Origin of the sequence: Streptomyces dioscori, assembly GCF_003024195.1 — a bacterium.
Classification (GTDB): Bacteria; Actinomycetota; Actinomycetes; order Streptomycetales; family Streptomycetaceae; genus Streptomyces; species Streptomyces dioscori.
This window is the reverse complement of the sequence record NZ_KZ679045.1, coordinates 366512-424053: the sequence shown is the minus strand read 5'-3', so window position 1 is coordinate 424053 and position 57542 is coordinate 366512. Positions and strand designations below refer to the sequence as shown.

General features: G+C 71.2%; 47 protein-coding genes (1 of these 47 cut by a window edge). 19 read left to right on the top strand and 28 right to left on the bottom strand.

Annotated elements, in window-relative coordinates; translation table 11 throughout:
* Nucleotides 1–234, top strand: partial view of a S8 family serine peptidase gene (locus C6Y14_RS22495; protein ID WP_107018563.1) — the 3' end only. 3540 nt of this gene lie to the left of the window's left edge; only the last 234 of its 3774 coding nucleotides appear in the window; its start codon lies beyond the left edge, outside the window; its stop codon occupies nt 232–234.
* Nucleotides 235–265: 31 nt separating this feature from the next.
* Here the strand turns inward: C6Y14_RS22495 and C6Y14_RS22490 are convergent, their stop codons facing one another.
* The 3 genes from C6Y14_RS22490 to C6Y14_RS22480 form a co-directional block, all read right to left on the bottom strand.
* Nucleotides 266–1660, bottom strand: a complete 1395-nt coding sequence (locus tag C6Y14_RS22490; protein ID WP_107018562.1) for a carboxyl transferase domain-containing protein — start codon at nt 1658–1660, stop codon at nt 266–268.
* Nucleotides 1653–3158, bottom strand: a complete 1506-nt coding sequence (locus C6Y14_RS22485; protein WP_107018561.1) for an acyl-CoA synthetase — start codon at nt 3156–3158, stop codon at nt 1653–1655. The genes C6Y14_RS22490 and C6Y14_RS22485 overlap by 8 nt, the downstream gene beginning before the upstream one ends.
* A 102-nt stretch (nt 3159–3260) precedes the next feature.
* Entirely contained in the window at nt 3261–4616 is a 1356-nt protein-coding gene (locus tag C6Y14_RS22480; protein WP_107018560.1) for an SLC13 family permease, read from the bottom strand.
* Between the two features lie 177 nt (nt 4617–4793).
* Here C6Y14_RS22480 and C6Y14_RS22475 point away from each other — a divergent pair, with 177 nt between their 5' ends.
* Together C6Y14_RS22475 and C6Y14_RS22470 are read left to right on the top strand one after the other, a co-directional pair.
* Nucleotides 4794–5516 (top strand): FadR/GntR family transcriptional regulator, encoded by a 723-nt coding sequence (locus C6Y14_RS22475; RefSeq protein WP_107018559.1) that lies wholly within the window; start codon nt 4794–4796, stop codon nt 5514–5516.
* 254 nt (nt 5517–5770) lie between these two features.
* Nucleotides 5771–6445, top strand: a complete 675-nt coding sequence (locus tag C6Y14_RS22470) for a Type 1 glutamine amidotransferase-like domain-containing protein (protein WP_199854811.1) — start codon at nt 5771–5773, stop codon at nt 6443–6445.
* Between the two features lie 535 nt (nt 6446–6980).
* Here the strand turns inward: C6Y14_RS22470 and C6Y14_RS22465 are convergent.
* A complete protein-coding gene (locus tag C6Y14_RS22465; RefSeq protein ID WP_107018622.1) occupies nt 6981–8045 on the bottom strand; it encodes a MerR family transcriptional regulator in 1065 nt (354 codons plus the stop codon).
* 210 nt (nt 8046–8255) lie between these two features.
* Between C6Y14_RS22465 and C6Y14_RS22460 the strand changes: the two genes are divergently transcribed.
* On the top strand, nt 8256–9140 hold the full coding sequence (locus C6Y14_RS22460) for an ATP-grasp domain-containing protein (RefSeq protein WP_107018557.1): 885 nt from the start codon (nt 8256–8258) through the stop codon (nt 9138–9140).
* Here the strand turns inward: C6Y14_RS22460 and C6Y14_RS22455 are convergent.
* From C6Y14_RS22455 to C6Y14_RS22410, 10 genes are all read right to left on the bottom strand, one after another.
* A complete protein-coding gene (locus C6Y14_RS22455; protein WP_107018556.1) occupies nt 9121–9780 on the bottom strand; it encodes a hypothetical protein in 660 nt (219 codons plus the stop codon). The genes C6Y14_RS22460 and C6Y14_RS22455 overlap by 20 nt on opposite strands.
* Nucleotides 9749–10597, bottom strand: a complete 849-nt coding sequence (locus C6Y14_RS22450; RefSeq protein ID WP_107018555.1) for an FkbM family methyltransferase — start codon at nt 10595–10597, stop codon at nt 9749–9751. Before C6Y14_RS22450 ends, C6Y14_RS22455 begins: the two co-directional genes overlap by 32 nt.
* Complete coding sequence (locus tag C6Y14_RS22445; protein ID WP_107018554.1) at nt 10594–10893, bottom strand: Trm112 family protein; 300 nt, start codon at nt 10891–10893, stop codon at nt 10594–10596. The genes C6Y14_RS22450 and C6Y14_RS22445 overlap by 4 nt, the downstream gene beginning before the upstream one ends.
* The gene (locus C6Y14_RS22440) at nt 10784–11812 is read right to left on the bottom strand and encodes a DMT family transporter (protein WP_199854810.1); all 1029 of its coding nucleotides are present in this window, start codon (nt 11810–11812) and stop codon (nt 10784–10786) included. The genes C6Y14_RS22445 and C6Y14_RS22440 overlap by 110 nt, the downstream gene beginning before the upstream one ends.
* Nucleotides 11813–11815: 3 nt before the next feature.
* Nucleotides 11816–12565, bottom strand: coding sequence for a class I SAM-dependent methyltransferase (locus tag C6Y14_RS22435; protein WP_107018553.1), 750 nt, complete (start codon nt 12563–12565; stop codon nt 11816–11818).
* Nucleotides 12562–13914: a condensation protein gene (locus C6Y14_RS22430; protein WP_107018552.1), complete on the bottom strand. Its 1353-nt coding sequence runs from the start codon at nt 13912–13914 to the stop codon at nt 12562–12564. The genes C6Y14_RS22435 and C6Y14_RS22430 overlap by 4 nt, the downstream gene beginning before the upstream one ends.
* Entirely contained in the window at nt 13911–18431 is a 4521-nt protein-coding gene (locus C6Y14_RS22425) for an alpha-(1->3)-arabinofuranosyltransferase (RefSeq protein ID WP_107018551.1), read from the bottom strand. Before C6Y14_RS22425 ends, C6Y14_RS22430 begins: the two co-directional genes overlap by 4 nt.
* Nucleotides 18428–19186 (bottom strand): class I SAM-dependent methyltransferase, encoded by a 759-nt coding sequence (locus C6Y14_RS22420; protein WP_225891207.1) that lies wholly within the window; start codon nt 19184–19186, stop codon nt 18428–18430. The genes C6Y14_RS22425 and C6Y14_RS22420 overlap by 4 nt, the downstream gene beginning before the upstream one ends.
* A gap of 110 nt (nt 19187–19296) precedes the next feature.
* Nucleotides 19297–20484 carry a glycosyltransferase family 4 protein gene (locus C6Y14_RS22415; RefSeq protein ID WP_107018550.1) on the bottom strand — a complete coding sequence of 396 codons (1188 nt, stop codon included), beginning with the start codon at nt 20482–20484 and terminating at the stop codon, nt 19297–19299.
* 402 nt (nt 20485–20886) lie between these two features.
* Complete coding sequence (locus C6Y14_RS22410) at nt 20887–21864, bottom strand: DUF3068 domain-containing protein (RefSeq protein WP_107018549.1); 978 nt, start codon at nt 21862–21864, stop codon at nt 20887–20889.
* A gap of 326 nt (nt 21865–22190) precedes the next feature.
* On the opposite strand from C6Y14_RS22410, the gene C6Y14_RS44575 reads away from it, so the two are divergent.
* From C6Y14_RS44575 to C6Y14_RS22370, 9 genes are all read left to right on the top strand, one after another.
* Complete coding sequence (locus tag C6Y14_RS44575; protein ID WP_199854809.1) at nt 22191–22343, top strand: hypothetical protein; 153 nt, start codon at nt 22191–22193, stop codon at nt 22341–22343.
* Between the two features lie 2 nt (nt 22344–22345).
* Entirely contained in the window at nt 22346–23587 is a 1242-nt protein-coding gene (locus C6Y14_RS22405; protein ID WP_107018548.1) for a PucR family transcriptional regulator, read from the top strand.
* Between the two features lie 189 nt (nt 23588–23776).
* The gene (locus tag C6Y14_RS22400; RefSeq protein ID WP_107018547.1) at nt 23777–24550 is read left to right on the top strand and encodes an IclR family transcriptional regulator; all 774 of its coding nucleotides are present in this window, start codon (nt 23777–23779) and stop codon (nt 24548–24550) included.
* Nucleotides 24547–25476 (top strand): SMP-30/gluconolactonase/LRE family protein, encoded by a 930-nt coding sequence (locus C6Y14_RS22395; RefSeq protein WP_107018546.1) that lies wholly within the window; start codon nt 24547–24549, stop codon nt 25474–25476. Before C6Y14_RS22400 ends, C6Y14_RS22395 begins: the two co-directional genes overlap by 4 nt.
* A gap of 299 nt (nt 25477–25775) precedes the next feature.
* Nucleotides 25776–27134 (top strand): extracellular solute-binding protein, encoded by a 1359-nt coding sequence (locus C6Y14_RS22390; RefSeq protein WP_107018619.1) that lies wholly within the window; start codon nt 25776–25778, stop codon nt 27132–27134.
* The gene (locus C6Y14_RS22385; RefSeq protein ID WP_107018545.1) at nt 27131–28084 is read left to right on the top strand and encodes a carbohydrate ABC transporter permease; all 954 of its coding nucleotides are present in this window, start codon (nt 27131–27133) and stop codon (nt 28082–28084) included. Before C6Y14_RS22390 ends, C6Y14_RS22385 begins: the two co-directional genes overlap by 4 nt.
* Nucleotides 28081–28992: a carbohydrate ABC transporter permease gene (locus tag C6Y14_RS22380; protein ID WP_225891206.1), complete on the top strand. Its 912-nt coding sequence runs from the start codon at nt 28081–28083 to the stop codon at nt 28990–28992. The genes C6Y14_RS22385 and C6Y14_RS22380 overlap by 4 nt, the downstream gene beginning before the upstream one ends.
* Before the next feature lie 162 nt (nt 28993–29154).
* Nucleotides 29155–30669, top strand: coding sequence for an arabinosylfuranosidase ArfA (gene arfA, locus C6Y14_RS22375; protein ID WP_107018544.1), 1515 nt, complete (start codon nt 29155–29157; stop codon nt 30667–30669).
* A 211-nt stretch (nt 30670–30880) separates the two neighbouring features.
* Nucleotides 30881–31780 carry a sulfite exporter TauE/SafE family protein gene (locus C6Y14_RS22370; RefSeq protein WP_107018543.1) on the top strand — a complete coding sequence of 300 codons (900 nt, stop codon included), beginning with the start codon at nt 30881–30883 and terminating at the stop codon, nt 31778–31780.
* Nucleotides 31781–31960: 180 nt separating this feature from the next.
* Here the strand turns inward: C6Y14_RS22370 and C6Y14_RS22365 are convergent, their stop codons facing one another.
* Together C6Y14_RS22365 and C6Y14_RS22360 are read right to left on the bottom strand one after the other, a co-directional pair.
* Nucleotides 31961–33514: a helix-turn-helix domain-containing protein gene (locus C6Y14_RS22365; protein WP_107018542.1), complete on the bottom strand. Its 1554-nt coding sequence runs from the start codon at nt 33512–33514 to the stop codon at nt 31961–31963.
* A 76-nt stretch (nt 33515–33590) separates the two neighbouring features.
* Complete coding sequence (locus C6Y14_RS22360) at nt 33591–34496, bottom strand: LysR family transcriptional regulator (protein WP_107018541.1); 906 nt, start codon at nt 34494–34496, stop codon at nt 33591–33593.
* A 157-nt stretch (nt 34497–34653) separates the two neighbouring features.
* Between C6Y14_RS22360 and C6Y14_RS22355 the strand changes: the two genes are divergently transcribed.
* The gene (locus tag C6Y14_RS22355) at nt 34654–34845 is read left to right on the top strand and encodes a hypothetical protein (RefSeq protein WP_107018540.1); all 192 of its coding nucleotides are present in this window, start codon (nt 34654–34656) and stop codon (nt 34843–34845) included.
* Between the two features lie 205 nt (nt 34846–35050).
* Here C6Y14_RS22355 and C6Y14_RS22350 read toward each other — a convergent pair whose 3' ends face one another.
* Nucleotides 35051–35812, bottom strand: coding sequence for an intradiol ring-cleavage dioxygenase (locus C6Y14_RS22350; RefSeq protein WP_107018617.1), 762 nt, complete (start codon nt 35810–35812; stop codon nt 35051–35053).
* Between the two features lie 280 nt (nt 35813–36092).
* Here C6Y14_RS22350 and C6Y14_RS22345 point away from each other — a divergent pair, with 280 nt between their 5' ends.
* Nucleotides 36093–37085: an arabinan endo-1,5-alpha-L-arabinosidase gene (locus C6Y14_RS22345; protein WP_107018539.1), complete on the top strand. Its 993-nt coding sequence runs from the start codon at nt 36093–36095 to the stop codon at nt 37083–37085.
* A complete protein-coding gene (locus C6Y14_RS22340; protein ID WP_107018538.1) occupies nt 37067–38500 on the top strand; it encodes a family 43 glycosylhydrolase in 1434 nt (477 codons plus the stop codon). Before C6Y14_RS22345 ends, C6Y14_RS22340 begins: the two co-directional genes overlap by 19 nt.
* 243 nt (nt 38501–38743) lie before the next feature.
* Here C6Y14_RS22340 and C6Y14_RS22335 read toward each other — a convergent pair whose 3' ends face one another.
* The 8 genes from C6Y14_RS22335 to C6Y14_RS22300 form a co-directional block, all read right to left on the bottom strand.
* Nucleotides 38744–40321 (bottom strand): pyridoxal phosphate-dependent aminotransferase, encoded by a 1578-nt coding sequence (locus tag C6Y14_RS22335; RefSeq protein WP_107018537.1) that lies wholly within the window; start codon nt 40319–40321, stop codon nt 38744–38746.
* Between the two features lie 152 nt (nt 40322–40473).
* Complete coding sequence (locus tag C6Y14_RS22330) at nt 40474–41544, bottom strand: aldose epimerase family protein (protein WP_450152394.1); 1071 nt, start codon at nt 41542–41544, stop codon at nt 40474–40476.
* A gap of 96 nt (nt 41545–41640) precedes the next feature.
* Nucleotides 41641–42888 carry a multiple monosaccharide ABC transporter permease gene (mmsB, locus tag C6Y14_RS22325; protein ID WP_107018536.1) on the bottom strand — a complete coding sequence of 416 codons (1248 nt, stop codon included), beginning with the start codon at nt 42886–42888 and terminating at the stop codon, nt 41641–41643.
* Nucleotides 42889–42893: 5 nt separating this feature from the next.
* Nucleotides 42894–44435 carry a multiple monosaccharide ABC transporter ATP-binding protein gene (gene mmsA, locus C6Y14_RS22320; RefSeq protein WP_107018535.1) on the bottom strand — a complete coding sequence of 514 codons (1542 nt, stop codon included), beginning with the start codon at nt 44433–44435 and terminating at the stop codon, nt 42894–42896.
* A gap of 35 nt (nt 44436–44470) precedes the next feature.
* The gene (gene chvE / locus C6Y14_RS22315; RefSeq protein WP_199854808.1) at nt 44471–45583 is read right to left on the bottom strand and encodes a multiple monosaccharide ABC transporter substrate-binding protein; all 1113 of its coding nucleotides are present in this window, start codon (nt 45581–45583) and stop codon (nt 44471–44473) included.
* A 136-nt stretch (nt 45584–45719) separates the two neighbouring features.
* Nucleotides 45720–46688 carry a hypothetical protein gene (locus C6Y14_RS22310; protein ID WP_107018533.1) on the bottom strand — a complete coding sequence of 323 codons (969 nt, stop codon included), beginning with the start codon at nt 46686–46688 and terminating at the stop codon, nt 45720–45722.
* 133 nt (nt 46689–46821) lie between these two features.
* Nucleotides 46822–47835 (bottom strand): zinc-dependent alcohol dehydrogenase, encoded by a 1014-nt coding sequence (locus tag C6Y14_RS22305; RefSeq protein ID WP_107018532.1) that lies wholly within the window; start codon nt 47833–47835, stop codon nt 46822–46824.
* A 142-nt stretch (nt 47836–47977) separates the two neighbouring features.
* Nucleotides 47978–49138, bottom strand: coding sequence for a mandelate racemase/muconate lactonizing enzyme family protein (locus C6Y14_RS22300; protein ID WP_107018531.1), 1161 nt, complete (start codon nt 49136–49138; stop codon nt 47978–47980).
* Between the two features lie 277 nt (nt 49139–49415).
* On the opposite strand from C6Y14_RS22300, the gene C6Y14_RS22295 reads away from it, so the two are divergent.
* Nucleotides 49416–50168 carry an SCO2400 family protein gene (locus tag C6Y14_RS22295; RefSeq protein WP_225891205.1) on the top strand — a complete coding sequence of 251 codons (753 nt, stop codon included), beginning with the start codon at nt 49416–49418 and terminating at the stop codon, nt 50166–50168.
* Nucleotides 50169–50472: 304 nt separating this feature from the next.
* Here C6Y14_RS22295 and C6Y14_RS22290 read toward each other — a convergent pair whose 3' ends face one another.
* A complete protein-coding gene (locus tag C6Y14_RS22290) occupies nt 50473–50943 on the bottom strand; it encodes a MarR family winged helix-turn-helix transcriptional regulator (protein WP_107018530.1) in 471 nt (156 codons plus the stop codon).
* A 113-nt stretch (nt 50944–51056) separates the two neighbouring features.
* Here C6Y14_RS22290 and C6Y14_RS22285 point away from each other — a divergent pair, with 113 nt between their 5' ends.
* Nucleotides 51057–52079 carry an NADP-dependent oxidoreductase gene (locus tag C6Y14_RS22285; protein ID WP_107018529.1) on the top strand — a complete coding sequence of 341 codons (1023 nt, stop codon included), beginning with the start codon at nt 51057–51059 and terminating at the stop codon, nt 52077–52079.
* 209 nt (nt 52080–52288) lie between these two features.
* On the opposite strand, the gene C6Y14_RS22280 is transcribed toward C6Y14_RS22285, so the two are convergent.
* Together C6Y14_RS22280 and C6Y14_RS22275 are read right to left on the bottom strand one after the other, a co-directional pair.
* Nucleotides 52289–53449, bottom strand: a complete 1161-nt coding sequence (locus tag C6Y14_RS22280) for a serine hydrolase domain-containing protein (protein WP_107018528.1) — start codon at nt 53447–53449, stop codon at nt 52289–52291.
* Between the two features lie 92 nt (nt 53450–53541).
* Entirely contained in the window at nt 53542–56127 is a 2586-nt protein-coding gene (locus C6Y14_RS22275; RefSeq protein ID WP_107018527.1) for a M14 family zinc carboxypeptidase, read from the bottom strand.
* A 241-nt stretch (nt 56128–56368) separates the two neighbouring features.
* Here C6Y14_RS22275 and C6Y14_RS22270 point away from each other — a divergent pair, with 241 nt between their 5' ends.
* A complete protein-coding gene (locus tag C6Y14_RS22270) occupies nt 56369–57232 on the top strand; it encodes a hypothetical protein (RefSeq protein ID WP_107018526.1) in 864 nt (287 codons plus the stop codon).
* The last annotated feature ends 310 nt before the right edge of the window (nt 57233–57542 follow it).

Genomic DNA, 57542 nt, shown 5'->3' with positions numbered 1-57542 from the left:
CCGACGACAGACAACCCGTCCCCGAGCACCTTCGGCCGCCCGAGCCTCGAAATCTCCTACGACGACGGCCGGTCATGGCGAACGGTAGGCGTGTCCAGGGCGGGCGCCCACACCTGGCAGGGAACGCTCACCGTGCCACGCGGCACCCCGTACGTGTCCCTGCGGGCCTCGGCCGCCGACGACCGCGGCGGCTCCGTGACCCAGGAGATCATCCGGGCGGTGGGCGTGCGGTAGGCGTGCACTGGGCGTGTGGTGTGGCCGGGACTCACCGCTCCCGCTCCACAACGCCCCGCACGACCCCCAGCTCCACCAGGTCCTGCGGCCGGATGCGGAGTTGGTCGGCCGTGGCCCGCACCTCGTCCGCCGGGCGCTTGAGGATGGCGGCCGCCGGCTCGGGGGCGATGACGGAGAAGTAACTGTCCGGCGTGGCCCACGTGTTGTCGGGGGCGGCGAGGGCCAGGGCCCCGCCCGAGCCGCCCTCCCCGATCAGCAACGTGGTCACCGGGGTCTCCGCTGCCGCCACCGCCGCGAACAGCTCCGCGATCGCCGCCCCCGCGCCCTGCCGCTCGGCCTCCGCGTCGTTGGCGGCGCCCGGGGTGTCCACCAGGGTCAGCACGGGGATACGGAGCCGGTCCGCGAGCCGGATCAGCCGGGCGGCGGTGCGATAGCCGGCGGGGCGGGTGGCGGTGCCGGTCTGGGCCGCGTACGCGACCGTACGGCCGTCCCGCGCCCGGGTTCCGAAACCGCAGAGCATGCCCTCGTCGGTACCGCCGCAACGGTCACCGCTGATCGCCGCGCGCCGGGTGAAGGAGGCGTCCAAGTAGGCCTCTGCGCCCGGCCGTCGCGGGGCACGCGCGGCGCGTACGGCCTCCCAGCCGGTGGCCGGGAGACCCGCGTCGCCCAGCGCAGGGGGCGGCGGCACGGGGTCCGTCGACGGGTCGGTCAGCAGCCGCAGCCAGAGCGCCAGCGCCTCCGGCAGCTCCCGCTCGGGCACCACCGCGTCGACCGCCCCCGACGCCAGCTGAGCCTCGGCCGTGTACGCGGCCGGGTCCGCGTCGGGCGGCCGGACCCGCGAGCCCGCGAAGCCCACCTGTGCGCCGGGCAGCGCGAGGATCACATCGGCGCCCGCGCCCAGGGTGGCCCAGCCGCCGCCCGTCGTGGGGTCGCGCAGCACGGCGATCTGGGGCAGCCGGGCCGCCCGGGTGAGCGCCGACTGCCGCGCCACGCGCTGGAGCTGTACCAGTGCGCGCATGCCCTCCTGCATCCGGCTGCCGCCCGTCGCGACGAGGGAGACGACCGGGAGGCGGTGTTCGCGCGCGTAGGTGTGCGCGGCTTCCAGACGGTCGCCCGTGCGCTCGCCGAGCGAGCCGCCGAGGAAGCCGAACTCGAAGGCGATCAGCACGGCCCGGGTCGTACCGCCGTCCTCGCCCTTGACGGTGGCGGTGCCGCAGACGACGGACTCCTCCTCGCCGGTGCGCTCGGCGGCCCGGTCGCGCGAGGCGCCGTAACCCTGCCAGGCCAGAGGGCCGTCCGGCCCGTACGAGCGCGGTGGGGCGGGGGCGGTCGGATCCGGGAGGTCGGTGAAGTCGGTGCTCAGCAGGGCGATCGCCTCGCGGGCCGTGAACCGGCGGGGGCCGTGGACCGCGGCGCCCTCAGTCATGGGTCAGCGCACGCTTCATGATCTTGCCCATGTCGTTGCGGGGCAGGATGTCGAGGTAGTGGACGACGCGGGGACGCTTGTGCGGCGCGAGACGGTCGGCCACGTGATCCGCCAACTCGGACGCGGATGGCGGTTGTTGACTGTCGGCGGGCACGATCCACGCCACGATCCGCTCACCGAGGTCGGCGTCCGGTTCGCCGGTGACCGCGGCCTCCCGTACGCCCGGGTGCTCGATGAGGGCGTTCTCGATCTCGCCCGCCCCGATCTTGTAGCCGCCGCTCTTGATGAGGTCGGTGGCCTTGCGGCCGACGATGCGTACGTATCCGTCGGGGTCGCGCACGGCCATGTCGCCGGTGCGGAACCAGCCGTCCGCGGTGAAGGCCGCCGCCGTCGCGTCGGGCCGGTTCAGATACTCGGTGAACAGGTTCGGGCCCCTGACCTGGATCTCGCCCACGGTCTCCCCGTCGTACGCCTCCAGGGCCGTCGTGCCGTCCTCCTCCGTCAGCCGCAGTTCGACGCCCGGCAGCGGGACGCCGACCGTGCCCGCGCGGGGCTCGCCGTCGGCGCGGACGCTGGTGTTCATCAGGGTCTCGGTCATCCCGTACCGCTCGATGACCCGCCGCCCCGTCGCCTCGGCGATCCGCTCGTGGTCGTGCACCGGCAGGGCCGCCGAACCGGACACCAGCAGGCGGGCCCGCGCCAGTGCCTTCGCGAGCGCCGGATCGTCGGGCAGGGCCTCCGCGATCCGGTGGTACATCGTCGGCACCCCGAACAGCATGGTGGCGCCTCCGCTCAACTCCCGTGTCACGCCCGCAGTTTCGAAGCGGCCGAGGTGCCGTACGGATCCGCCGCGGCGCAGCGGGCCGAGGATGCCCAGGATCAGACCGTGCACATGGAAGAGCGGCAGGCCGTGCACGAGGACGTCGTCGCCGGTCCACTGCCAGGCGTCCGCGAGGGCGTCCAGGGTGGTGGCGACGGCCCGGCGCGGGATGACGGCGCCCTTCGGCGGGCCGGTGGTGCCCGAGGTGTAGACGACGAGGGCGGGCAACTCGTCGGCGAGATGGTCCGTGTCCGGGGCGAGGGGTCGCGTGTCCGGGGCGGGGGACGCGGTCGGCCCGGTGGCCCGTACGTCGATGTCGACGCGCGCCAAGGAGGCGAGGGCTGCCGGGAGTTGATCGTCCGGGGCGGCCAGCACCAGGCTCGGCGCGCTGTCCGCCACGATGTGCCCCAGCTCGCTGCCGCCCGACTTCGGGTTGAGCGGCACGGCGGGGACACCGGCCAGCAGCGCGGCGACCACGGCGACGGCCGTCTCCAGGGTGGGCGTGGCCCATACGGCGATCCGGCCCGCCTCCCCGACACGGGCCGCCAGCGGGGCGGCACTCGACGCGAGTTCGCCGTAGGTCAGGGAGCGCTCGCCGAAACGCAGGGCCGGCCGGTGCGCGGCGGTGCCGTCCGGGTCCGCCAGTGCCTCGGTCAGGGCCGGGAAGAGAGAGGACACGCGTGCGTACTCCTTGATCGTCGGTCGTTCGTACGAGGGTGCCGGACACGGCGGGGTGTGCCGGTGGTCACCCCCAGTCGGGTACCACCGGTGTGCCGGTGGTCACCCCCAGTCGGGTACCACCAGCGCGAGCCACACCACGGCGGGGACCACGGCCACCACGATCCCTCCGTACATCATCAGCTGCCGGAAGAAACGCTCCCGGTCGACACCGGGTGCCGCGGCGAGGACCAGGGCGCCGTTCGTCGAGAACGGGCTCACGTCCACCACGGTCGCCGACACCGCGAGCGCCGCGACCATGCCGATCGCGCCGATCTCGCCCTGTGCCAGGAACGGCACCGCCAGCGGGATCAGCGCTCCCATGATGCCCACCGAGGAGGCGAACGCGGAGACCAGCGCGCCGATGTAGCAGAGCAGCACGGCCGAGAGCAGGGGTACGCCGATGTCGCTGACGCCCTCGCCCGCCCAGTCGATCGTGCCCATCTCGTCGAGGACACCGACGTACGTCAGCACACCGCAGATCAGCAGGACCGTCGGCCAGGCGATCTGGCTGACGGCGTTGCGGCTGTCCTCGGCCCAGACGGTGCTGAGCAGCACGGCGAGGGTGATCGAGGTGAGCCCGGCGTCCAGGTCGAAGACGAGCACGGCGACGACGAGGGCGACGAGTGCGGCGAGGGTGGCGATCCGGGCGGGGTTGAGGCGGGTGGTGTCGTCGTCGGTGTCCAGCGCCTCCGCGTCCGCGCCTCCGGTCGCCTGTTTCGTCCCTCCGTCGGCTGCTCCTCCGGCCGTCCCTCCGGCCGTCCCTCCGGTCACCGCCGCGGTCTTCTGCCGGTCGCGGTCGGTCTCCTCGGCGCGGCTGAGTTTCAGGCCCCCGAAGAGCACGAACACGATCGCGGCGATCACGAGGTTGACGACGAGGGAGGCGAGGAAGAGGGCGATCTCGTTGCCGGGGAGGCCCTCGCGCTCGACGATGCCGTTGACGATCGAACCGTAGATGCTGATGGGGGAGAAGCCGCCGCCCTGGGCGCCGTGCACGACCATCGCGCCCATCAGCAGCGGGCTGATGGAGTAACGCGCGGCGAAGCTCAGGGCGATCGGCGCCACGATGGCGACGGCCGCCGGACTGACCGCGCCGATCGCGGTGAGCGCGCCGGTCAGCACGAACATCACCCAGGGGATCAGCACGACCCGCCCGCGCACGAGCCGGATCGAGGCGTGCACCAGCCAGTCGGTCGTGCCGTTGGCGCGGGCGATCGCGAAGAGGTACGTCACGCCGACGAGCACCACGAAGAGGTCACCGGGGAAACCGGCGAAGATCTTGTCGGCGTCGAGGTCGGCGACGAGTGTGCCCACTCCGAAAGCGGCGGCGAAGGCGAGGGCGCCCATGTTGATGGAGCGGGTGGTGGCGATCACGAACACCACGACGAGCACGAGGATCGATATCAGTTCGGCGGACATACGGGCTCCCGTCTTTGGGTCCCTTGTCGAGTGGGGGGTGGTCCGGCTGGGGAAGTGGCTGAGTGGCCAAGTGGCTGAACCACATTGGGCGGCCGTGGTGGAGAGCGTCAAGAGAGATGACGTAAATTGGCTCAGCCACTCATCCACCAGATCGAGAGGTAAGGGGGAAGACCGGACATGACCGACGCACTGCGGCCCATGGGGTCCAAGCCGCGCCTGTACGAGCAGGTCCTCGACCGGCTGCGCAGTTACGCCGCCGAGGGCGGTCTCGGTGCCGGTGACCGGCTGCCGCCCGAGCGCGACCTGGCGGCGAGGCTCGGTGTCAGCCGCGCCTCCGTGAAACAGGCCATAGTGGTTCTGGAGGTCCAGGGGCTGGTCGAGGTCCGCCACGGCGGTGGCACCTACCTGGTCCGTGACACCCTCGACGCCGAACCGGTGGAACAACTCGTCGACAGGCGGCGGCGGTTGCCCGACGTACTGGACGCCCGCGAGGCCCTGGAGACCAAGCTCGCGGAGCTGGCCGCCGAGCGGCGCACCGACGAGGACGTGGCCGCCATGGACTCCGCGCTCGCGCACATGCGGGCCGAGATCACGGCGGGCGGACACGGGGTGGAGGGCGACCGGCTCTTCCACGCGGCGGTCACGGCCGCCGGGCACAGCACGATCCTCGCCGAGTTCATGCGCTCGATCGCCGACCAGATCACCGAGAGCCGCCATGAGTCGCTGCGGCAGCCGGGCCGGCCCACCCGGTCCCTGACCCAGCACCGCGCGATCTTCGACGCGATCGTGGCCCAGCAGCCGGGGCGGGCCGCCGCGGCGATGCGCCGGCACGTCCAGACGGTGGCGAGGGTACGGCTGCTGGACTGGGACCCGGAGGAGGGCGAGCGGCCGGGGCCGTGACGCGGAGGAGAGTGAGCGGCAGGGGCCGTGCCGGGCGTGGTGGTGAGCGGCGGGGGCGCGGACGGCCGTGATTAGGATCGGTCGTCATGACTGTGTCCTCCGCACCTCCGTCCCCCCAGCCATCTCCGTCGCCCCAGCCGTCTTCGTCGCCCCGGCCGTCCCCGTCGGCCCAGCCGTCCCCGTCGCCCGCGGGTGGCCGGGAGCCCACCATCCTCGCCACGTCCGGCGGCCACCGCGGCTGGGGTGCCCGGACGATGGTGGAGTTCGACGCGCTGGTGCATCACGCGGTCGACCTGTCGGGTGCGCACGGCCGTCGGCCCCGGGTGATGTACGTCGGCACGGCGATCGGTGACGCCGAGCACTTCGCGGCGCGGATGGCCGAGGCGGCGCGCGTGGCGGGGTTCGACCTCGTTCCGCTCAACCTCTTCCCGAGGCCCAACTTCGACGACGTCGAGGGCGCTGTCCTGGAGCAGGACGTCATCTGGGTGATGGGCGGCTCGGTGGCCAACCTTCTCGCCGTCTGGCGGGTGCATGGCCTCGACGACATCATGCGCAGGGCCTGGCGTTCCGGGGTCGTACTGAGCGGGGTCAGCGCGGGGTCGATCTGCTGGTTCGAGGGTGGCGTGACGGACTCGTTCGGCCCTGAACTGCGGCCTGTGACCGACGCGTTGGGCCTCCTGCCCTACGGCAACGGCGTCCACTACGACTCCGAGCCGGGCCGCCGCCCCCTGATCCACGACCTCGTCGCGAACGGCACCCTGCCCACCACGCACTGCACGGACGACGGCGTGGGGCTGGTGTACCGGGGGACGGAACTGGTGGAAGCGGTGGCCGAGGTCTCGGGGAAGGGGGCGTACGTGGTGACGCGGGCGGGGGACGGGGCGGTCGAGGAACGCTTGGAGCCGCGGCGGCTGCCGGGGGTCGGGTAGGCCCCAGGGCTGGACCCACCCTCCCCCCGGGCCGGCCCACCCCCTGCTGGGCCCACCCCCTGGAGTTAGGCCCAACCCCCCCGGCTGGGCCCAACCCCCCGGCTGGGCCCAACCCCCCCCGGCTGGGCCCAACCCCCCCCCGGCTGGGCCCAACCCCCCGGCTGGGCCCAACTCCCCCCGAGTTGGGCCCACGCTCCGCCGGGCGTCCCGGACCGGAAGACCGTCAGAAGTGGATCGGACGGTCTTCCGGAGTGCGGTCAGCCCTTCTGAAGCCACAGCTTGTAGGTGCTTCCGCTCCAACGGCAGTGGTCCAGGTGATTCGGTCGAGCGTGTGCGGGCATCGTTCGCATGCGGCGAATGCGATGCCCCTCGATCCGCTTGAGTGGTCGAAGCCTTGCCGGTGTGCGGTGGGCGGAGCAACAGTGCGTCCTGTCCCGGACAGCCGTCTCCTCGTCCGGCCTGGTCAGGTGCTTGTCCGGGCTCTGTCCGGGACGGCGCCCAGGGCAGAGCCGGGTGGTGCACTGCGGATGCGGGCCTAGGCCGTTTCCACCACGTCCGCCACCACACAGCTCACGTTGTCCGGGGCGCCGGCTGTGTTCGCCGTGGTGATCAGGGAGTGGGCTGCCTCCCTCGGGGTGGGGGCAGTGGTGAGCGTTTCCTTGATGGTGTCCTCGGGGACTGCCGTCGGGAGGCCGTCCGAGCACAGGAGGTAGCGGTCTCCGGGGCGGGCGTCGTGCAGGCGTAGGTCGGGGCGTGGTGAGGCGGCGCCCGTCAGGGCCTTCGCGAGCAGTGTGCGCTGGGGATGCGCCGTGGCCTCCTCAGGGGTCAGGCGGCCCTCGTCGAGCAGCGACTGGACCACCGTGTGGTCGTGGGTGATCCGGAAGAGTTCGCCGTCGCGGAGGAGATAGGCGCGGGAGTCACCGATGTGGACCAGGGCCAGTTGGGAGCCCGTCCACACCATCGCGGTGAGGGTCGTGCCGGTCCGCGGGTCCGTCGGGCCCGCCACCTCACGGACCGCCTCCGTGGCGCCCTGGACCGCGTCCTCCAGGAGGTTGAGGACGTTTCCGGCGGTGAGCGGCTCGGTGTCGAGGAACTTCAGGGCTTCCACGGCGGCGCCGCTCGCGGGCGCGCCGCCGGCTCCGAAGCCGTCCGCGACGGCCAGGACACGTGTGCCCGCGTACGCCGTGTCCTGGTTGGCGGGGCGGACCCGGCCGGTGTCGGAGAGAGCTGCGTACCGCAGTTCCAGCAGGGTGGGCATGATGGGCTCCTTGCTCGTGGGCTGGGGTGTCAGATGGGTCACGAGGAAGGACGCCAGGTCCCGGCGCGTTGCCGTCTCCGCCTCGATCCGGGACCAGAACGCCCGGATCTCCCGCGCGGCGGCCGCCGGTTCGAGGGCGGTGACCTTGCGGATCTCCGCCAGCGGCATGCCGAGCCGGCGGAGCCACACCACCAGGCGCGCCTGCTCCAACTGCTCCGGCGCGTAGTAGCGGTAGCCCGTCTCCGGGTCCACCCGCGCGGGGCGCAGCAACTCCAGTTCGTCGTACAGCCGCAGTGCCTTCGGTGACAGCCGGCAGGCCTTCGAGAAGGCTCCGATGGTCATCGAGGCGTTGCTCATGCCGTTGCTCATGCCGTTGCTCATGCCGTCGCTCATGTCGGTGCCCGTGCCGTTGTTCATGGCGTTCCTCCCTTCCGTCACCGATGGTGTGGTCTCCCCGAAGGGGAAGGTCAAGCGCGGTTGTTAACCTGCGACCGGTATCACCGCAGTGAGCCGATACACCGTCCCGCCGACACACCGTCCAAGGAGCCCGCCGTGGCACGCACCGTTCCCCGTATCGCCCTGGTCACCTGCCAGGAGGTGCTGGAAGTCGGGTACGACCGTGACCTGCCCGTCCTCACGGACGCGGTGCGGCAGGCGGGGGCGGACCCCGCTGTCGTGCGCTGGGACGACCCCGGCGTCGAGTGGGGCGGCTTCGACCTCGTGCTCATCCGTTCCACCTGGGACTACAGCTGGCGGGCCGCCGAGTTCCTGGCGTGGGCCGACCGCTGCGGGGCCGTGACGGCCCTGGCCAACCCGCCGGAGGTCGTGCGCTGGAACGCCGACAAGCGGTACCTGGGCGACCTGGCCGCCGCCGGTGTGCCCGTCGTCGACACCCGCTACCTCGCTCCGGGCGACCCGGCCGACCTGCCGGACGACCGCGAGTACGTCGTCAAGCCGACCTCGGGGGCCGGAGCCCGGTACGCGGCCCGCTACACGCCCGAGGACCACGACACCGCCGTACGGCACCTGGAGCGCATGCACACCGAAGGACTGACGGCGATCGTGCAGCCGTACGTGCGGAGCATCGACACGGCGGGGGAGAGGGCCCTGCAGTTCTTCGGCGGGCGTTTCCTCCATGCCATCCGCAAGGGGGCCGTCCTCGAACCCGGCACCGCCTTCGACGACAAGAAGGTTCCGCACCCCGACCTGGAGACCTGGGAGCCGAGCCCCGCCGAACTCGCCGTCGCCGAGCGGGCGTTGGCCGCCGTGCCCGGTGCGCCCGAGCTGCTCTACGCCCGCGTGGACCTGGTGGACGGCGACGACGAAGCGCCCCGCGTCATGGAGCTGGAACTCGTCGAGCCCAACCTCTTCCTCTTCCTGCACGAGGACTCCGTACCGGTCGTCGCCCGGGCCGTCGTCAAGGCCGCCGCTCGGTGACCGCGACGCGCTGAAGCAGGCCGTACGTGAACTCGGCGACGCAGTCCCGCCGCGCACCCTCCGTGCCCTCCGGGCCGCCCGTACCGCCCGTTCCGTCCGTGCCTTCCCTGCCGTCCGGTGCCGTGAAAGCGAGTCCCCAGCGCGTCGGCGCCGACCCCTCCAGCGGCCGGGCGGGCGCGAAGGCGCGGGCGGCCTCGTCGACCGTGCAGGACCAGGGCGTCAGGTCCGCCAGGGAATGAAGCTCCGGGGCCGGGGCGCCCGGCGCGCGGACCAGCCACTCGTTCCAGGCCACCCCGCCCGGGGCCACCAGCACCTCGAAGCGCAGGTCGGGCCAGAGCGGGACCGGCCACAGCAACGCCTCGCAGGACAGGTCACCGATCCGCCGGGGCGTCACCGATTCCGGGTCGCCGAGGATCGAGCGGTAGCGCGCCACCGCGCCCCGGCTGCGCGGCGCGTGCCGCATCGCCTGCCAGCGCCGGTTGGCCTCCCGCATCTCGGCGACCGAGGCACCCAGCGTGTGGCGGGCGTCCTCCACGAGGTCCGCGTTGTGGTCGGCCATGCGGCGCAGCAGCACGAGCTGGAAGTCGAGCGGGGTGAACGGTCCGGCGTCAGCCGGCTTGGCGGGAGGCATGCCTCCCATCGTCCCCCACGGGGTCCGCCTGCCGTACGTACCGCGCGTGCCGCCCGCCCGGGCACCGGCCGTCGGGGAGGAAGAGCACCGAGTTCACGTACCGGACGTATCCCGGGCCACGGAAGGGCAGCACCCGGCGCAGCAGGCCCTGGGAGACCACGTGCGAGGCGCGCGCCTGGTGGGCCTCCAGGTCGAAGGAGGACAGCGGCAGCCAGGTGTCGCCGGGCAGCACCCAGCCCTCGTAACCCCGTTCGGCGAGGTGGGAGACGACCGTGTCGACGGGCTGGATGCGGGCCTCCAGCTCGATGAACAGGGCCGGGCGGTCACGGGTGAGGAGGGTGCCCGCCCCGCGCAGCACCGCGAGTTCGCTGCCGTCCACATCGATCTTGATGAAGCCGACGTCGCGCAGGTTCAGGCTGTCCAGGGTGAGGCAGGGGACGTCCAGGGCGCGGGCGTGGATGTCCCGCCTGACCAGCGACGAGACGCCCCGGTCGCCCTGGTCGCCGGGCGGCAGCCACAGGCGGGCCGTGCCGGAGCGGTCGCTCGCGGCGGCGCGGACGACCTGGACGTTGCCGGGGGTCGCGGCGGTGATCAGCCGGGCCAGGTGCGGAACCGGTTCGACGGTCACCACGCGGCGGGCCCGGCCCGACAGGCGGCGGGTCCAGGGGCCGTACCAGCCGCCCACGTCCACCGCCGTCCGGCAGCCGGGCGGGCAGAGGTCGCCGAGCCGGGCCAGCTCGGGCTCGAAGCGCGGATAGACCAGCCGGGCGGCAGCGGCGACCAGCCGCACCGGCACGAAGGGGGCCAGGCGGGCTGCCAGGGTCATGGCGTCACCGGCCCCGGCTTCCGGGGCCCGCCGCGGGAGCCGCCGAGGTCGCCGCCCCCGCTGATCCGCAGCAGCAGATCCTCGTGCTCGTCGTCCGTCACCTGCTCGCCGGAGGACGGCAGGAGCTGCGGAATACCGTCCACGATCGGGTAGCGGCGCCGCAGCCGGGGATTGTAGAGAGCGGCCTCAGTACCCTCGGTGGCCTCCGTGCCCCCCGTCTCTCTCCCGAGGAGATGCAGCGGCCCCTTGTCCAGCGGGCACGCCAGTATCTTCAGCAGCGGGTCGTCCGGGTTCATTGCTGGTCAACTCCCTTGTGGGGGATAAGGACTGGGGTTTCGGCGGTGGGTCGTGCTTGGGCATCGCGAGGAGTACGGAGACCGCCAGGGCCGTACCGCCGATGCGCAGCGCCAGCCGCAGCGGGTCCTCGGGCAGCGCCTCGCCGAACGAGACCGTGCCGAGCACCGCCGTGAACAGACAGGTCACCGTCGTGCAGACCGGCACGATCAGCGAGGCCCGGCAGCGCTGCAGCGCCGCCTGCGACATGACGAGGCCGAACACCCCGGTGAACAGCAGGAGATACGGGTACGGGGAGCGCAGCACCCCGAGCACCGCGCCGCCGAACCCGCTTCCGGTGAGGTGGCTCGACACGCCCTTGATGGCCAGCGAACTGACCCCGTACAGCAGGCCCACCGCCACGCCGTACTCGACGCCCGTCGTCGGCATGCGGTGCCGGTGGCGGGCCCGGCGCTCGGCGGACCCGTACAGCCAGACGCCCAGCGCGAGCGAGGGGACGCAGACCAGCAGGATCAGCGGGGCGGGGGCGCTGCGGCTGACCGTGTCGGAGCCCTCCTTCAGGGACAGCACCACCATCAGGAGTGCGAGGAGGATCGCCCCGAGCGCGTACCGTTCGCGGCCCGAGGTCTCCTCGCCGAGCAGGACCGAGGAGAGCAGGACGAGGATGACGAGCCCGGAGACGAAGATGCCCTGCGCGGCGGCGATCGGCAGGGTGCGGTAGACGACGAGCTGCGCGGCGAAGCCCGACGCGAGGGCGAGGGAGCCGCCGATCCACAGCCAGCTGCCGAGGACCAGCCGCAGCAGCCGGGCGGGCCGGCGGACGCTCACCTCGGGCAGTGCCGCGAGCGCCCGTTTCTCCAGTACGAATCCCGCGCTGTAGAGCACGTTCGCCAGCAGGGCCGCGGCCACTCCCCACCACATGGTCTACGTCCTTCGCGCGTGCAGGAGAAGGATCGAGGCCACCGAGGGGGCCCGGCACGCCAGCCGGTCCAGCGGGCGCAACGACCGCGGTACGCCGTGGAAGGGCGCACCCCGCAGCCGTACGACCTCGAAGCCCGACGCGGTCACGAACTCCCGCAGCGCGCGGGCCGTGTAGAGCCGCAGATGGCCCACCACCTCCTTGCCGGGGCGGCCGTGGATCGCGCGCAGGCTCACCTCCGAGAAGACGGGCTGCACGCCGGCGAGGAGCAGGGCCCGGTTGTACCAGGCGGCCAGGTTGGGTGTGGAGAGCATGAGATGACCTCCGGGGCGGAGGATCCGGTGGAGCTCGTCGAGCGCAGCGTCCGGGTCGACGAGGTGTTCCACGACCTCGCTGAACAGGACGGCGTCGGCGGAGGCGGACCTGAACGGCAGTCCGCCGTCGGTGAGTTCACCGCGTACCGCGTACGGGAGACGGGCGTGGGCGCGTCTGAGCGCGTCCTGGGACCAGTCGACGCCGACGATGCGGTGACCGGCGAGGAGCGGTGCGGCGGTCGCGGCGGCGGTGCCGTCGCCGCAGCCGATGTCCAGGACCGTGCGCGGGCCTGAGGTGGCCGGGCCGAGCGCGTCCGCGAGCATCCGCGCCTGGCGCAGACTGCGGGGCGTGCCGGAGGCGACCGGGACGGCCGGGTCCTCGTAGAAGTCCCGCAGGCCGTGCGGCCCGTGCGGCGGCCTGCGGGGCGTGGCCGTGGTCATGGAGTGCTCCCCGGTCGGCTGTCCGTGGCGTCTTCCGTGGTGTGTTCCGTCGCGTGCAGGTAGTGCTCGAAGAGGTCGCGGAGGTGGCTGCCGTCGCCGTGGCTCAGCAGGGAGCGGGACCAGCGGAGCGCCACGTGCAGCCGGCCCGCCGTGGCGGCCGTGGTCACCGTCAGCCCGCGCGGCATCCGGGCGGGCGCCGAGAACCAGACGGCGTACGCCCGCCCGGCCTCCTCCCCGAAGTCCAGGGCGTACGGAACCCGGCCGATATTGCTCAGCAGGGTGGTCGACGTCCAGGGCCCGACGGCTCTGCGCAGCCCCCTGGTGACCGCGGCCCGCCAGGCGACGGGCACCACCGGGGCCGTCAACAGGGAGGCGCCGTGGCCCAGTTGGGGGCGCGGCTGGGCCTTCAGGGCGCGGGTGCGGTCCGCCGTGCGGCGCAGCAGCGCGGCCATGTCGGAGGGGTCCAGCTCCTCGGGGGCGAAGGGGACCTCGACGAGCCGGGTGCCGTTGCCGATGGGCATGTCCGTGCCGCGCGGGCGGTCGTCCACCGGCATCGTGATGCGCAGCGGACGCGGCCGGGCCCCGTGCTCCCGGTTCCAGTGCGCGATCATCAGCGCGGTGGCGGCCATCAGCTGGTCGTTGACGGTGTAAGGGGAGCCCTTGGGCCGCCGCGGGACGGCGAGCTCGGTGACGAGCATGCCGTTGCCGTGGTGCTGAGGAGGCTCCGGGGTGCCGCGCGCCACCCGGGCGGGCGGTGCCCACGTGGAGGGGGTGTCCGGGGCGCGCGGAACCTCGGCGGTCGTGCGGGTCGGAGGCGCCGCGGGGGAGTTGTCCCGGCCGCCGTACAGCTCCGCCGCCGTCGCCAGGACCCGCAGACAGGCCGGACCGTCGAGCGCGGTGTGGTTGATGGTGAGGAACAGGACCGTGCCGTCGGCTTCGGGGTCCCGGACGACCTCAAGCCGGATCGGCGGCGCGGCCGAGAGCGGCGGGGCGTCGCGCAGTGCCCGGCCCCGCGCGTGCTTCAGCGCGTCCCGGTCGGGCGCCGGGAACAGGACGGCCTCCACATCGGCCTCGGGGGTCAGCTCCCACTCGTACCGCCTGCCGTACCAGGGGCGGGCCGCCTCGCGCATCAGGATGCGGGGGTGGCGGTGCAGGGCCCCGGCGAACGCCCCGCGCAGCCGGTCCGGGTCGAGGCGGCCCGGCAGATGCACCTCGATGTGGACGGTCTCCGGTTCCTCCTCCTGGAGGCAGTGCCGGGCGACCTCGTCCACCACGGGGAACGGGATGCGGGCGGGCGGCCCGGCGGGGCCGTTCGTGCCGTCCCGTGCGGGATGCTCCACGGCGGTCATGTGTCCTTCCCCTCCCCGGCGGGCCCGCGGCTCCCGGAACCCCTGCGGCCACCTGGCCCCGGTGTGCGCGGCGACCCCGGCCCCCGCGCCGAGACCGTCGGGCCGGAGGCGAGCCGCGGCGGCTCCGTCGGCACGAAGGGCGGCGGCGGTGACCCAGGAGTACCCGGAGCTCCCGGAGCTCCCGGAGTGCGTGGTGCACCCGGTGCACCCGGTGCGCCGGGAACGCCGTGCCGCGCGGGGGCGCCGGGCCCGGGATCCGCCCCAGGACCAGCGTGCTCCCCGCGCGTCCGCTGCGGCAGAGGCGCCGTCGGGGCCTCGGAGCCCGGGAGCGGAGGCGGCAGCGCGCTCGTGCCGGGCCGGCCGGGGCCCCGGCCGCCACCCGGACCGCCCCGCCTGCCGTACGACGCCTCGCCGACCGTCACCAGACCGGCGAACAGGCCGGTCAGCGCCAGCAGTTGAGCGGTGCGCCCGAACGCTCCGGAGCCCTCGGCGACCGGCTCCCCCGCCCCGGTGGCGGCGACGAGCCCGGCCCCCGCGAGCGCGAGGAACGCGAGAGGTACGAGCAGTTCGTGCCGACGCCGGGCGAGCAGCGCCAGAACCGGCACCAGCAGCGCGAGGAACCCGGCGATCACGATCCCCACCAGGGTCAGCGCGACCGTGCCCAGGATCAGGCCGGGCGGCGGCGGCTCCGGCGAGGGCGCGTCCGGGTTGGGCGAGCGCCGCCGGAACAGCACGAGCCCCGCCAGGACGAGGATCCCGACACCGCCGCCGATCAGCCCGGCCTCGTACACCGTGGACGGCTCGTACGAGAGCTTCACCGTGCCGCCCTCGCCCGCCGGGATCCGCCAGCCCTGCTGCCAGCCGTCGAGGCGTACCGGGTCGAGTTCGCGGCCGTTCAGCGTGGCCTTCCAGCCGTCGTTGAAGTTCTCGTACGTCGTCAGGTAGGAGGCCGCGCCCGAGCCGACGGTGACCTCGCGGCGGTCGCCGAGCCAGTCCCGTATGCCCAGTTCACGGCTCTGCGCGGTCGGGGTGGTGACCGTGCCGCGGGTCAGCGTGACATCGGTGACGGCCAGCGGGCCCGCGTCGCCCGCCTCAACCCGGTGCGCGCCCGAGTCGAGCGACAAGTCGCCGTCTGCGCGCCCTTCCTGGCAGAGCGTCAGCTCGACCGGCCGCCGCGCCACGAGGTCGCCGACCGTTCCCTCGGCGCTCGTCTCGTACAGCTCGTCGTCGACGGCGAGCGTCGGACCCTTCCCGCAGGGCAGCTCGAAGGGCCGGGAGGAGAGGGCCTTCGGGGTGCGGTAGCGGTCGTCGAGGGCGGGGATGTACGCCTCCGTCAGGCCGACCGGAAGCTGCATGTCCTCGTCGGCCAGGGGGTTGTGGACGGTCAGCGGGGCCGTCTCGGTGACGGTGATGTCGAGCCGGTCGGTGGTGATCGGGTCGAAGCGGACGATGCCGTTCTCGTCGACACCGGCGACGACCGCGCCGTCCGGGGAGCTGATGTTCACCTCGGTGGGCCGGGTGGACAGTCCGCCGGCCGGGGCGAGGACGACCTCGCCCACCGGCTGCTTGTCCGGCCAGCTCAGCCGGATGGTCGGGTCGTCCCCGGCGATCCACGCCGTGGTCAGATCGCCGTCGGTGAGATTGCGCGGCGACAGACCGGTGCCCAGCCGGGCCGTCGAACCGGCCGCCGCGGTGATCCGGTCGTTCTGCTCGGGCGCCACGTCGTACAGCAGCGCGTCGAGCGCGTCACCGGGTACGGGGATCGCGCTCGCCCTCACCGCGTACGTACCGGCCGCGTCCGAGGTCCAGCGGCGGTGCAGCCCGACCTCCGTGCCCGTCGGGGAGAAGCTGCCGGGGTCGGTGGCCCTGTGCAGGGAGACCGTCTCGGCGGACGCCTCTGCGTCCTCGGCGTCCGTCGGGAGCCGCAGCATGCGGGTCACCTGGACGTCCGGGACGCTGATCTCGGAGAAGCCCGCGCCGGACAGCCCGGAGTGCCGGGCGGTCGACTCGACGACGGTGACCTTCAGCCAGTTCGACGGCCCTTCGGGGGACTTGATGCGCTGACGTGAGCCGTCGGCCCGCAGGGTGCTCGTCTCCGAGCCGCGTTCGGTCTCCACGCGCACCCGGGTCGGCGCCGAGCGGACACTCTCCTGAGGCAGCGGGGTGACCCGGATCGACGCCGGGACCTCCGTCTCCTCGGTGAAGCCGATCCGCAGCCACTGCCCGTCCGCCGAGCCCACCGCGCCCTCGGCCCACGCCGTGTCGGGGTTGCCGTCGAAGGCGTTCACCGGGTCGTACTGCGGCAGGTAGTACAGCCAGTTGCCGCTCGACGACGCGGTCACCGAGCGCGCCCCGCGCAGTTCGGCCACCGTCTGGTGCCCGATCCCGTCCGACGGCAGGATCTGGTGCGGCTCGTCCCCGGCGTCCTGGTAGCTGCCGGAGTGATTGCGTTCGTCACGGGTGTACGTGTACGAGGTGTTGGCGCCGACCAGGCCGAACCGGGTGTCGGCGCGCCGCAGCCCGTCGCCCACCACCTGGAGGTCGGGGGAGCCGAGGCCGGGATGGTTGTCGCCGGTCAGGACGGTCGCCCGGTCGCGCATCGCCGGGTCAGCGGCCAGCGGCAGCAGTGCCTCGGGCCCGCCGGACACGACGGCGGTGTCGGCGACGGCCTTCAGTCCGGCCTGCCCAGGACGGGGCACGTCGGCGGCCGGCTCGTAGATCTCGACGGCCCGCTGCCGCGGATACAGCCCCTCGATCTGGATGGGCGTGTTCTCCGCGATGCGCCCGCCCGTCATCAGCGGCCCGAAGCCGGTCAGCCGCCGGTAGCCCGACTCCTCCAGCGTCCGCTTCACGGTCGTGGTCGGTACGTAGCCCAGCTGGTCGGGGTCGAGATCGTTGCGTACGACGATGTAATGGACGCCTGCCCGGCCCAAGTAGTCCGCCAGACCCGGGACTTGACCGCCGGTCTGCAGGGACTGCTCGACCGCGTCCATCGCGCGCCGGTTGCCCGCGGTGCCGAACGGCACGTAGTCCCGCTGGGCCCAGCGGGAGTCGGCGAGCACGTCGAGGGGCTGGTCGATGGTGGAGCCCCAGGTGAAGATGCCGTGCGCGGTGGCGGGTACGACGAGGGCGCGGGAGTCCGGCGAGTACTTCTCCAGCCAGCTCGCCGTGGACTTCCAGTACTTGGGCAGCTCCTGGAACGAACCGGGCTGCAGGATCGACCCGTTGAGATAGGGCCAGGCGAGCCCGGGGAGGACGAGGACCGCGGCGATCAGGGGCGCGTACCGGCGTCCCCGGATCGGACGGGCGCCCTGGGCCCGCGCGGCGACCCCGACCAGGTGGGCCAGCCCGAGGGCCAGCGCGAGGGCGAGCCCCGTCTGGAACTTGTAGATGTTGCGGAAGGGGGCGAGCCCGCCGTCCAGCCAGTCCTGCACCACCCCGTGGAAGGGCGCGCCGAAGGAACCGCCGTACCCGGCCAGGGTGATGAGCGCGGCCGTCATCACGGTCAGGACGAGCCAGCGCCGCTCGGGGATGTCACGCCGGGCCAGTCCGGCGAGGCCGAGGCCGGCCGCCAGCGCCGAGGAGACGACGGCGATCACCGAGGCCGTCACGGTCCAGCCCGCGGGCAGCCAGGCCTCGTTGAAGTGCAGATAGGCGACCCAGTTGCCGGCGCCGCGCAGCGACTCCGTCGCCGCCATGGTGTCCGTCGTGGTCTGCGAACTCTCCACGTACGGAAGGAAGTTCTCGCCGTAGATGCCAAGCACCAGCAGCGGGACGACCCACCAGGCCGTCGCCAGGAGCACGCCCGGCACCCACCAGGCGATCAGCTTGCGCTGCCGTGGACCGCGCGGCCGGGACAGGAGGTAGAGGCCGACGGGCAGCAGGGAGGCCAGGGTGGAGGCCGCGTTGACCCCGCCCATGAAGGGGATGAAGAGCGCCGAGCGCAGGGCGGCCACCCGGGCGCTGTGGCGGTCGTTCGTCAGCGGCAGCAGAACCCACGGCAGGAACGCGCCGGGCAGGGCGGCGGCCGAGGTAGAGCCGACGACGATGGTGAACACCGGCCACAGCGCGTACACCACCGCGCCGAGGAGCCGGGAGGCGGAACTGCCGATGTCCAGGCGCTCCGCGAGCCGCAGCGCGCCCCAGAAGGCGACCGCCACGATGAGAGACATCCACAGCCGCTCGGCCAGCCACACCGGCATGCTGATCAGGTCGGTCAGCCAGTAGTAGGGCAGCATCGGGAAGGCGTAACCGACGTACTGGTCCGCGATACCGCCGAAGCCGCCCCGGTCGTGCCACAGCTGACCCAGGTCGGCCAGGAACTGCCCGGGGTCGAGCGCGACACCGAGCTTGGTGTCGAAGGTCTGCCGGCCCGGGTCCACGGCCAGGAACAGCACGAGGACCACGGCCCAGAACCCCAGCAGCCACCGCCGCGACCGGGGCCCCTGCTCGGGTCCTGGGTCCGGGGCGAGGGGGCGGGTCGCCGCCGGGGGAGGGGCCTGGACCGTGCTGGTCATGGACACCGCCGGAGGATGAGGAGGAGGTTCCAGGTGGCGAATTCACGCAGTCCCGGCGCTCTGGCGACGGCCTGGGCGAGGAACGGCCAGTAGCGGGAGCGCGCCGAGACGACCGTGACGTCGTCGCGGGCGCGCACCTGCCGCAGGGTGGGTCCGATGTGTACGGCGAAGAGGTTCTCGCCGAGGGTGTGCTTGGCGGCCCTGCCCGTACGGCGCCGGTAGCGGGCGCGGGCCCGGTCGGCGCCCAGGTAGTGCCAGGGCGCCCACTCGTGACCGCCCCAGGGGGACAGCCAGTTGGTGAACGACACGTAGATCAGCCCGCCGGGCCGGGTGACGCGGACCATCTCGCTGAGGAAGGTCTGCGGGTCGGCGACGTGCTCAAGGACGTTGGAGGAGAAGCAGACGTCGGCCACGCCGTCCGCGAGGGGCAGCAGATAGCCGTCGGCGACGACCGATCCCTCGGGGGGCTTCGGACCGAGTTCGCGCGGGTCCGGCTCGAAGAGGTAGCCGTGCGCGCCCCGCCTGCGGAACTCCTCGGTGAAGTAGCCGCCCCCGCCGCCCACGTCCACGACGGTCCGGCCCTTCACCGGACCGTCGTACGCCTCCACCTGGTCGGCGGCGTCCCGGGCGAGCAGCGCGTAGCAGCCCTCGGGGTCCTCCTGCTCGTGGCGGAAGGCACGGAAGAGGGCGAGGGAGCGGCGCAGGGAGGGATCCCGCAGGCCCGTGCCGGGCCCCGGTCTCGCGCCCTCGCGCAAAGGAGCCTTCAGCCGGGAAGCCTTCGGCCGAAGGGCCTTCAGCCGGGAAGCCCTCGGCCGAAGAGCCTTCGGCCGGGGAGCCTTCCGCCCGGAGTTCCGCCGCCAGGGGGTCATGGTGTCCAGCCCCGCACCGCCTCCGTCGCCACGGCTCTGAACTGGCGGACCGTGCGGTGCCAGCGGTACTGGGCGGCGCGGTCGCCGGCCGCCTTGCCCATGAGGGTGCGACGGTGGGTGGACAGGGCGAGGGTGCACCAGGCCGCCGCGAACGACGACTCGCCGCGGGCCAGCAGGCCCGTCTCGCCGTCCACGATCGAGTCGCGCAGGCCGGGTACGTCGAAGGCGATCGCGGGTGTCTCGCGGGCCGCCGCCTCCGTGACCACCAGACCCCAGCCCTCCACGGCGGAGGGATGCAGCAGCAGCCAGGCGGCGCAGAGCAGGCGGTGCTTCTCGGCCTCGGAGACATGGCCGGTGAACTCGACGCCGGGACCGGCCAGTTGCTGGAGCCGCTGCCGTTCGGGGCCGTCGCCGACGATCACCAGCCGGCCGCCGGTGACCGGGCGGACCCGTTCCCACAGGCGCAGCAGCAGTTCGATGCGCTTGTACTCGACGAGCCGTCCCACGGCCAGGAACAGCGGTTCCGGTGAGCGCTGGGCCGGTGCGCCCGGCTCCTCCACACCGTTGTGCACGACCCGGATGCGTTCGCGCTCGACGCCGATGGCGCGCAGCGCGTGGGCCGTCGACGGGGAGACGGCGACCAGCAGGCCGCCGCGCTGCCCGCCCGCCAGTGCCCAGTGTTCGAGTCTTCGGCCGAGCCGGGCGGCGGGGGCCAGCGGTCCGCCGAACCGCATCCGCCACAGGTCGGTGTGCACGTGGTTGACCAGGCACAGGGTCGGTCCGCGGTGCCACAGCGGCGCCAGGTACGGCATGCCGTTGCAGACCTCCACGAGCAGGTCGCAGTCGCCGACCTGACGCTGGAACGCCGATCTGGCGCGCAGGTAGTGGCCGAGGTCGCCGCCCGCCGACACGACTCGGTAGTCGCGGATGGGGGCACCTCCCGGTCGAGCGGAGCCGAGAGTGGGGGAGGCGGGTCCGCCGCACAGCAGGGTGACCTGATGGCCGAGGTGGGTCAGCCCCTCGGCGAGTCTGTCGACGAGGAGTTCGGAGCCGCCCGCTGCTTCGTTGCCGTAGTCACGGCGGGCGAGGAAAACGATTCGGCGCGGCTGTGGGGGGAGCGCCGGGTGTCGCTGCGCGGAGCGGGGGAAGGCGGCGCGCAACGACGAAGGCACGTGCTGGGGCATGGGTGCTCCAACTCGTCTCGGGGTGCGGAACCAGCGTGGGGCGTGGGGGGTTGGTGCGTTCCGGTGCGTGTGTGAGTGCGTGTGGTGTGAGTGCGTGTGAGGGGGCGTGTCTGGCGGTGTGCGTTCGGTCCGTTCGGTGCGGGAACCCTGAATGTCCCGCGGTGGCTGTCCGTATGGAGGGGTGGAACCGATCTGCCGGTGCTTCGGTGGGGACTTCTGAGGGAACTCTGTGGGGGTTTCTGCGGGACTTCTGTGGGGTGTGTTCCGTGGGGGTGAACGGGGCCTGCTGTGACGGTGTGTGGGTGGACCGTGTTCGGGTGGGGTGGACAGTTTTCGCCCGCTGGTTCGCTGCGGCTACTCACCGAAGTGACAATTTCGGGGCTTTGTGGAGCTGACGTCTCATCACATTGTGAGCGGTTCCTGGGAGCTCTCGGGCGTATCGGGATGCGGACGCCCTCGTACCACCAAAACGGCACCGACCGCGGCCAGGAGGAAACCGGCAATTCCGGCTCCCACCGGCACCGTCCGCCCCACCGCGCGCAGCAGACCGCTGTCCGTGTCGGCGAGATCCACCTGCTTCTTCTGGGTCTCGGGGGTGAACGCGATCCGCTTGCTGTCGAGCAGGACGACGGCGTCCTTCTTCGCTCCGGGCGCCCGGAGCGTCTTGCGGGGGCCGATCGCCGCGTAGATGATCCGGCCGGTGCGCTGGTCGGCGACCAGCTCGACGCCGTGGTTGGAGTACCACTCCTCGGCGAGCACCTGGCCGGCGTCCTCCACGCCCACGAGGGTGCCCGGCACGAGCCGGGTGCCGGTCTTGGTGGCGGGCACGGTCCCGGTGAACCGCAGACCCTTGTACCCCTGGATCCGCTTCTCACCCCGGTACTTCAGCGTGACGGTCGAGCCGAGGGTGTTGTCCCACCAGATGTACGAACGTTTCTGCACGTCGAAGGGGAACTTGAGGTAGGCCTCGCCCTCGAAGTACGGCTTCTCCTCGCAGCAGTGGACCGGCTTGTTCGTCTTCCGGTCGGTCACCCAGCGCTCCATGGTCCACTGGAGCGAGTCGTGCGGGTCGGCCGCGGGCAGCGACTTGTCCGTGTCGACGGACGTGGACACGTCCCAGACCGCCCGGCCGCTCTTCTCGCTCTCCGCGACGTCCCCGCGGACCTGCCGGGTGATGGTGATCTTCTTGTCGTCGACGGTCTCGATCTCGTCGGTGTCGAAATAACTGCCCGTGCCGGTGAAGACGGTCGTCTGGTCGGTGTCGATGGGAGTGCGCTGCGCGCGTGGTTCGACGTACCAGGCGAGCAGCGGGGCCAGGACGAGCAGGAAGACGCCCAGACCCAGTACGACCAGGGAAAAGGGTGTGGCGGTACGGCGCATCCGGGCACTCCAAGGGCTCTTGGTGACGCGGCACGGACAGGTGCCGGCACGGTGGGGGAGGGTGCAGGTGCGGTATGGGCCGGGAACCGTAGGCGCACCCTTGACGAAGTGTCAATGCGTTGATGACACTGAGGACTTGCCGGCACCGGGGACTCGTCGGCCGGGACGAGGTGGGCCCGACGGCGAGGGTGAGGTGCTGTGCCGCGCCCCGCCAGGGGGCGCGGGGGAACTGCGCGGCCGGCCACCATCGGCCCGCGGATCCAGGACGGCGCTCCCAGCGGAGCGCTCAGGTGGGGGTGACCTTTCGACAGAGAGGCTGACCCGCGATGTCCAGACTGCTCGCCGCCCTGCTGACCGTGACGGCCGCCGCCGTGCTCGCCGTGGGCGCCGCCCTCGGCGCTGTCGCGCTGCTCGACGCGACCCCGGAGCAGCCGAACACGCCGCTCATCACCTATGAGACGGCCGGCCGGGAGCGCTGACCATGGCTCTCCGCCCGGCACCCGTCCCCGTGCGCTCGGCCTGGCACGACGTACCGCGCCTCCAGGTGCGGCAGTTCGCCGCGCTCGCGATGGCCGAGGCGCCCGTGCTCGCCGAGCAGATCCTCCAGGAGATACAGCACGAGTATCCGCATCTGCCGGTCGTGCTCGACGACTCCGGCGAGCCGATGGCGCTGGTCGGCATCCGCCGGGCCATCGAGGTGTTCGTCCAGCATCTGGAGACCGCCGAGGGCCGGCCGCGCGTCCACCCCGAGGTCTTCCAGGAGTTCGGCCGCGGCGAGGGCATCAACGGCCGCAGCCTCGACTCGCTCCAAGCCATCTACCGGCTCGGTGTACGGCTCGCCTGGCGCCGGTTCGCCGAGATCGGGACGCGCGTGGAGATCCCGCCGCCCGCGATGTACGAGCTGGTCGACGCCGGATACGAGTACCTGGACGGGCTGGTCGACCAGTCCGTACGCGGTTACGCCGAGGCCGCCGCCCGGCAGGCAGGGGAACGCCTGAGGCTGCAGCGCCGGCTCATGGAACTGCTGCTCGCCGAGCACCACCGCGGCGATCCGGCCGAGGCACTCACCGAACGGGCCGCGCGGATCGGCTGGCCGCTGCCCGGCAGGGTCGCGGTCGGGGTACTGCTGAGGCCCGCCCGGGAGGCCGTCGCCCCCGCCGTGAGCCAGGGCGTACTGCTGGACATGGAGTACGAGCAGCCCCGCATGGTCGTGCCCGAGCCCGACGCCGCCGGGCGCCCCGAACTGCTGCACCGGGCACTGACCGGCTGGGCCGGCGCGATCGGCCCGCCCGTGCCGCTACGGGACGCGGCGAAGTCGCTGCGCTGGGCGGAGGCGGCGGTACGGCTGATGGAGCGCGGGCTGCTGCCCGCGGGAGAGGTGCTGTACTGCACCGAACACACCGAGGCGCTGGTCCTGCTGCAACCGGAGGAGCTGATCGACGACCTGGCGCTGCGCTGTCTGGAGCCGCTCGCCCACTGCGGTCCCACGCACGGGCGGCGGCTCGCCGAGACGATGCTGGCCTGGCTGGAGACACGGGGCGGGGCTCCCGAGGTGGCCGCGCGCCTGGGGGTCCATCCGCAGACCGTACGGTATCGCCTCCGGCAGATCAGGGAGCTGTGGGGGGACGAGGTCGACGACCCCGACCGGCGCTTCGAGCTGGAGCTGGTGCTCCGGGCGCAGCGCCTCCGGGGCGAACTGGGCGACCCCCGCGCCCGCCGCTGAACCAGCCCCTTCTTTCCCACCCACCCACCGTTTGCGGCAGTCAATCGGCGGGCCTCCGGAGCAGGGGGCCACGCCGGCCCGCACCCCCCGCTCGCGCGCGCCCATTGCCCCGCCCAACCCGTGTGAGTAGCCTGTGTTCGCTATGCCGATCGGCTGTTGAAATTTCGAACATAAGGGAGGGGGCCAGTTGTGGGACGCCTCGTACCTGCCGTAACCAGGGCTCTCGACATACTTGAGCTCTTCCTCGACGGGGACGGCACGCTCTCCGCCCCCGACATCGTGCGCCGGCTGCAGTTGCCGCGCACCACCGTCCACGAACTGGTGACGACACTCGCCGCACGTTCGTACATCACGCCCGTACCGGGTCAGCCCGGACGCTATCGGCTCGGTGTCCGGCCGTACCAGCTCGGCAGCCGTTACTCCGAGCAGCTGGACCTCGCCGCCGAGGGCCAGCAGGTCGCCCGGTCCGTCGCGGAGACCTGTGACGAGACCGTGCATGTGGCGATCCTGGAGGGCACGGACGTCATCTACGTCGCCAAGGTCGACTCCACGCACGCCGTGCGCATGGTGTCCGCCGCCGGCCGCCGCCTCCCCGCGCACTGCACCTCCGTGGGCAAGATGCTGCTCGCCTCGCTGTCCGAGCCGGAGCTGACCTCGCGGATCCCCGACGACGCCGACCTGATCCGGATGACGCCGAACAGCATCACCGACCCGGCCGCCCTGCGCGAGGCCCTCGTCGAGATCCGCGCCCGCGGTGTCGCGGTGGAGAGCCGGGAGTCGAACCCCGACGTCAGCTGCATCGCCGCGCCGGTGCGCGACCGCACGGGCCAGGTCGTGGCGGCACTCTCCATCTCCGTGCCGATGATCCGGTGGAGCGAGGACCGCAAGGTCGAGCTGGAGGGGCTCGCCGCCAAGGGCGCGGCCGAGCTGTCGGAGCGGCTCGGACACCGGAGCGTCGGATGAGGCGCCGGCTGTCGGGGACGCACGCGTACGAGGTGGCCGTCCGGGCGGAGGCGGCCCTCGGGGAAGGCCCCACCTGGGACGCCGACGCCCAGCGGCTGATCTGGATCGACATCCTCGGGTCCCGGGTGTTCACGTACGACCCGGTCTCCGGCCGGCGCACGGTGCTCGCCACCGAGCAGCACGTGGGCGCCGCCAAGCCACGGGCGGGCGGCGGCCTGGTCGTCAACCTCCGCGACGGAATCGGCCTGTACGGCCCGGACTCGGTGACGGGTGCGGACGGGGTCCCCGGCGGGAGCCCCACCGGCGACCCCTCCTCGGCCCCTCAGGAATTCCGCTGGCTGCACCGCGAGGTCGTCCCCGGCCGCCGTGCCAACGACGCGGCGGTCGCGCCCGACGGCTCCCTGTGGGCGGGCACCATGCGCTACGACGAGGCACCGGGCGGCGGCACACTCTCCCGGTTCGCCCCGGACGGCTCGGCCGAGACCGTCCTCGACGACGTGGCGGTGAGCAACGGGACGGGCTGGAGCCCCGACGGCCGTCTCATGTACTACATCGACTCACCGACGCGACGTATCGACGTCTTCGATGTCGACGGTCAACAGGTGGTCAACAGACGTCAGTTGGCGGTCATCGAAGAAGGGGACGGCTTCCCCGACGGGCTCACCGTCGACGCCGAGGGCTGTGTCTGGGTCGCCCTGTGGGACGGCGGCGCGATCCGCCGCTACACCCCGTCCGGCGAGCTGGACCACGTCGTGGAACTGCCCGTACCGCGCCCCACGGCCTGCGCGTTCGGCGGCGCCGACCTGACCGACCTGTACATCACGACAGCCCGTACGGGCCTGGAGGCACCGCACCCGCTCGCGGGCTCGGTCCTGGTCGTTCCCGGCGCGGGACGGGGCCTGCGTCAGCCCGCCTTCGCGGGCTGAAGTCACCGCCGGCCGCCAGCCTCCGACTCGACAGCCGCCGCCCGACAGCCGTCACACGGCTGTCGGGCGGCGGCTGTCCGACGTTGTCCGACAGCTCACTCAGCCTCGTCCGGCGCTCCTCCACCCTCGTCCGACCCCCGGGCTCCACAGCTACTCACAGCTGAATTCCTGCGCAAACCATTGACGAGTAAGCGCTTCCTATCTACGGTCCGTTCGAAGTTACGAGCACCAATCGAAATATCGAACGGAATCTCCAATGGAATCTCCAACGGAGACATCTCGAACAGATGGGGCAGGGCATGGGACGACCTGGCCTGAATCGCAGGCAGCTCCTGGCGGGACTCGGCGGCGTGACGGTCGCGGGCAGCCTCGGATTCGCCGCGCTCGGTACCGGAGCCGACGCACTCGCCTCCGGCGCCGACACCCGCGTGCGCTACTGGAACCTCTTCAGCGGCGGCGACGGCTACAACATGATCGCGATGCTGGACTCCTTCCGTGAGGCGAACCCGGACATCGACGTCAAGGACTCCACCCTCCAGTGGGGGAGCCCCTTCTACACCAAGCTGGCCATGGCGGCGGCGGGCAACCGCGCCCCCGACCTGGGCGTCATGCACCTGGGCCGGGTCACCGGTTTCTCGCCGGGCCGGCTCCTGGACCCCTGGGACCTCGACCTGCTCGCCAAGTACGGCGTGCGGGAAGCCGACTTCAACCCCGAGCTGTGGAAGCGCGCCGTCATCGGCGGCAAGCTCTACGCGCTGCCGCTCGACATCCACGTCCAGCTCTGCTTCTACCGCAAGGACGTGCTGAAGAAGGCGGGCCTGCTCGGCGACGACGGACACCTCGTGCCGGTCACCTCCGTCGACGAGTGGTTCGACGTCCTGAAGGAGGCCAAGAAGGCCACCAAGAAGGGCCTGCAGACCATCGGCATGTGGTCCGCCGACCAGAACTTCCAGTGGTGGTTCTTCGTCGCCTTCTACACCCAGCTCGGCGGCACCTGGTTCGACGACGCCAACACCGAGGTCACCTTCGACACCGAAAAGGCCACGCAGGTACTGGAGTTCCTGCGCCGGCACATCACCGACGGCTATGTGAACCCGGGCTTCGCCGGCGGCGCCGGCGCCGAACAGTTCGTCAACGGCGGCCCTTTCGTCTGGGAGGGCAACTGGTCGGTGCCCGTCTTCGACGGCGCGAAGATCGAGTACGGCGCCACCCCGCTGCCCCCGGTCTTCGGCAAGCAGGCGACCCACGCCGAGTCGCACTCCTTCGTCCTGCCCCACCAGGCCGACCGCGGCGGAGCCGCCAACGAGGGCGCGCACCAACTCGCCGCCTACATCGTCCAGCACGCCCAGCAGTGGGCGGCCGGCGGCCACATCCCCGCCTACACGCCGACCCTGTCCTCGGCCGCGTACAAGAAGATGAACCCGCAGAGCGAGTACGTCTCGGCGATGGACCACCAGGCCACCGAGCCGAAGGTGTGGTTCGCCGGGTCCACCGGCATCCTCGCCCAGCGCGTCGGCCCGATCGTCGTCTCCGCCACGCTGGGCTCCGCCAAGCCGGACGCCGCCGCCCGCAGCATGAAGAGCACGCTCACCGGGCTGCTCGCCTCGAAGAACCCCATGGACGGCAGGACCGCCGCGCAGGGAGGTGCGGTCGCATGACGACGACCAGCGCACAGACCGGAGCACAGACCGTCATCACTCCGGCGCGTACGAGAGCGGCGGCGGACACCGTCACCGTCCGCCGCAAGCAGGGCTTCCAGCACGGCGGCTGGTTCGTCGCCCCGTTCCTCGCACTGTTCGCACTGTTCGTGATCTGGCCGCTGCTGCGCGGCCTCTACCTCAGTTTCACGGACGCCAACATCTCCGGCGACGCCACCAGCTTCATCGGCCTCGACAACTACCGCGAGGCCCTGGACGACCCGCTCGTGTGGGAATCCCTGGGCCACAGCGCCTACTTCACCCTCCTGGTCGTGCCCTGCATCACCGTCCTCGCCTTCCTCCTCGCGATGCTCGCCCACCACATCGAGCGCGGGAAATGGCTGTGGCGGCTCTGCTTCTTCGCCCCGTTCCTGCTGCCGTCGACCGTCGCCGCCAACCTGTGGCAGTGGCTGTTCAACCCCGGTACCGGCATGGTCAACCACGTCCTCGGCATCGAGACGGCCTGGCTGACCGACAAGTCGTACGCCATGCTCGCCGTCGTCATCTGCACCCTGTGGTGGACGGTCGGCTTCAGCTTCCTGCTCTACCTCGCCGCCCTCCAGGGCATCCCCGCACACCTCTACGAGGCCGCGAAACTGGACGGCGCGAACGCCTGGCACCGCATGGTCCACATCACCCTGCCGATGCTGCGGAACATCACCGGACTCGTCCTTGCCCTGCAGATCCTCGCCTCGCTCCAGGTCTTCGACCAGGCCGTGGTGATGATGGACTTCCTGCCGGGCCCCGAGGGCTCCACGCGCACCTTCGTGCAGTACACCCTCGAAGAGGGCTTCACCAGCTACCGCGTCGGCTACGCCTCCGCGATCTCCATCATCTTCTTCGTGATCATCGCGGCCGTCGCCCTCGCCCGGATGTGGCTGCTGCGCAACCGTGAGGAGGGCGGCCGATGACCACCGCCGCAGCACAGACCCCCGACGAGACGCGGACACGTGACAAGGCCCCCGGGGTTGGAAGCGGCGGGCGCGGCGACCGCAGGCCCTGGACGCCCAGCCAGATCCTGCTCACCCTGCTCGCCACCGCCGTCTCCGTGGTGTTCCTCGCGCCGCTCGTCTGGGCGCTGTTCACCTCGCTGAAGTCCGAGACCGAGGCCGTCGAGGTGCCGACGCACTGGCTGCCGAAGGAGTGGACGACCCAGGCCTGGTCGGCGATCTTCGAGACCGGCAACATCACCAACTGGTTCGTGAACTCGGTGGTGGTCTCGGTGTGCGTGACGTTCGTGGTCCTCACCGTCAGCGCGCTCGCCGGATACGGTTTCGCGCGCACGGAGTTCCGCGGCAAGAAGGCCCTGCTGGGCCTGGTCATGACCGGCCTGATGGTCTCCCCGGCCGTCCTCGGCGTCCCGCTGTTCACCACCGTCCAGCAGATGGGGATGGTCGACACCTACTGGGGCATGATCCTGCCGCAGTGCGCGCCCGCCGCGATGGTCTACATCCTCTACAAGTTCTTCCAGGGCATCCCGCACGAACTGGAGGAGGCGGCCTTCATCGACGGCGCGGGCCGCTGGCGGGTCTTCTTCACCATCGTGCTCCCGCTGTCCCGCCCCTCCCTGGCCGCGGTCGGCATCTTCACCTTCATCGCGTCCTGGAACAACTTCCTGTGGCCGTACATGGTGACCAACAACCCCGACCTGATGACCATGCCGAACGGCATCGCGACCGTCATGAACTCCTACGGCATCCAGTGGGCCCAGCTCATGGCCGGCGGCCTGATGGCGGGCCTGCCGCTGATCATCGTCTTCGTCTTCTTCCAGCGCCAGATAGTGGCGGGCGTCGCACACACGGGCCTGGCGGGCCAGTAGCCCCCTAGGAACTGCGCGACCAGCCACAACGAACCCGCACCCGCCGACGCGCACAAGCCACCCACCCGCCCTTAGGGGCGCGGGGAACTGCGCGACCAGCCCCCACGCACCCGCACCCGCCGACTCGCACAAGCCACCCACCCCGAAAGGCGAAAAGGCACCATGCAAGAGAAGGCCCGCTTCACCCTGGACCCCACCTTCACCATCGGCGAAGTCGACCCCCGCCTCTTCGGCTCCTTCGTGGAACACCTGGGCCGCTGCGTCTACACCGGCATCTACGAGCCGGACCACGACACCGCGGACGCGGCCGGCCTCCGCCAGGACGTCCTGGACCTCGTGAAGGAACTGGGCGTCACGACCATCCGCTACCCCGGCGGCAACTTCGTCTCCGGCTACAAGTGGGAGGACTCGGTGGGCCCCGCCGAGGACCGCCCCCGCCGCCTGGACCTGGCCTGGCGCTCGACGGAGACGAACCGCTTCGGCCTGTCCGAGTACATCGCGTTCCTCAAGAAGCTGGGCCCCCAGGCGGAGCCCATGATGGCGGTCAACCTCGGCACGAGGGGCGTCGCCGAGGCCCTGGAACTCCAGGAGTACGCCAACCACCCGTCGGGCACGGCCTTGTCCGACCTCCGTGTCGCGCACGGCGACAAGGACCCCTTCGCCATCCGCATGTGGTGCCTGGGTAACGAGATGGACGGCCCCTGGCAGACCGGGCACAAGACGGCCGAGGAGTACGGCCGTGTCGCCGCCGAGACGGCCCGCGCCATGCGGCAGATCGACCCGGGCCTCGAACTCGTCGCCTGCGGCTCCTCCGGCCAGTCCATGGAGACCTTCGCGGAATGGGAGGCGACGGTCCTGGCCGAGACGTACGACCTGGTCGACCACATCTCCCTGCACGCCTACTACGAACCCCACGACGGCGACGTCGACTCCTTCCTGGCCTCCGCCGTGGACATGGAGTCCTTCATCGAGAACGTCGTCGCCACCTGCGACCACATCGGCGCGCGGCTCAAGTCGAAGAAGAAGATCAACCTCTCCTTCGACGAGTGGAACGTCTGGTACCTGTCGAGGACCCAGGAGGAGGCGGAACGCAACCCGCTGGACTGGCCGGAGGCACCCCGGCTCCTGGAGGACAACTACAACGTCACCGACGCCGTCGTCTTCGGCTCCCTGCTCATCGCCCTGCTGCGGCACGCGGACCGGGTGACGATCGCGTGCCTCGCCCAGCTCGTCAACGTCATCGCGCCGATCATGACGGAGCCGGGTGGCCCGGCCTGGCGCCAGACGACGTTCTTCCCGTTCTCCCAGGCCTCGCGGTACGGACGCGGCCAGGTCCTCGACGTACGCGTGGACTCACCGACGTACGAGACGGCGAAGTACGGCGAGACGGACCTGCTGCACGCGACCGCCGTACGGGCCGAGGACGGCTCGGTGACCGTCTTCGCCGTCAACCGCAGCCGCACGGACGCGCTGCCGCTGGAGGTGGCGCTCGGCTCTCTCGGTCTGGCGACGGTGGTGGAGCACAGCGTCCTGTCCGACACGGACCCGGACGCCCGCAACACCCTCACCGAGCCGGAGCGCGTCACCCCGCACCCGGCCACCGGAACCACCCTCCACGACGGCACGCTCACCACCCCCCTGGAACCCCTCTCCTGGAACGTGATCCGCCTGGTCTGATCCGGCCCGCCGTCCACGGGGTCGCGGCGCCCCGGTCCTCCCGGCCGGGGCGCCGCCCCTGTACCGCGCCGTTCGCCCCGCCTGTGCGCCGTCCTCATCCCACGCTCAGGCAATCCTCAGTTCGGGCACCTAGCGTCCCGTCCGTCCCTTCCGTCTCCCGCAGGCGCTTCCCGGAGGGACACCGCGACACGACGGGACGGACTCGGACACGATGCGCACGCTGGTACTGCTCGCCCTGGCGGGCCTGGGCGCCCAGCTGGTGGACGGCAGCCTCGGTATGGCCTATGGCGTGACCTCGACCACCCTGCTCCTCTCCCTGGGCACCAACCCGGCCGCCGCCTCCGCCACGGTCCACCTCGCGGAGATCGGGACGACCCTGATGTCCGGCGCCTCGCACTGGCGCTTCGGCAACGTGGACTGGAAGGTCGTCGTCCGGATCGGCGTACCGGGGGCCGTCGGTTCGTTCCTCGGCGCGACCGTCCTGTCGGGGCTGTCCACCGGGGTCGCCGAGCCGGTGATGTCCCTGATCCTGCTCGGACTCGGCCTCTACGTCATGTCCCGGTTCACCTTCCGCGGCCTGCCCGAGGGCAACCTCGGCAAGCCGCTGCGCAAGCGGTTCCTCTCGCCCCTGGGCCTGGTCGCCGGCTTCCTGGACGCGACCGGCGGAGGCGGCTGGGGCCCGGTCGGTACGCCCGCGCTGCTGGCCGGCGGCCGTATGGAGCCCCGCAAGGTCATCGGGTCCATCGACACCAGCGAGTTCCTCGTCGCCGTCGCCGCCAGCCTCGGCTTCCTCCTCTCCCTCGGCTCGCAGGGCCTGAACTGGCGCTGGGTCGCCGCGTTCCTGGTCGGCGGCCTGATCGCGGCGCCCGTCGCGGCCTGGCTGGTACGCCTGCTGCCCCCGCGCGTCCTCGGCTCGGCGGTCGGCGGAATCATCGTCGTCACCAACGTCCGTACGCTGCTCAGAAGCGACTGGATCGCGGCGCCGGGCGCCCTGAGCGTCTGCGTGTACGTGCTCCTGTACGCCCTGTGGGCCGCGGCACTGACGTACTCGATCCAGGCCCACCGCAAGGAGAGGGCGAGGGAGCGCCCCCTGGCGCCCCTGGGCGCCTAGAGGGGGCCCTAGGGGCCCTCAGGGGCGCGGGGAACTGCGCGCCCAGCCCCCACCGAACCCGCACCCGACCCGACCCGAAACCCCACCCGGCACAGCCCCGCAACACGCCAGTGCCCCAAGTGGGAACGCAACCGCGGCGAATGACCTCCCCCGTGGGCCATTCGCCGCGCACTGTGCACGTTATGAGGCGACGTCCGCCGACGACCACCGTGCACGCTGGCCAGATTCGGCCGGTGGGTGTGCACGCTGTCCACCCGTCACCCGCAGGGCGTGCACGAGGTCGTGCACGCCCGACCCGGTGGTCAGCAGATCGCGGTTGAGGAGGCGCTCGGCGGCCCGCAGATGCGCGCGGACGGTGTTGCGGCTCAGGCCCACCCGCGCGGCCGTCCGCTGGGCGTCGGTGTTGGCGTCGATCCAGGCCTCCACGGTGCGGAACAGATCGCGGTGCCGGGTGTCGCGCAGTGGGTGCAGGAAGGACTCCGCCCACGCCGTGGCGGGGGAGGTGCGCAGCAGTTCCCCGAGCGCCGGCGCGACCAGCTGGACCGTGTCGCCCTGAGCGGTGTCGGCGGGATCGGCGGACTGCAGGGCCGTGAGGGACAGGGCCAGATCGAGCGTGGCGCGGGTGCGGACCTCCCCGAGGTCGACGCCCAGCGCCTCCTCCGCCCGGCGGCAGTGGACCGTGACGGTGGTGCGGCTGAGGTGCAGCAGCCGGGCCACACCGGACCGCGAGAACGTCACGGCCAGCCGGACGACGTCCAGGGTGGGCTTGGGGACGGCCTGCAACGGCTCCAGATGGGCGCGCGCCCAGGCGAGGGCCGCCCGGCGCGGCAGTACGTGCACCAGCGAGGGCCGGCCCCGGTAGGCGGCCAGCCGGCCGGGGGAGTTGCGGGCGACGGCCAGGGCGTGCACGGCCTCTCCGTACGCCTCGCCCGTGGCGGCGAGCGGATGGGGCCTGCTGACGCCCAGCGCGTACCCGGGGTTCTCCGAGACGAGCCGGCGCAGCACCTCGCCCTGCCGGAACCGGCCGCCCAGTTCCGGGTCCTCGGCCACGGGGCAGATCAACTGCTCCTTGAACACCGGGCAGTTCACCATCAGCCCCGGGCCGTGGTAGCCCGACGGGTCCAGATACGTCCTGGTCAGCCGGTCGCGGTCGGCGGGCGGGCAGTGCAGGAGATGGACGCGTACGCGCTCCGCGTTCAGCAGCGGCGGTACGTCACCGGTCGTCATCCGGCGTGCCATGGTGACGTCTCCGGCCAGCAGCGCGGTCAGGACCGCGAACCGCAGCTGCGCCGCCTTCGCCTCGTACCCCCGCGTGCCGTCGTCGGCGTCCGACGCCCTGCTCAGCAGGTCGACGACGCCGCCCGCCTGCGAGGCCAGCGCGGCGGCGTCCCGCGGCAGCGGCGACGCGCTGACCGTCACCAGCACCGGGCGCGGCTCGCGTCCGCCGAAGGCCTCCAGGCGGACCTCCCGCTCGCCGACCCGGGTGGTGGCCGCGGCCAGCCGTCCGCCGGACAGCCGTTCCACCTGTTCCGTCAGCGCGTCCGCGATCCGCCGGGGGAAGCCGGCGGTGGCCGTCTCGACCGTGCCCTCGCGGCCGATCCACGCGACGTGCGCGCCGGTCCGGCGGCCGAGCCAGTCCAGTACCTCCGCCGGGGTGCTGCCCTGCCGCCGTACGAGCCGGAGCAGTTCCTCGACACCTTCCCCGTGTCCCAGCACCTCCACAGCCGCACTCACCTTCCCGGCACCGCGTCCACCTACCGCACACGTCCACGTCCGACAGGCGGCACCCTAGTGGGCCGCCCTGTGACGTTCACGCCACCGCTGTGGGCGCCAGTTCCCGGAGTTCGGCCAGGGCCGCCGCGACGGCCGGGCGTTCGTGGCCCCCGGCGCGGGTGCAGGTGAGGAGTTTGCGGTGCGGGTCGCCCGTGCAGCGGACGCGGGTGATCGGCAGATGGGGGGTCAGATGGGCGAGCCGCGGGATGAGCGCGACACCGAGGCCGTGCGCGACGAGGTGGGCCGTCACGTTCCAGTCCCAGGCCTGGTGGACGATGTCGGGGGTGAATCCGGCGGCACCGCACGCGGACAGCACCTGCAGACGGCAGGGGTTGTCCGCGGACGGCGCGATCCACTCCTCGCGGGCCGCCTCCGCGAGATCCGTCCGCTCGCGTCCCGCCAGCCGGTGCGTGTCGGGTACGACCAGGTCGAACGGGTCGTCCAGCAGCGGCTGCTGGTCGAACCGGGCGTCGCTGACCGGGGGGTTGCGCGAGGTCGCCTCGACGACCGCGAGATCGGCGCCGCCCTCGAAGAGCAGGTCGAAGCTCTCGGGTACGACCGCCTCCTGGATGCGGACGGAGAGGCGGGGATGGCGTTCGCGCAGCCGGGCCGCCATCGGGGCGATCAGCACCGAGACGGCGATCGGGAAGCCGGCGACCCGCAGCAGTCCCGCGGGGTCGTCGTGGTCGGCGCGCAGGTCCAGCTCCGCCTGGTCCCAGCGGGCCTGGATCGCGTCGGCGTGGGTGATCAGACTGCGCGCGGCGGAGGTCAGCCGTACGCCGCGGCCCTGCGGCTCCAGCAGGACGACGCCCAGCTCACGGGCGAGCTGGCGGACCTGCTGGGAGGCGGCGGAGGTGGTCAGGTGCAGGGCTCTGGCGGCGGCGGTGACCGTGCCGTAGTGCTCGACGGCTCGCAGGACGTGTAGTCGCCGCAGATCAATCATGAAGCCCAGGCTTAAGGGTCACGTCCAGAAAGTCAACGTAGACGTGAAGGGTCACTGCGTCACACCCTGGGTGTGCCCCGCCCCTGAGGGGCGCGGGGAACTGCGCGACCAGCCCTCACACACCCGCAGCCGACCCACTACCTGAGGAGCCCTCCACATGAACAGCGCACAGCGTGACGCGTGCCCGCACTGCGGCTGGCCCGACCGTGCGGAACCCTTCCAGGTGGTGTCCCGGCACGGCACGGCCGCCGGCCACACCGTCTGGACCCGCTGCGCCTGCGGCTCGCTCCAGGTACGCGCGGTGGACGCGTCCGGCATGCGCGTGCTCAGCCGTGGCGGACGGGGTTGAGTGTCGTCTGCGGCCCGGTGGGGGCCGTTCGCGCAGTTCCCCGCGCCCCTCAAAGATGGGGCTGCGCCCCCGTCTTTCATCTGCGGGCCGGTGGGGGTGGGCCGCGCAGTTCCCCGCGCCCCCAAAGGGCGAAAAGCTGGGGCGCAGCCCCGCTTTTCAGGGGCGCGGGGAACTGCGCGAGCAACCCCCACCGGCCCGCAGTCGATCAGCTCGTCTCGACGCCCAGTGTCAGGGAACCCGCGTACCCCGCCGTCGTCGAACTGCCGAGTGCCGTCAGCGTCAGCAGACCCGACGCCGCGCCCCCGTCGTCGTAGATGCCGTCCTGCGCGAGCGTGGTCCGCGGCACCGTGTTCGCCGCGTACACCGGCACCGCCGCCACCCTCGTGGTGATCGCCTCGTCGAAGAACAACTGCCCGGTGTGCAGCTCCTGACCGCCCTCGAACGAGCCGTCGGACGTCAGCGTGACATCGGTGTGCACCTTGATGTGGATGTGGATGCACCGACCCCGGTACCACCCGGGATAGACCGTCGTGATCTTCGCGACGCCGTCGGAGCCCGTCAGGACCCCGCCGCGCAGGAACGTCCCGTTGTCGGGCTCGTTGTGCCCGTTCCCGCCGACGAACCCGGAGTACTCGCCGAGCGCGTCGCAGTGCCAGATCTCCACCAGCGCGCTGTCGAGCGGTGCGCAGGTGTCGTCGTCGACGACGGTGAGCGTGAGCTTGAGCGGAATCCCGGTCTTGTCCTCGTGGATGTCCGCGCGGACGAGTTGTCCGTCGAGGTAGTAGGGGCCTTCGGTCATCTCCTTCGTGAGGGTGCAGACGGCCGCGGCGGCGGCCGGCTGCTGGTCGGCAGCCGTAGTGGGGGCCGTGGTGGGGGCCTCGGGGAGCGTGGCACCGACGGCCAGGGTGGCGGCGGTGGCGCCCGTGGCGACGAGCACGGTTCGACGTCCGATCGATGTGTCTGTCATGAACACGGCACCGTAGAAACGGAATCTGTCGAAGCGCTGTGGATTGGGCAAAGTGACGAAGCGTCAAGTCTGTTGTGAGACAGCCGGGACGCCGAAAAACTTTCGACGCTTACCGGGGCGCACGGGGCTGTGTGAACCGTTGACGCGCAAGGGGTTCGATTCTACGTTCCGGTCATCCCATCCCGTTCGAAGTCATGACCAGCGTTCGTGATACCGAACGAGTGAGTTCTCATCTCCTCAGCACCTCCCGTCAACTCCCCCCACTCACAGGAGGATCCGCGTGAGCCCCACCTCCAGCAGGACCCCCCGCCGTACGGGCCGCAGGACCGCACTCCTCGCCCTCCCCGCGGCGATCCTGCTCGCCCTGGTCCCCACGACCGCCTCCGCGTACCCCAACCCGGGCACGGTCACCGGCTCGACCGTCGTCCACGACCCGACGATGATCCGCACCTCGTCCGGCCAGTACCTCCTGTATGCGACCGGCGGCGGCCTCGGTCACAAGACGTCGACCAACCGGATCGCCTTCAGCGCGGGCTCCGACGCCTTCGGAACCAAGCCGGGCTGGTGGTCGTCGTACGCGACCGAGGCCTGGGCGCCCGACATCTCGTACGCGGGCGGCAAGTACCTGATGTACTACGCCGTCTCGACCTTCGGCTCGAACAGGTCGGCCATCGGGCTCGCCGGTTCGACGACCGGGCTGCCGGGCTCCTGGAGCGACTACGGGACGATCTACACGTCCACCACCTCCAGCGACTACAACGCCATCGACCCGAACCTGTTCGTGGACAGCGACGGCAAGTGGTGGCTGTCCTTCGGCAGTTGGTGGACCGGGCTGAAAATGATCCAGATCAACCCGTCGACCGGCAAGCAGCTCTCGACAAACACCACGCGCTACTCGATCGCGTCCCGCCCGACCGGCACCAAGGCCGTCGAGGCGCCGTACATCGTCAAGCGCAACGGCTACTACTACCTGTTCGCCTCGTACGACGCGTGCTGCGCCGGCACCAGCTCCACATACAAGGTCAAGGTCGGGCGGGCCACCAGCGTCACCGGCCCGTACTACGACAAGAGCGGTGTGGCGATGACGAACAACGGCGGCACGCCCGTCCTGGAGTCGCACGGGCGGTACATCGGCCCCGGCGGCCAGTCGATCATGAGTGACGTCGACGGCGACCTGATCGTCTACCACTACTACGACGGCCAGGACAACGGCGCCCCCAAACTCGGCATCAACCTCCTGAACTGGAGCAGCGGATGGCCCGTCGCCTACTGACCCTGCTGGCCGCGCTGGTGCTCGCCCTGTCGCTCGGGCAGTCCTCGGCGAGCGCGGCCTCCTTCACCAACCCGGTCAAGTCCGTGAAGGGCGCCGACCCCTGGATCTCGTACCACGACGGCAACTACTACCTGGTGACGACGAGTTGGACCGACGTCATCACCATGCGCAAGTCGCCGACCCTGGGCGGGCTCGCGACCGCGCCCAGCGTGCAGGTGTGGAAGGGCGACGCGGCCTCGCGCTGCTGCAACATCTGGGCGCCCGAACTCTTCTACTCCGGAGGCAAGTGGTACCTGTACTTCGTCGCCGGGCAGAACGTCTCCGACTACAACCCGACCCAGCGCACCCACGTCCTGGAGAGCTCCGGATCCGACCCGCTGGGCCCGTACACGTACAGGAACCAGCTCAACAGCGCCTGGATGCTGGATCCGAGCGTCCTGAACGTGAACGGGCAGCTGTATCTGCTGGGCAGCGCGAGCGGCGGGACGCAGAACCTCGTCATCGCGCCGATGTCCAATCCCTACACCCTCAGCGGGTCCTTCTCGACGATCTCCACGCCGACGTACGACTGGGAGAAGTCGGGAGGGACGGTGAACGAGGGGCCCGAAGTGCTCCAGCGGGGCGGGGTCACGCGGATCATCTACTCCGCGAGCGGATGCTGGACGCCCGACTACAAGCTCGGGCAGCTGACCCTGACCGGCTCGAACCCGCTCGCCGCGGCCTCCTGGACGAAGAAGTCCACGCCGGTCTTCCAGCGCAACGACAGTGCGGGCGTGTACGGGCCCGGCCACAACGGGTTCTTCACCTCGCCTGACGGGAGCGAGAGCTGGATCGTCTACCACGCCAACGACAGCGCGAGCGACGGCTGTGACAACGGGCGGACCACGCGGGCGCAGAAGTTCACGTGGAACTCCGACGGGTCACCGAACCTCGGCGTGCCCGTCGGACTGGGCACGAGCCTCGCGGGGCCCTCCGGGGAGCCCTCCAGCACGTCCGCCACGTACACACTCACGAACCGCAACAGCGGCAAGTGCCTTGAGGTGGCGGGAGGTTCGACGGCCGACGGGGCCAACGTCCAGCAGTACGCCTGCAACGGCGGGAACCATCAGAAGTGGCGGGTGGAGGACCGGGGGGACGATACGAGCCGGCTCGTGAACGTGGGGTCCGGGAAGGTGCTGGACACGGCGGACTGCTCCGCGGCGGACGGGGCGGATCTGCGGCAGTGGGCCTGGCTCGACAACACGTGCCAGCGGTTCCGGTTCCTCGCCACCTCTGGGGGTTACGTGCGGATCGTGAACCAGGCGTCCGGGAAGGTGGCGGATGTCGCCGACTGCTCCTCGGCGGACGGGGCGGACGTCCGCCAGTGGACGTGGCTGAACAACAACTGCCAACAGTGGCGCTTCACCACGACGTGACCTCCGGTCCGGTGGGGGTGCGCCACAAGACTGCGCAGTTCCCCGCGCCCCTGAGAGTGCGGGCCGGTGGGGGTGCGCTTCAAGATTGCGCAGTTCCCCGCGCCCCTCGGGAGGGGCTGCGCCCCTTCAGGGGCGCGGGGAACTGCGCGGCCTGCCCCCACCGGCCCGCAGTCGACGTACCGGCGAGGGGGCTTCTAGGGGCGCGGGGAACTGCGCAATCTTGAAGCGCGCCCCCACCCGGGGTCAGCCGACCCGGTTCACCCCGCCGGCCGCAGGCCAGCCCGCTCCGTTGGACGCCCCCGGCGTGTTCGGCCACCCGCCCGGCTGCTGCTGAGGCACAGGCTGCGGCTGCGGCATCGCCTGAGGCTGCTGCGGGAACCCCTGCTGGGGGAACCCCTGCGGCTGCCCCGGCGCGGCGATCGCGGTCAGCCCGCCCGGCATCCCCGTGGTCCCCCGCGTCTGCGCCGCGGTCAACGGCTGGGGCTGCCCGACCATCCCGTTGGCCGCGGCGACGAGCGGCTGCGGCTGCTGCGGCAACTGCTGCGGCTGTTGAGGTACAGGCTGAGGCTGCTGGACCATCCCGTTGGCCGCGCCCGCGAGCCCGGGATACCCCTGCCCGTTGGTCGAGCCGACGAGCCGGTCGACCGCCGCCGTCCCCGAGCTGTAGCCGGCCCCCTGGCTCAGTTCGGGCACGGCGGCTCCCCGCCTGGTGGTGGTTCCGTAGAGCACCGACTCCAGGCCGATCACCAGTCGGCGTACGTCCTCCTGGGGGCGTACCACGAGCCGTACGAAGCGGCTGGACGACCCGATCTTGTTGCCGCACTCGCGGACCAGGATCCGGTGCTCGGTGAGCAGTCGGTCCCGGACCACGGTGCCCTCGGCGCCCACGGGGAGGCGCACGAAGAGGAAGTTGCCCTGTGAGGGGTAGACCGTGAGTCCGGGCAGTGTGGAGAGCTGGCGTGCCATGTCGAGCCGGTCGCGGCGCACCATGTGCAGGCTCTCCACGTACTCGGCCCCGTAGTCCTTGAGCATGAAGACCACGGTCTCCGCGAAGGCGTTCAGGTTCCACTTCGGCAGCATCGAGCGGATGCGTCCCGCCAGGCCCGGGTTGGCGACCATGTAGCCGAACCGCACGCCGTGCAGGCCGAAGTTCTTGCCGAGGCTGCGCAGCACGATGACGTTGGGGCGCATCACCGCTTCCTCGACGATGCTCGGTTCGTTCTCCGCGTCGGCGAACTCCAGGAACGACTCGTCGATGACGATCAGGTCGAGGTCGGCGAGCGCGTCGCAGAACGCCAGGATCGTCTGCTTGGGCAGGAAGCCGCCGTCGGGGTTGTTCGGGTTGCAGATGACGGCCGCGCGGCTGCCCCTGGAGCGGATGAACTGGATGTACTGCGCCGGGTCGAGCGCGAAGCCGTTGCTCTCCTGGAGCGGGAACATGTCGACGCGCTTGCCGGTCTCCAGCGGCTGATCGGTCCAGCGGCCGAAGGTGGGGACGGGGATGGCGAGCGACTCACGGACCAGCAAGTGGTCGATCCAGGTGATGAGTTCGGTGGACCCGTTGCCCATCGCCACGCACTGCGGGGGAAGTTGCAGCAGATTGCACAGCTCGGCGGTGATGGTGTCCGCGCTGCTCGGGTAGTACGTGATGATGTCGCGCAGTCGGTGGGTCAGCTCGTCCATCATCCTGGGCGAGGGGAAGTACGGGTTGCACGGGATACAGAAGTCCACCGGACCGGCCTCCCCGCTCTCTCGTGCCAGCGCGGCCATCGAGGGGCTGTGCGCGCCGGTGCGGAACAGCGAGGTGACATTGTCGGCCATGGACCCTCCGTCCTTGAGGGGCGGCCCGAGCGGGTACGCGGGCGGCGGCCCGAGCGGGGATACCCGGGCCGCCTCTAAGTACGTGCGCCTGTGTGTCCCTGTTCAACGACTGTGAATCGATGTGGAAGTTGTGAACCACCTGTGAAGGGTGGTTAATTGTTGAACGAATGGACCGTCGTCGAACGGTACGTCGCGCCCGGCCTGAGCACGGTCGACGGGAACTCCGGGCGGTTCGGCGAGTCGGGGAAGTGCTGGGTCTCCAGGCACACCGCGTCGCCCTGCCGGTAGGCCCGGCCGCCGGTCCCGACGAGGCTGCCGTCCAGGAAGTTCCCGGTGTAGAGCTGCACTCCGGGCTCGGTCGTCGCGATCTTCAGCGTGCGGCCGGAGACCGGCTCCCGCAGGTGCGCGATGTGCTCGGGCCGTTCGGTGAGCCCCTTGTCCAGGACCATGTTGTGGTCGATGCCCTTGGCGTACAGCAGTTGTGGGTCGTTCCGCCGCAGATCCGCCCCGAGCGTCTTCGGCGTACGGAAGTCGAAGGGTGTGCCCGCGACCCCGGCCAGCTCGCCGGTGGGGACGAGTCCCGCGTCGACCGGGGTGTAGCGGGACGCGGCGACCAGCAGCACATGGTCGTGGACCGAGCCGCCGTCCTCGCCGGCCAGGTTCCAGTACACGTGGTTGGTGAGGTTCACGACCGTGGCCCGGTCGGTGGTCGCCTCGTAGTCGACGCGCCAGTCGCCCCGCGCGGTGAGGGTGTAGGTCACCTGCACCGTGAGCGTGCCGGGGTAGCCCATCTCGCCGTCGGGGCTGGTGCGCCGCAGGATCAGGCCCACGTCGGAGCCGGACGCGTACTCCTCCACGTCCCAGATCCGCCGGTCGAAGCCCTCGGGCCCGCCGTGCAGGTTGTGGCCGCCGTCGTTGACGGGCAGGACGTGATCCTCGCCGTCGAGGGCGAACCTGCCCTTGGCGATGCGGTTGCCGTACCGGCCGATGATCGCGCCGAAGTACGGGCTGGACGTCTCGTACGCCTCGACGGTGTCGAAGCCGAGCGAGACGTTGGTGTGTCCGCCGCGCCCGTCGGGAAGTTCCAGGGACTGGACGATGCCGCCGTACGACAGGACCTTCAGCCGGGTGCCGCCGTTCTCCAGCGACCAGCGGTGGACCTTCGTGCCGTCGGCGAGTTCGCCGAAGAGTTCCTTCACCAGTTCGTTCACCAGTTCTTTCACCGGTTCCTGTCTTCCCGAGACGTCAAGTGGTTCCTGACGCGCACAAAGCAAAATGGGGCCCCGTGGACCGTACGTCCACGGGGCCCCACCTGCACGTTACGAACCGACCTTGCGCTTGTTCCAGACGTCGAAGCCGACCGCCAGGAGCAGCACCAGGCCCTTGATGACCTGCTGCCAGTCGCTGCCGACGCCGACGAGGTTCATGCCGTTGTTGAGCACACCGAGGACGACACCACCGATGATCGCGCCGAGGACCGTGCCCACGCCGCCGCTCATCGACGCGCCGCCGATGAACGAGGCGGCGATCGCCTCCAGTTCGAAGTTCACACCGGCCTTGGGCGAGGCCGCGTTGAAGCGGGCCGCGAAGACCAGACCGGCCAGCGCCGCGAGCATGCCCATGTTGAGGAAGACCAGGAAGGTGACCTTCTTGTCCCGCACACCGGACAGCTTCGCCGCGGGCAGGTTGCCGCCGATGGCGTAGATGTGGCGGCCGATGACGGCGTTGCGCATCACGTAGCCGAAGCCGACGACGAGGACGCCGAGGATGAGCAGCACGACCGGGGCGCCCTTGTAGCTGGCGAGCATCATCGTGACCGTGAGCACCGCGGCGGCCAGCGCCACGATCTTCAGCAGGAACAGCTTGAAGGGCGGCACGTCGAGCGCGAACTCCTGCTGCCGCCTGCGGTCACGGAACTCCTGCAGCACGATGAACGCGATCACGGCGAAGCCGAGCAGCAGCGTGAGGTTGTGGTAGTTGGTGTCCGGGCCGACCTCGGGGAGGAAGCCGTTGGAGACCTTCTGCAGACCCTCGGGGAACGGGCCGAGCGTCTGGCCCTCCAGGAAGATCTCGGTGAGACCGCGGAAGGTCAGCATGCCCGCGAGGGTCACGATGAAGGATGGTATGCCCAGATACGCGATGAAGAAGCCTTGCGCGGCTCCCGCGGCGGCGCCCAGGAGCAGGCACAGCACCACGGCGATCGGCCAGTCGAGGTCGTGCTTGACCATCAGGACGGCCGCCACCGCGCCCACGAAGGCGGTGAGCGAGCCGACCGACAGGTCGATGTGGCCCGCGATGATGACGAGCATCATGCCGATCGCGAGGATCAGGATGTAGCTGTTCTGCAGCACCAGGTTGGAGACGTTGCGCGGCAGGAGCAGGTCGCCGTCGGTCCACACCGCGAACAGCACCACGATCAGGCCCAGCGCGATCAGCATGCCGTACTGCCGCATGTTGCGGCGCATGCCGTCCACCATCAGCTGCAGCAGGCCGTCGCCGCCGCCTGTCGAGCCGCCCTTGCCGGCGGGTGCCGGCGCGGGGGACTTGGCGGTCACATTCGTGCTCATCGGTCTTACCTCTTGTCCTTCGTCATCTGGCGCATCAGCACTTCCTGCGTGGCCTCGGCCCGCTGGACCTCACCGGTCAGCCGCCCGGCGGACATGGTGTAGATGCGGTCGCACATTCCGAGCAGTTCGGGCAGCTCGGAGGAGATGAAGACGACCGCCTTGCCCTCGGCGGCCAGTTTGTCGATGACCGTGTAGATCTCGAACTTGGCGCCCACGTCGATACCGCGGGTCGGCTCGTCGAGGATCAGCACATCGGGCCCCGCGAAGATCCACTTGCTGAGGACGACCTTCTGCTGGTTGCCGCCCGACAGCTTGCCCACCGGCTCGAAGACGGTCGGCGCCTTGATGTTCATCGACTTGCGGAAGCCCTCGGAGACCTGTCGCTCCTGGTGCTCGTCGACGACACCGCCCTTGGCGACCTTGCCCAGCGCGCTGAGCGTGATGTTCCGGTTGATGGTGTCGATGAGGTTGAGGCCGTAGTGCTTGCGGTCCTCGGTCACGTACGCGATGCCGTTCTTGACCGCGTCGGACACGGTCTTCGTACGGATCTCCTTGCCGTCCTTGAGGACGGTGCCGCCCGCGTACCGGCCGTAGGTGCGCCCGAAGACGCTCATCGCCAGCTCCGTGCGCCCGGCGCCCATGAGCCCGGCGATACCGACGATCTCCCCGCGGCGCACCTGGATCGACACGTCGTCGACCACCTTGCGCTGCTGGTCGATCGGGTGGTGCACGGTCCAGTTGCGGATCTCCAGGGCGGGAGCCGCGCCCACCTCGGTGTCGTGCGGGGTGCGCTCCGGGAAGCGGTGGTCGAGGTCGCGGCCGACCATGCCGCTGATGATCCGGTCCTCGGTGGTCTCCGCGGCCTTCACGTCGAGGGTCTCGATGGACCGCCCGTCGCGCAGGATGGTCACCGAGTCGGCGACCGTCGAGATCTCGTTGAGCTTGTGCGAGATGATGATCGAGGTGATGCCCTGGTCCTTGAGACCGAGGATCAGGTCCAGCAGCTTGCCGCTGTCCTCGTCGTTCAGAGCCGCCGTCGGCTCGTCGAGGATCAGCAGCTTCACCTTCTTCGACAGCGCCTTCGCGATCTCGACGAGCTGCTGCTTGCCCACACCGATGTCGGCGACACGGGTGTCGGGGTGCTCGTCGAGCCCGACCCGCCGCAGCAGCTCGGTCGCGTGCTTCAGCGTCTCGGTCCAGCTGATGAACCCGCGCGTGGCGTGCTCGTTGCCGAGGAAGATGTTCTCCGCGATGGAGAGGTAGGGCACCAGGGCAAGCTCCTGGTGGATGATCACGATGCCGTGCTGCTCGCTCGCCCTGATGTCCTTGAACGTGCAGGGCTCACCCTCGAAGAGGATGTCGCCCTCGTACGTCCCGTGCGGGTGGACGCCGGAGAGGACCTTCATGAGGGTCGACTTCCCGGCGCCGTTCTCCCCGCAGATGGCGTGGACCTCGCCCGGCCGGACGCTCAGAGAGACGTCCGACAGCGCCTTGACGCCGGGAAAGGTCTTGACGATCGAGCGCATTTCCAGGACGGGTCCCGCCATGGTCGTGCCTTCCAATCCTTAGAAAACGGCGGTTGTTACTTGAGGTCGCTTTCCTTGATGTAGCCCGAGTCGACGACAACTTCCTTGTAGTTGGACTTGTCGACGTTGACCGGGTCCAGCAGGTAGGCGGGGATGACCTTGGCGCCGTTGTCGTACGTCTTCGTGTCGTTCGTCTCGGGCTTCTTGTCCTTCAGCACGGAGTCGACCATGTTGGCGGCGACCTCGGCGAGCTTGCGGGTGTCCTTGTAGACGGTCTGCGTCTGCTGGTCCGCGATGATCGACTTCACCGAGGCGACCTCGGCGTCCTGGCCCGTGACGATCGGCAGCGGCTTGCTCTTGCTGCCGTAGTCGTCCGACTTGAGCGCGGACAGGATGCCGATGGAGATGCCGTCGTAGGGCGAGAGCACGGCGTCGACCTTGGCGCTCTTGTACGCCGAGGTGAGCAGGTCGTCCATGCGCTTCTGGGCGGTGCCGCCGTCCCAGCGCAGGGTGGTGACCTGGTTGAGCTTGGTCTGGCCGGACTTGACGACGATCTGCTTCTTGTCGATGTACGGCTGCAGGGCGTTCATGGCGCCCTTGAAGAAGTACTGGGTGTTGTTGTCGTCGTTCGAGCCGGCGAAGAGCTCGACGTTGAACGGGCCCTTCTTGGAGCCGTCCTTGAGACCGAGCTTCTCGACGATGTAGCCGCCCTGGAGCTCGCCGACCTTCTCGTTGTCGAACGACGCGTAGTAGTCGACGTTCGGCGAGTTGAGGATCAGGCGGTCGTAGGAGATGACCGGGATGTCGGCTTCCTTGGCCTGCTGCAGAACGTTGTCGAGCGACTTGTTGTCGATCGCCGCGATGATCAGCGCGGAGACACCCTGCGTGATCATGTTCTCGATCTGCGAGACCTGGGTGTCCGGGTCGTCCTCGCCGTAGGCCAGCTTGGTCTTGTAGCCGGCCGCCTTCAGGTTCTTCTCCACGTTGGCGCCGTCGGCGATCCAGCGCTCGGAGGACTTGGTCGGCATGGCGATGCCGACGGTGCCCCCCTTCGCGTCTCCCTTGTCGCTCTCACTGCCGCCGTCACTGTCCTGCCCGCAGGCGGACAGGGTGAGGGCGAGGGAGGCTGCCGCGGCTATGGCGGAGAGGGCTGCCTTGCGATTGCGCATGATCATCTTCCTTGATGCTCTGACGGAGGCTCGGTGTTCAGTTCTTGAAGGTGGTGGTGCGAGGAACGACCGAGAGGAGGTGTGTGGGATTGTGTTCGGCCGCGTCGTCTTTTGTGAAGGGGGTGTAGTCGGAACGTTATGAGGGAATGTCAAAACGTTGGAGTGTCCCCGGCAGCCGCGAGCCGAGCGGCGCCATGTCGCCGTCCGCCCCGTGCCGCGCCAGCAGGTCCAGGGCCAGCCGGCCGCGCCGCACCCTCTCCCGTGCCGTGGACAGCGTCAGCTCCCTCATGTGGTGGCCGTACGGGTAGATCCCGGGAGCCTTGGACAGGCCGAACTTCAGGTACAGCGGTGCGCCGCGCCGGATCAGCTCGGCGACCTCGTACATGCGCACGTAGCCGCCGAGATCGTCGGGGGCCTCGATGTACATGTCCATCGGGGCCGCGCTGACCCTGCGGATCTCCGTCAGGTGGTCCAGCGTGAGATCGCTGGGCACGTTGATCGAGTCCCCGCCGAGCTGCTCGTACACGGCGTACGCGGCCGGGTTGACCGGACCGATGAGCGCCGAGACCTTGAGCGTGGTGTCGGCCGGGATGATCCCGGCGACACGGGCCCTGTGCAGAGTCCACAGCACGCCCTCGTCAGCCACGAGGAGGCACTTTACGCCCAACTCCGTTGCGCGTACGGCGTCTTCCAGACAGCCCGCCACCGCATCGTGACCACGTGCCCTGGTACCGCCGCCCCGCGAGTCCGTACGGGTCGAGCCGCCGATGTCCCAGGTGCCGCGCGGACCGGTGAAGAGGCACAGCTCGATGTCGCGCTCGGCGGTGGCGTCGACCATCTCGGTGATCTCGGCGTCGGTCAGCATCCAGACGCCGCTGCCCTGGCTGATCCGGTGGATCGGCACATCGAGCCGCGAGGACTCCTTCAGGACCACGGCCAGCGCCTCGGGCCCCTCGCACGAGGGGATCTCGGTACGCCACTTGCCGCCCCCCGGGAAGGAGTGCGGGGAGGCGTCGGCGGGGGACAGGGCGGGAGCGCCCAGGCCGAGCGCGGCGAGCGCCTGCTCACCGGGTCGACGGGCCGCTCTGGGAGAAGCGTCGGTCACAAGCTTTCCTTAGCTCTGGCAAAGTATGCGTTCGATATGTCGGACATGGTTCGTGTCGGTGGATGTACGCCGGTGCGGAGCGTCAGGTCTCCGCACCGGCGTACGGATCGGGGGCCGGCGTCCGGTGCCACGGTCAGGGCCGCAGCAGCACCTTGCCGACCTTCGGATCGCCGGACCCCACCAGCTCGATGGCGTGGGCGAACTCGTCCAACGGAAGTTCATGCGTCACCAGCGGCAGCGGATCGAGGAGACCCGCGCCGAAGACCCGTACCGTGTGCGCCCAGGCCTCCGGCGGCGCACCGAACACGGTGTGCACCTCCAGCTGCCGTACGACGAGGTCCGTGGGGTCCAGACCCTCCGCGCCCGCCGCCGGGATGCCCGTGAGCACCAGCCGGCCGCCGCGTCTGAGCAATGAGGCGGCGGTGGTCGCGGCGGTCGCCGAACCGGCCGTCTCGATCACCACGTCGAAGTCGGCGGGCAGCTCCTGGTCCCGGGTACGGAAGTCGCTCGCGCCGAACTTCCGCGACAGCTCCGCACGGTCCGGGCGGGTGCCCACCACCAGCAGCTCCGAGGGTGAACCCGCCTTCAGGAACTGCACGGCGAACATGCCGAGCGTGCCCGTCCCGACGACCGCCACCCGCTCGCCGGGCCGCGCGTTCGCCTTCAGCGCCGCCGCCGCGATACAGGCGGCGGGCTCCAGGAGCGCCGCGGCCGTCAGGTCGGCGTCGTCCGGCAGGACGTGCAGCAGCCGGGCGGGCAGCGTGAGTGTGCCGGCCATGGCGCCGGGCTGGGTGAAGCCCGTCTCCTCGTAGCCGGCCGTGCACAACGTTGTCTCGCCCTCGTGGCAGCGGTCGCACACCTGGCAGTTGCGGAAGCCCTCGCCCACCACCTTGCGGCCCACGAGACCCTCGGGCACCCCGCTGCCGACCGCCTCGACCGTCCCCGACCACTCGTGGCCCGGGGTCAGCGGATAGCGGACGTAGCCCTCGGGGCGGTTGCCCTGGTACACCTCACGGTCGCTGCCGCAGATCCCGCTCGCGTGGACCCGTACCAGGGCCTCGCCCGATGCGGGTGCCTCGGGCTCGTGAGGGGCCAGCCGGTGCTCGCCCGGCCCCTCGATGACGACGGCCTGGGATGCGGCGCTCATGACGGCTCCGTGGCGGTGGGACGGCTCGGGGTCCCGAAGAGGCCGTACGCCCCTCGGTCCGCCGCGCGGCGCGACGACAGCGGCGACCGGCGGCTGGGCACAGCCTGCCACAAGCCCCTGTACAACTCGGCTCCGGGCGGCGTCACTTGCCGGCACCCTTCGGCTTGCGCTGCTCCCAGCCGTCCGCCCACAGGTCGAAGCGCGCCTGCTGCTGCGGGAACTCCGCCGCCGCGTCCGTGTCCAGCTCGACGCCCAGACCCGGCTCGTGCGACAGCTCGAAGTAGCCGTCGACGACCTGCGGGGCGCCCTTCACGATCTTCTTGATGTCCGCGTCCGCGAAGTCGTTGAAGTGTTCGAGGATCTTGAAGTTCGGGGAGCTGAAACCGACCTGGAGGGAGGCGGCGGTGAGGACCGGCCCGCCGACGTTGTGCGGCGCCACGAGCACGTAGTGGGCTTCGGCGGTCGCGGCCAGCTTGCGGGTCTCCCAGATGCCGCCGAGGTGGCCGACGTCCGGCTGGATGATGTCCACGGCCTGGCTCTCGAACAGCTCGCGGAACTCGATGCGATCGTGAATACGCTCACCGGTCGCGACCGGGATGTCGACCTTCGCCGCCACCTTCTCCAGCGCCTTCAGGTTCTCCGGCGGCACCGGCTCCTCCAGCCACGCGGGCTTGAAGGGCGCGAGCTCACGGGCGAGCCGGATGGCCGTGGCCGGCGAGAAGCGGCCGTGCATCTCCAGCATCAGCTCGGTGTCCGGGCCGATCGCGTCGCGGACCGCCTCGATCAGCGAGACCGAGTACAGCGACTGCTCGTGGTCCAGCTCGAAGTGACCCGTCCCGAACGGGTCGATCTTCAGCGCCTTGTACCCGCGCTCGACGACCGCCTGGGCCGCCTTGTGGTACGCCTCCGGGGTGCGCTCCGTGGTGTACCAGCCGTTCGCGTACGCCTTCACGCGGTCGGTGACCTTGCCGCCGAGCAGCTGCCACACGGGCACGCCCAGGGCCTTGCCCTTGATGTCCCAGCACGCCATCTCGATCACGGCGATACCGGACATGACGATCTCGCCGGCGCGCCCGTAGTCGCCGTACTTCATACGGCGGACGAGGTCCTCGACGGCGAAGGGGTCGGAACCGAGAATGTGATTGGCCTGCGCCTCCCGCAGATAGCCGATCAGCGCGTCGGTGTGGCCCAGCATGCGGGTCTCACCGACCCCGGTGATGCCCTCGTCGGTGTGCACCTGGACATAGGTCAGGTTGCGCCATGGCGTCCCGACCACGTGTGTGCTGATTCCGGTGATGCGCACGGAGAATGCCCCTTGTCGTGCTCTGCGGCTGCTTTGACGAATCTGTTTCGACTGTTCGATATTTCGTCACACGTTCGAAATGCTGGCCAGACAGTAAGGATTGGGCGGCGGACGTGTCAATGGGTCGAACGAAGAACGGTTTCGGCGAGATGGCGAAGGAAGGCGGGGAATGGTCGGGCCTGTCCTCAACTGGCACACCCGAACGGGCAGTTCAGCACAGAACTTTCACAGCTGCGGCTGGGAACGTGACCTGAGCGGAGTTTAGTCTTCCGGCGTCATGGACTACTGCCTCCCGTGCCAACGGCACCTCAATGGCGCCCTCGCTTGCCCGGGGTGCGGTACATCGGCCGAAGCATGCCGGGAGTACGCGGCCTCCCTGGACGACCGCGAGGACGCCGACGACCGCGACGACGCGGAGGACGAGGACGACGACTCCGGGCCCGAGGGCGGCGCGGGACGCCGCGCCCGGCGCGGACGCGGCACACGCGGCGGGAGCCGGGGGGTGCGCGCGAACCGGCGGGACCGGAAGGCGGCGCTGCACCGGCGGCGGCGCAAGCGGGTGCTCCTCGTGGCGGCCGGGCTGCTGCTCGCGGCCGGCGGGCTGAGCCTGGCCGAGCTGGGCATAGAGGCACCGTCCTCCGAGCCGAAGGCGTCCGCGGCCAAGGAGTCGTCCGCCGGGTCCTCGGCCTCCGCGGACGGTTCGGCGGGGTCCGGGGGAGGCGGTGCCGGGGGGTCGGGGGCGTCGCCGTCCGCCTCGGATTCGAAGAAGTCCAAGGAGTCGGAGAAGTCCAAGAAGGACAAGGACAAGGACGACGACGACAAGGGCGACGAGGACTCGGAATCGGCCGGTCCGTCGTCGTCGCCGACGGCCACCGGGCCGGTGGCCTCGGCCCCTGCGTCCGCTCCGTCCGCCCCTGAGACGTCGGATCCGGGTACGCCCGATCCCGACCCCACGACGGATGAGCCGGAGCCCGACCCGGAACCGACCCCGACGGAGCCGTGCGACCGCTTCTTGTGGTGGTGCACGTAACCGCTGGCCGCGGGCGGTGAAACGGGGCGGTTCGTAGGCTGCGGCCCGGTGGGGGCAAAGCCAAAAGATTGCGCAGTTCCCCGCGCCCCTAAAGACAAAAGACTGCGCAGTTCCCCGCGCCCCTGATGGGGCGCAGCCCCGCTTCAGGGGCGCGGGGAACTGCGCGGGTGACCCCCGCCGGGCCGCGGGCGAGGTCGAGGGGGTCGGGCCCCTTCAGGGGCGCGGGGAACTGCGCGAGCAAGCCCCGCCGGGCCGCAGTGGGCGTCGAGGGGGTCGTACCCCTTCGTGGGCGCGGACCGACAGGTCAGGCCGGGGTGGGGCCCGCGTCCGCCACCCCGGTGGACCCGTCCAGCATGCGCAGCAGCAGGCCGCGCAGAGCCACCCGCTCCTCCCGGGACAGCCCGGCCAACGGCTCCCGCGCGAACCGCAACGACAACCGCAGGCTCCGGGCGACAGCCCGCCCCTCCTCCGTCACGGCGGCCAGCTTCACGCGGCGATCGGTCGGGTCCGGCCGCCGCTCCGCGAGCCCCCGCGCCTCCAGCCGGTCCACGATCCCGGTGACGTTCGACGGCTCGCACTTCAGCTTCTGCGCCAGCCGCCGCATCGGCAGCGGCTCCAGCGAGAGCAGGCTGAGCAGCCGCGCCTGCGCCCCGGTCAGCGAGTGCTCCGCCGCCGCCTCCTCGTACTCCTCGTGGTAGCGGGCCACGACCGTGCCGATGAGGTCGACGACCTCAAGGGTCAGTGGGTCGAACGAGGGAGTCTTCTGTACGGCCATGCCCGACAGGCTACCCGGTTACTTGACATCATGAAATATTCAGGAGCATGGTTGTTTCACATACTGAAGCATTCTCATGTGTGGAAACCGTTGCACCAGGAAAGGCGCCCTCCATGACCGACACAGCCGAGCTCCCCGCCACCAGCCGCGAATGGCATCTCGTCAGCCGCCCGGTCGGCGTCCCGAAGCCCGAGGACTTCGCCCTGGTCGAGGCCGACCTGAAGCAGCCCGGCCCGGACCAGATCGTGGTGCGCAACAAGCACCTCTCCGTGGACCCGTACATGCGCGGCCGCATGAGCGCCGCGAAGTCGTACGTCGCCCCCTACGAACTGGGCAAGGCCATGCTCGGCGGCGCGGTCGGCGAGGTCGTCGCCTCGAACGCGGACGGCGTCTCCGTCGGCGACCACGTCCTGCACGGCTTCGGCTGGCGCGAATACGCCCTCTTCGACGCCAAGCACGCCGTCAAGGTGGACCCCGGGGCCGCGCCCCTGACCACGTACCTCGGCGTGCTCGGCATGACCGGCCTCACCGCGTACGCGGGCCTGCTGCGCACCGCGTCCTTCGAAGAGGGCGACTCCGTCTTCGTGTCGGGCGCGGCCGGCGCCGTGGGCAGCCAGGTCGGCCAGATCGCCAAGCTCAAGGGCGCCTCGCGGGTCATCGGCTCGGCCGGCTCCGACGAGAAGGTCAGGCTGCTGGTGGAGGAGTACGGCTTCGACGCCGCCTTCAACTACAAGAGCGGCCCCGTGAGCGAGCAGCTTCGCAAGGCCGCCCCGGACGGGATCGACGTCTATTTCGACAACGTCGGCGGCGATCACCTGGAGGCCGCGATCGGCTCCCTCAACCTGCGTGGCCGTATCGCCATCTGCGGAATGATCTCCGTCTACAACAACACGGAGCCGGCGCCGGGGCCGAAGAACCTCGCGCGCCTCATCGCGACGCGCGGCCGGATCCAAGGGCTCCTCGTCGGCGACCACTACGACCTGCAGCCGCAGTTCGTGCGGGAGGTCGGGCCGTGGGTGGCCTCGGGCGAGCTCAAGTACCGGGAGACGGTCGTCGAGGGCATCGAGAACAACCTGGAGGCGTTCCTCGGGGTCCTGCGCGGCGACAACACCGGCAAGATGATCGTCACGCTCTGACCCCGACGCGCGTGTCGGCCGACCTCAAGGACTGCGCAGTTCCCCGCGCCCCCAAAGACAAAAGACTGCGCAGTTCCCCGCGCCCCTGATGGGGCGCAGCCCCGCTTCAGGGGCGCGAGGAACTGCGCGAGCAACCCCCACCGGCCCGCAGGTGATGTCGAGGGGCCCGCGCCCCCTCTTTTCAGGGGCGCGGGGAACTGCGCAATCGTTTAGCTCGGCCCCCGCCGGCCCGCGGCCGAGTGAACCGCCAGAACCAACCGCTGGTTCTCCGGTGCCGCGCCGCCCGGGAACGCGATCCGCCGCCGCGTGTACCCGTACGCCACCCCACTCCGCGGATCAGCGAACCCCTGCGACCCACCGGCCCCACTGTGTCCGAAGGCCCCCGCCCCCAGGAACGGATGCCACATGTCGGCAGTGGCCTGAAACCCCAGCCCGTACGACTTGTGCGCCCGCGCCACCAGGTCGTACCCCACGGAGTGGATCTGCCCCACCTCCGCGACCGTGTCCGGCTTGAGCAGCGCCGCGCGCCCGTTCACCCCGCCGACCGCCGCCGCGTACATCCCGGCGAGCCCGCGCGCGGAGGCGACCCCGCCGGCCGATGCCTGCCCGAGGGCCCGCACGGCACGGGAGTTGGGGAAGTCCACCAGCGGCACAGCCCCGGGCACATGCTCGTTGAACGCGATCGACGCCAGCGTGTGCGGCCCCCGGGGCGTCGAGTCCAGCAGTGCCTGCTCCGGCGGCGTCGGAGCCATCGGCTGCACCGACAGGTACCGGTGCTCCTCCGACTCGGGCAGCCCCAGGTGGAAGCCCAGCCCGTACGGCGCCCGGATCCGCTCCTCGTACACCTCCTGGAGCGTCCGGCCGGTGACCCGCCGGACGACCTCGCCGGTGAGGGCGCCGATCACCAGCGCGTGGTAGCCGAACGCCGTGCCGGGCCGCCAGAACGGCCGCTGCCCTGCGAGCCGTTCGGCGATCACCCGGTCGTCGGCCAGTTCGTCGAGGGTGAAGCCCGCGTCCGAACCCACCAGCCCCGCCCGGTGCGCCAGCAGCTCCCGCAGGGTCACCGCCGACTTGCCCTCCGCCGCGAACTCCGGCCAGTAATGGGCAACTTCGCGATCCAGTTCCAGCGTGCCGTCCTGCACGAGCAGGGCGACCACCAGGTGGGCCGCCCCCTTCGAGGAGGAGAAGACACCGAACAGCGTGTCGCCGTCGGTGTCCGCGCCGGCCCACAGATCGACGACCCGCCGCCCCCGTACGTACGCAGTCAACTGGCCCGCGTAGTCCGGGCGTTCGGCGGAGACGACGGACGCGAACTCCTCGCGCACCGCCTCGAAGCCTTCGGCGACGGTGCCGTGGATCTCCTGTGCCATCCGTGCTCTCCTCAGATCTGTGCCGGTGCCGTGGCTCTACGCCCTCGGTGTCCTCGGCGCCCTGCCCTCGGTGCCCTCTGTACTCTCGGCGCTCAGGACACCGTCAGCAAGGCCCGCGCGACCTGCGCGAACTCTCCCTTGGGATGATCGCGGAAGAGCGGCTCCGTGCCGAACAGCACGGCGTGCGGCCCGCTCACCACCGACGCCCGTCCCGCGGCCTGCGCGGGCCCGCCGCTGCCGTCCTCCAGCGCACGCCAGTGCCCGGAGACGAGCGGATTCCCGCCGGCCGCGCCCGCATACGACTGTTCCACACGCACCCCGGCACCGAGGCCCGTGAACCACACCGGCGCGTAGACGAAACTGTGGTCGGGCGCGCCCGCGATCACGCCGCCGCCGGATGAATTGACCACCCGTACAACGCCGTTGGCGTCCGGGTTGCCCGCCACCGCCTCGACCGGGAGAAGCCCGGCGGAGGTGTTGAGAGCGGCTCCGGTGGTTCCGCGGCCCACCAGCCCCCTCCGGCCCACGAAGGTGTTCAGTGCATCGCGCGCGGCCGGGGTGAGGTCCGCGGGGTCGAGTCCCGAGGACGCGAACAGGACGTCCGCCCGCGACCAGTCGAAGCCCGCGTCGAGGATCGCCGTGGACACCGGGACCACGTCGAAGTTCATCTCCCGCAGCGCGAACAGCTCACCCGGCGTGACCGCCGCGGCCACCCGGACCCGCCGCAGCGGGGCGCCGCCGTTCTCCTTCGTCGCGTCGAAGGCAACGTCGTACGTCCGCGCGGCGGCCACGGCCTTCGCGCGGGCCGACGCGGGCACGATGGCACTCCCGTCGGCCGCCCGTCGCACCGAAACCCCTTCCGCGAGCAGGGAGTTGAGAGCTGCTACCTCCCGTGCGTCGTCAAGGCGCAGCCGCAGTCGCAGCGGGGGCTGCCGCGTGCCGCCGGGCGCCACGTACCCCACCCTCGCGGCGGCGTGCACCGCCCGGTCCGGCACGTCGAGCTTCGAGGTCCGTACGGTGTCGACGGTCGCGCCCCACAGCCGGCCGAGGCTCCAGCCGGAGATGTCGTACATCACCGACACCTTGTCACTGATGTCCCGCCCGTCCGCCAGCATCACATTGGCCATGCCCCGCTTGGGCTGCCGCAGATCGACGACGTACGAGCCCTTCGCGTACGCCTTCCCCCCGATCCTGAAGTCCCTTGTCGCCTGCCGGACCTGTACGTCGTTGGCGAGCAGGTGGTCGACGAGCCGGGCCGCGGCCGGCGCCGAGCGCTGGGAGTCCGCGCCCGCCGGAATCACGTACGCGCGGGGGAAGTCGGTGGTGTAGACGTCCTCCGGGCCGATGCCCGGGACGCCCGGCACCGTCTCCGGTGAGACCGGCACCTGGGCGGCGCCCGTCACGCTCCGGCGGAAGACCTCGATCTGGTCGGCGACGAGTGAACCACGGTGCGTGCGCGCGTAGTCGAGGCTCGCGCGCATCGCCGCGCCCGCGACGGCCACGTTGATCGACGCGCGGCGGCGCAGCTCGGTGACGGGCAGTTCGTCGTACTCCTCGTTGTTCACCGCCATCGGGAACTCGACCGTGTGCGCGGCGACCGTGCCGTGGAAGGGCATGTACTGCGGGGTGAAGATCGGCGGCCAGTCGTCCCAGCCCTCCTCCTGGTCCCGGAAGGGGATCTGGGCCGGTTCCACGCCGTCCTTCTCCGGCGTGTATCCGAGGCCGTTGACGGCGGCCTCCATGCCGAGGGCGTTGGCGTAGGTGTTCTTCAGGAAGAGGTCGTACTCGTAGTTCTCGCCGTGCGGGGGAGTCGTCGGCTCGATCAGGGTGCCGTTGACGTAACCGTGCAGGTCGACCATGAGCGCGGGCTGCTTGTCGATCGCGATCTGCCGCATCGCCCGTACCTCGGGCTGCGAGGCGGTCACGAAGTCCCGGTTCAGGTCGAAGCCGTTGGCGTTCGCGCGGGTGCCCGCGATACGGCCGTCCGGGTTCGCGGTGATGTTGAAGTACACGCGGTGGTGGGCGAGAAGGTCGGCGGTCGTCCCGTCCTTCGCCGTGGCGAGCTTCTCGATCAGCGTGAGGGAGGCGTCCGTGCCCTCCCACTCGTTGCCGTGGATGTTGTTGTTGAAGAAGACCGGCGTCTTGTAGTCGCGCTCGACGGCGGGGTCCTTGGCGGCGGCGACCGGCGCGTTCTCGATCATCTCGCGCAGCCGCTCCTGCGCGCGCGCCTGCCGCTCCGACTCCGGCGCGGTGACGGTGACCAGAAACAGCCGGTGCCCACCGGCGGAACGGCCCGCGACTTCCACACTCACCCGGTCACCGAGACGCTGCAGCGCGTTCAGCCTCGGGGCGATCGAGTGGTACGGGGTGAGGCCCAGCCTGATGGACTTGTCGGCCGGGTTCTCCGCGTCCGGGGCGAGGACCTGCTCACGCGGATAGCCGCGTACGGCTCCGGCGTCGGGGGTGAGTCCGGTGACCGGGGCGGTCAGGGCGCGGTCGATTGCACTCTCGGGGGCCCTGGCCGCGACGCCGGCGCCGTCGGAGGGGCCGGACCCCTCGCGGACCGGCGGCCCCGGGCGGGGCGTCGGATCGGCGGCGGCACCGTTCGGGGTGAGCAGGAGCGTGGCCGCCGCGGTGGCGGTGGCCGTGGCGATCAGGACGGGTCTCGGCAGGCGCACGTGTACCTCCACGGAGAGGGCCCGACAGGGGTCACTTCGGTAGGGGAGGTCTACCTGTTCGCCTCTCCCGCAACAAGGGGGCGTCGCCGTAACCGATGAGGCGGACGCCGGGCCCGGGGCAGGGCGGAGGAGGCATCCTGGGAACGGACCCGTGAACCGGCCGGACCCGACCGGATCCGACTGAACCCGAGCGGGCCCGGCAGGCACCCGGCAGCACGCGTGCGTGAGGCGAGGAGAGCCCATGGCAACCATCCCGTCGCTCCCCAGCAGGGACGACGTCGCGCGTATCGCGCGCAGCACGACCGACATCACCGGCCAGCTCCTGGACACCGCGGGCAACCTCACCCGCATCGCCGTCAACACCTTCGACCCCCGGGACGGTTCGGGGGCGGAAGCGCTGCGGGTGCTGCGCGAGACGACCGCCGAACTGGCCGAGGCGAGCGCGTCCCCGCAGGCACAGGAGGCGTTCTACCGGATGGTCGACACGCTCACCCGGCTGGGGACGAGCGGGGCGCCGCTCGCCGTCCACCCGGTCAGCGAACCGGCCCGGGCGCTGCTCACCGCGCTCGGGGAGAGTCTGCTGCCGCTCCTCGACGCGGTCGAGCCCGCGGTGGAGGAGGCGGCGGAAGCACTGGGGGAACTGGTCGACGCCTCGTCGCCGCTGCTGCCCGCGGCGGCCGGGGTGACGGCGGGCACGCTCCTGGTGCTCGCGCCGGTGATCCGGGCCGCGGCGGAGGTGCTGCGGGACTCGTCGCCCGAACTGCGGCGTATCGCGGACGCGTTGACGTCCGCGGTGGCTCCGCTGCTGCCGGTGCAGGTGGCGCTGGCGGAACGGGCCGCGGGGGCGGGGGCGGGGGTCGTGCGGGCGGTCGTGCCGCCGCTGGCCGACCTCACGGAGGTGGCTGCCGCCGGCTTCCGGATGGGGCGGCCGCTGCTGATCGCGGGGGAGGAGATGGTGGTCTCCGGCCTCGAACAGCTCCAGCCGCTGCTGCTCGCTTCCGCGGGGTGGGCGGGGAGGGTGGCCCGGGCGGCTTCGGTGCGGGTGTCCGCGGCGGTTTCGCCTGCGGCGGGCTCGGCGGTGGTGGTGACGGGTCACCCGGCATGACGCACACCCTCGGACGGGCCTGCGGCCCTGGAACCCCTGCGGCCTGACGCCGAATCGTCCGGCGCGGCCCGGCGGGGGCTGGCCGCGCAGTTCCCCGCGCCCCTGGGGTGGGTGGGGCCTGGCGTCGGCTTGCACGGTGCGGCCCGGTGGGGGTTGGCCGCGCAGTTCCCCGCGCCCCTGGGGTGGGTGGGGCCTGGTGTCGGCTTGCACGGTGCGGCCCGGTGGGGGTTGGTCGCGCAGTTCCCCGCGCCCCTGGGGTGGGTGGGGCCTGGTGTCGGCTTGCACGGCGCGACCCGTCCGTGGCTGGTCG

Bases quoted from the DNA above. Each gene is read 5' to 3' on its own strand.
- C6Y14_RS22490 (WP_107018562.1), bottom strand. From the start codon at position 1,660: ATGACTGAGGGCGCCGCGGTCCACGGCCCCCGCCGGTTCACGGCCCGC.
- C6Y14_RS22480 (WP_107018560.1), bottom strand. From the start codon at position 4,616: ATGTCCGCCGAACTGATATCGATCCTCGTGCTCGTCGTGGTGTTCGTG.
- C6Y14_RS22475 (WP_107018559.1), top strand. From the start codon at position 4,794: ATGACCGACGCACTGCGGCCCATGGGGTCCAAGCCGCGCCTGTACGAG.
- C6Y14_RS22470 (WP_199854811.1), top strand. From the start codon at position 5,771: ATGGTGGAGTTCGACGCGCTGGTGCATCACGCGGTCGACCTGTCGGGT.
- C6Y14_RS22465 (WP_107018622.1), bottom strand. From the start codon at position 8,045: ATGACCATCGGAGCCTTCTCGAAGGCCTGCCGGCTGTCACCGAAGGCA.
- C6Y14_RS22455 (WP_107018556.1), bottom strand. From the start codon at position 9,780: ATGGGAGGCATGCCTCCCGCCAAGCCGGCTGACGCCGGACCGTTCACC.
- C6Y14_RS22450 (WP_107018555.1), bottom strand. From the start codon at position 10,597: ATGACCCTGGCAGCCCGCCTGGCCCCCTTCGTGCCGGTGCGGCTGGTC.
- C6Y14_RS22445 (WP_107018554.1), bottom strand. From the start codon at position 10,893: ATGAACCCGGACGACCCGCTGCTGAAGATACTGGCGTGCCCGCTGGAC.
- C6Y14_RS22440 (WP_199854810.1), bottom strand. From the start codon at position 11,812: ATGTGGTGGGGAGTGGCCGCGGCCCTGCTGGCGAACGTGCTCTACAGC.
- C6Y14_RS22435 (WP_107018553.1), bottom strand. From the start codon at position 12,565: ATGACCACGGCCACGCCCCGCAGGCCGCCGCACGGGCCGCACGGCCTG.
- C6Y14_RS22430 (WP_107018552.1), bottom strand. From the start codon at position 13,914: ATGACCGCCGTGGAGCATCCCGCACGGGACGGCACGAACGGCCCCGCC.
- C6Y14_RS22425 (WP_107018551.1), bottom strand. From the start codon at position 18,431: ATGACCAGCACGGTCCAGGCCCCTCCCCCGGCGGCGACCCGCCCCCTC.
- C6Y14_RS22415 (WP_107018550.1), bottom strand. From the start codon at position 20,484: ATGCCCCAGCACGTGCCTTCGTCGTTGCGCGCCGCCTTCCCCCGCTCC.
- C6Y14_RS22410 (WP_107018549.1), bottom strand. From the start codon at position 21,864: ATGCGCCGTACCGCCACACCCTTTTCCCTGGTCGTACTGGGTCTGGGC.
- C6Y14_RS44575 (WP_199854809.1), top strand. From the start codon at position 22,191: ATGTCCAGACTGCTCGCCGCCCTGCTGACCGTGACGGCCGCCGCCGTG.
- C6Y14_RS22405 (WP_107018548.1), top strand. From the start codon at position 22,346: ATGGCTCTCCGCCCGGCACCCGTCCCCGTGCGCTCGGCCTGGCACGAC.
- C6Y14_RS22395 (WP_107018546.1), top strand. From the start codon at position 24,547: ATGAGGCGCCGGCTGTCGGGGACGCACGCGTACGAGGTGGCCGTCCGG.
- C6Y14_RS22390 (WP_107018619.1), top strand. From the start codon at position 25,776: ATGGGACGACCTGGCCTGAATCGCAGGCAGCTCCTGGCGGGACTCGGC.
- C6Y14_RS22385 (WP_107018545.1), top strand. From the start codon at position 27,131: ATGACGACGACCAGCGCACAGACCGGAGCACAGACCGTCATCACTCCG.
- C6Y14_RS22380 (WP_225891206.1), top strand. From the start codon at position 28,081: ATGACCACCGCCGCAGCACAGACCCCCGACGAGACGCGGACACGTGAC.
- arfA (WP_107018544.1), top strand. From the start codon at position 29,155: ATGCAAGAGAAGGCCCGCTTCACCCTGGACCCCACCTTCACCATCGGC.
- C6Y14_RS22370 (WP_107018543.1), top strand. From the start codon at position 30,881: ATGCGCACGCTGGTACTGCTCGCCCTGGCGGGCCTGGGCGCCCAGCTG.
- C6Y14_RS22360 (WP_107018541.1), bottom strand. From the start codon at position 34,496: ATGATTGATCTGCGGCGACTACACGTCCTGCGAGCCGTCGAGCACTAC.
- C6Y14_RS22355 (WP_107018540.1), top strand. From the start codon at position 34,654: ATGAACAGCGCACAGCGTGACGCGTGCCCGCACTGCGGCTGGCCCGAC.
- C6Y14_RS22350 (WP_107018617.1), bottom strand. From the start codon at position 35,812: ATGACAGACACATCGATCGGACGTCGAACCGTGCTCGTCGCCACGGGC.
- C6Y14_RS22340 (WP_107018538.1), top strand. From the start codon at position 37,067: ATGGCCCGTCGCCTACTGACCCTGCTGGCCGCGCTGGTGCTCGCCCTG.
- C6Y14_RS22335 (WP_107018537.1), bottom strand. From the start codon at position 40,321: ATGGCCGACAATGTCACCTCGCTGTTCCGCACCGGCGCGCACAGCCCC.
- mmsB (WP_107018536.1), bottom strand. From the start codon at position 42,888: ATGAGCACGAATGTGACCGCCAAGTCCCCCGCGCCGGCACCCGCCGGC.
- mmsA (WP_107018535.1), bottom strand. From the start codon at position 44,435: ATGGCGGGACCCGTCCTGGAAATGCGCTCGATCGTCAAGACCTTTCCC.
- chvE (WP_199854808.1), bottom strand. From the start codon at position 45,583: ATGCGCAATCGCAAGGCAGCCCTCTCCGCCATAGCCGCGGCAGCCTCC.
- C6Y14_RS22305 (WP_107018532.1), bottom strand. From the start codon at position 47,835: ATGAGCGCCGCATCCCAGGCCGTCGTCATCGAGGGGCCGGGCGAGCAC.
- C6Y14_RS22295 (WP_225891205.1), top strand. From the start codon at position 49,416: ATGGACTACTGCCTCCCGTGCCAACGGCACCTCAATGGCGCCCTCGCT.
- C6Y14_RS22290 (WP_107018530.1), bottom strand. From the start codon at position 50,943: ATGGCCGTACAGAAGACTCCCTCGTTCGACCCACTGACCCTTGAGGTC.
- C6Y14_RS22285 (WP_107018529.1), top strand. From the start codon at position 51,057: ATGACCGACACAGCCGAGCTCCCCGCCACCAGCCGCGAATGGCATCTC.
- C6Y14_RS22280 (WP_107018528.1), bottom strand. From the start codon at position 53,449: ATGGCACAGGAGATCCACGGCACCGTCGCCGAAGGCTTCGAGGCGGTG.
- C6Y14_RS22270 (WP_107018526.1), top strand. From the start codon at position 56,369: ATGGCAACCATCCCGTCGCTCCCCAGCAGGGACGACGTCGCGCGTATC.